Raw genomic sequence first — 57,671 nt, forward strand, 5'->3', positions numbered from 1 at the left:
CAACAACTTGCTTTATAGGAGGGAGGGCCCCTCCACGAACCTGAAACAAGGCTTCGGAAACCCCAAATAATCCTATCATAGCAGGTATAAAACTTATTCCCTGCATGAGATAAACTGTACCGAAGGTATATCTGAGCTCTCCCGTGCTTGGATCCAAACCAACAGTACTTAACAAAACTCCTAAAGCACCAGCTATTATCCCCTTCACCATAGAACCTTGTCCCATACCAGTAATAAGAAGTATTCCCATAACACCCAAAAGAAAGTACTCCCTTGGACCAAATTTTAAGGCAAACTTGGATACCGCTGGAGCTCCTATGGCAAGAATGATTACCCCTATAAGTCCCCCAATAAGAGAAGTTGTAACAGCAAGACCTATAGCTCTACCAGCTTCTCCCCTCTGAGCTAAAGGATAACCGTCGAAAACGGTAGCAATAGCAGCAGGAGCCCCAGGAATATTTATCAATATCGCCGTTATGGAACCACCGTAAACACCACCCATATAAACACCGCATATTAAAGCGAGTGCACTATAAAGATCCCACGAAAATGTAAAAGATATTAACAAAGAGGCAGCCATAGTAACGCTTAAACCTGGGATCGCTCCAACCCACATGCCCGCAAATGTCCCAATAATTGTTAAAAAAAGAAGCTTAAGGTCTAAAAGAGGCATTAAAAGATACTCCCAATTCCCCATTCTAATATAACCCTCCTTAAGGAAGAATCACCTTAAAAATTGTCCTAAAAACTACTGTTGAGAAGATCACAAAACCAACTGAATAAATAAGATACAAAAAGGAAGATTTTATATTCTTTCTTTCACAATAGAAAAACATACAGGTGAAAAGAAAAATTATAGTAGCAGATGTGAAGTGAATCACAGGAAGCATGAACGCCAAAAGAAACATCATTAAAATCATAAATAAAACGTTCCTATCTAAAGCATGCTTCAAAAGACCACTTATGGCTCTTATATCAACTTTTACGTTACCAAGCTTTTTAATGGTAACGACAATTTCATAAAAGCATAGAGAAACTATTAACAGCGAGGTTAACTTTGGGAAAATTGACGGGGAGTACCATGTACCTGAAGTCATACTCATAGCCTCGTAATATGCAAAGATCCCCACCCATAGAAAGAAAAGAGCAAATAAAAGCTCTCCCCACAAAGAATAATGGTTTTCTTTCATGTCCCTTACCTCCCCCTTGAGAAGAGAAAATTAAGGGGGCTTGGTAAGGTTCTTACCAAGCCCCTCTACAATTTCTATCTTAAGGCTTAGGGATACCAAATTCCTCAGGAGACTTTTTAGCAGCACCAGCTTGCCAAAGAAGCCAAGAAGCTATAGATCTTTGCTTATCCAAGAATGTCCTCGCTTCCTTTCCAGTCAAGCCTAACGGTATGGTATCCCTTTTAGCCAAAAATTCCTGAAACTTAGGATCATCGTATGCTTTCTTAAAAGCATCAGTAAGTTTGTCAATTATCTCCTTTGGGGTACCTTTTTTCACAAAAACACCATACCAGGGATAGTAGGGAACATATTTGTCATACTCAGGATAAACTTCCGTTATAGCTGGAATATCCGGAAAAGCAGGAAGCCTCTTCTTGTCAAATACCATAAGACCTCTTAACATCTTGGCCCTTAAAAACTCAGCCGCAGGAGCTATACCAGAGGGCATAGCATCTACATGTCCCCCAAGAAGAGCTGTAAGACCAGGTCCTTCACCAGGAAACTCTACCATATTAAACTCAACACCACTAACTACCTTCATGATTGAACAAACGACATAAGGAGCGCCTCCTACACCTGTAGCAGCAATCTTAACTTTTCCAGGATTAGCTTTAGCATCCTCCAGAAACTCCTTGAAGCTCTTATATTTAGAATCAGCTTTAACCACCGTAACATTAGGAACAGCACCAATAATTATTATTGGCTCAAAATCACCATAATCTATCTCCGCAAGTCCTAAAACCTTATACATCGATGGGTTCTCCGCTCCAAAAAGAAGATTATATCCATCCGCGGGCTGGTTATAAACATAAGTCATACCGATAACTCCAGTAGCTCCAGGCCTATTAACTAAGATTATCTTCTTACCCAAGTAAGCCTCAGCCAATGGGGCTATGGCCCTTGAAATAACGTCCGTAGCTCCACCTGCTCCCCATTGAATAGTGCCTTGGATCTCTTTCTCAGGATAGGAAGCAAATGAAATTCCACCCCATAAAATAACTCCCACACATATAAGCACTAATACAAACCTTTTAAACACAAGTATCCCCCCTTCTCAGCTAAGCTAAAGTTTAAAACTATTACGGCTTAAACTTTTTTCTGAGTTAGTCACCCCCTTTCCCACATACCCAGATTTTCAAAAATTTTAAAGAGCTCGGAAAGAATAGAAGCAGGAACCTGACCCGGAGCAGAAGCCTCAGATAGCATAGCAAAACTTAAATCTGAACCCCAAGCGAAACCAACAATTCTACTTAAAATGCCAATTCTTCCCATAGCCATGCTGATGATAGGAGTATTAGGAAAAGCTTTCCTAGCACGCAATGTAGCATTAAGGAGAGATATTAAATCATCATGTGATTTTGGCATAATTGCAACCTTAGCTACATCAGCACCACAAAAAACCTCTTGAGAAAACTTTGCAAAGATTTCATCCTCAGATAACTCTTCAGAAAACTCATGATAAGACAAAATCAAAAAGGATGTTCCTTTTCTTACCTTAATAGAATTTATATAATCCTGTCCTAAGGCAAGCTCAAGATCTATAAAATCAACGAGATTTTCCTCAAGCGCTTTAATATAGATCTTTCTTTTCAGATCAAGGTCAATATCCTTAAATCCACCTTCCTTAAAATCCCTACAGGTAAGGATAAACGGGGTATCTGGAAACTTTTTCCTTAATAAGAAAATCACATCTATAACTTTAGAAACATCTTCTAAAAAATCCCAATAGTCTATTCTAAGCTCTATAAAATCTGGCCCAAAGGAAAAAATAAAATCAGCAACTTTAAAAACCTCTTCTTGTGAACGAGCTACAAGGGGTATACAAAGCACGGGCCTAGGACCACCTAAAACCTTCTTTCTAACGCCTAGGGGATGCAAACAAGCTAATCTCACTTTTCCACCCCTTTCTACTTTGTGAAAAATAATTCTAGTATATAAGAGCTCAAAATAATTATATTATACGCATTATGGCATGTCAACCTATAAACTTCTATAGATATCTGGAAACCAAAAATAAACTATACAAATCTGGTAATTTTATCATATTTATGAAAACTAAAAGACGTATCAAAATGAGCGTCAAAAACCTCAAACATCAAATTAATATCTGGTTCTGAATCTGTCCAAATCTTAAAAGCTAAAGCGGCTTGATAAATCAACATTCCTTTACCAGAAAGAGTTTTAGCTCCGACTCTCTCAGCACACTGAAGCATTTTAGTTTTTGGGGGATCATAAACTATGTCACACACTAACTGGTTTGCCCTAAAGTCCTCCTCGCAAAGGAGAGACTCTTCTTTAGAAGAATACATTCCAACGCTAGTGGTGTTTATAATAACATCAAACTCTCTTGCCATACCAATTTTTAACTCACTTAACGGGATAAAACTACTCTTTCCAGGAAAAAGCTTGTTTAAATCCTTAACCAACCTTTCTCCTCTTTCAACACTCCTATTAACTATAACTAAGGCTTCTACCCCACTTTTAAGCATCTCAAAGGATATTGATCTAGCGGAACCCCCAGCTCCAAGTATTAGAACCCTTTTACCCTTAGGGCCTTCCCCAAAAGCCTCTATGAAAGAAATCATAAAACCCATACCATCGGTGTTATAGCCTATAAGCTTCCCATCTTTAAGGGCTATAGTATTTACAGACTTACAAAGAGATGCACTTTCATCAAGCTCATTGAGAAAATCAATAACCTTCTCTTTCCAAGGAATGGTTACATTAAAACCAACAAAGTTAAAATAGGACATTCCTTTAACTATTCCTTCAAGATACCCTTCTTCCCTAACCTCGATAGGCAGATATAGATAATCTAAACCTAGCTTTCTAAAACAAGCATTGTGTAACTTTGGAGAAAGGCTTTTAGAAAGGGGATACCCCACAATTCCTAAATACTTAGTTTTAACTGTTGGTATAAAACTATCATAATAAAGCCTATCCATTTCTTTTAAACTTTCCAATCTCGCTAGGGAAGACCCCAAAGATACCACCTCCCAAAAGAGTAATAAAAAAAGCCGCCACCGGGAAAGGTGGCGGCTTTTCGTTCAAGCCTTAGAGGTAGATTCCTACCTCTTACAAAGCATAGCCAACCTTTCCCGCAACTTGGCGGGCCAAGTAAAGTAAAAATAATAATAAAAGGAAAACCACACATTAAGGTTGGCTACGCTTTTGACCACGGGAATACCTCCCTCTTAAGCTATTGCTTAATTATATATCACAAAGAGATAAACCTGTCAATAGGTCAAGGGCTCCTTTTGTTCAAGGCTTTCCTCCATGGGACATTCTTTAACCTTATCTTTAAATTTAAGTCGGCATATAAAGGATGCTATGGAATAAAGCAACATGATAAAGCCCGATATAGGCATACAGGAATATAAAATACGTTTGGGGAGCCTAAATATAGGAGTCCAATCAGTGGCTATGACCGTAAGCTTTAAACTATATATAAAAAGCGTAAGGAAAAAGAGAATATTTATAATACTAATAGCAATATCAAAGGCCTTCCTAGCCTTTCCCTTAAACCTAGAGGGAATAAGGTAAACCACAAAATGTTCTCCCTCTCGCCATAAAGCAGCTGAACCATAAAAAACAAAGTAAGCAAACATCATCTCCACTATCTCGTCAAACCATCCAAAAGAAAAAACGGGTATAAAGCGGAAAACCACATTACCTAAAACAAGAAAAAAGAGAGCGCTTAAAGAAAATATACTCATACCTCGTAAAAACTTTCCTAAAGCTCTATCAAAGCCCTTAATAAAATTCATCTTTATCTCCCCTCAACCAACTAGGTTAGGAAGAAATAGAGCTAACCCTGGCCATAGAGCCATGATCAAAGTTACTATGAAAATACCGATAATATAAGGCAGGAGCTCCTTACTCAGAGTCCAAATATCAACACCACTTATACTCGCTACCGCATAAAGACTCATCCCTACAGGAGGAGTAACTAGACCAATCATGGAACACAATATCATGATTACTCCAAAGTGAACAAAATCTATATTATATCTGGCTATAAGAGGCATAAATATAGGAATAGTTATTACTAAGACAGCTATACCTTCAAGAAAACAACCTAAAACAAGCAGTACAGCAATTATCACCAGCAACAGACCAGTAGGTGTTGAAACCATAGATGTCAAGGCATTTATAACAGCATCAGGTATCCGTTGATGAATCATTAACCAACCAAAAAATCCAGCCGTTGCAATTATAAACATGACACGAACAGAGTGAACCGTCGTTTCCCACAATATCCTTGGTATATCTTTTATCGAAATTTCTTTGTATACAACAATACCTAAAAACAAAGCATAAACGCAAGCCACCATCGCAGCTTCAGTAGGTGTAAAAAGCCCTGATAAAATTCCTCCAATGATAATTACAGGCATAATAAGGGCAAGTGATGCCCCTTTAAAGCTCTCCCATATTTCTCTTGGAGAAGCGCGTTCACCCTTGGGATAGTTCCTAATTTTTGCCGTTATGTATACCGCAATCATCATAGCAATAGCCATCATAAAACCAGGAATGAAACCAGCCAAGAAAAGTTTCCCCACAGATGTATTAGTAAGGCTTCCATAAATTACAAAGGGGATGCTGGGAGGAACAACCGGACCTATCGTGGATGAGGCAGCAGTTACAGCAGCTGAAAAGGGTCTGTCGTAACCAGCCTCATCCATTGCCTTTATCTCAACCAACCCTAAGCCCGCAGCATCAGCCACTGCAGACCCAGACATCCCAGAAAAAATCAGACTTGCCAAAACGTTAACATGCCCGAGACCACCTTTAACATGACCAACCAAAGCGTTAGCAAACCTAAATATTCTCGTTGTCATACCCCCTGTATTCATTAAGTTTCCAGCTAATATGAAAAAGGGTATCGCCAAAAGAGTGAAACCTGTAGTTGCAGCATACATACGCTGAGCTATCATAGTAAGGACATGAGTTTCTCCAAGATAAACGAAAAACCCAACCGCGGTTATACCCATAGACACAGCTACAGGAACCCCTAAAAACATCAAGCCAACTAATACCGCAAATATGGCAAATGCCATCATCCCAGCATCCCCAATCCCTTAAAAACCAGTTACTGTTACAATTTCTCTACCATCTTAAGGAATGTCTCTACATTTTCTTTTCCTGCATACTGAGCTATTCTTTCATAAGCCGGTCCCATCTTGGCCTTAAAAGGAGCGAGATCTGGCGTTGTAATTACCATACCCAATCCCTTCAGCTTTTCAATAAGCCCTGCTTCCTCATTAACAAGGGTTTGCCTCATATAATCTCCTGCCTTCTTACTCTCCTCAGCTATAATTTTTTGCTGTTCAGGTGTAAGTTTATCCCAGGCTTTCTTACTCATCACATGAACCATAGAGTTATAGCAGTGACGTGTTAAGGCCAAATACTTCTGAACCTCGTAAATCTTATTAGCATAGATAACAGCTATCGGGTTTTCCTGACCATCAACAACACCCTGCTTTAATGCCATATAAAGCTCAGCAAAAGATATCTTCGTAACTACAGCTCCTAAGGCTTCCATTGCAGCTTGAAGCTGGATCTCCGGCGGAGTACGAATCTTAAGACCTTTCACATCATCAGGTGAATTAATGGGGCGGACATTGTTTGTCAAGTTTCTGAAACCCCACTCCCAATTAGAAAGGAATATTAGACCTTGCTTCTCAAGTTCACCAGAAGTCCACTCCTTGAAGGGACCATCAAGAACCTTGTGAGCATGACTATAATCCCTATAAACGAAAGGCAACATAACAACAGCAAACTTCTTGGAATACTTATCTAATGCGCCTTGAGTAGGTAAGCTCATTTCTATAACACCAGCGATGTTTTGCTCCAAAAGTTGAGGTGGATCCCCAAGTTGATTATTCGGATAAACTGCTATAACTATTCCACCGTTAGTGCGCTTCTGGACATTCTCCGCAAACATATTAGCAGCGCGATCGCCAGGATGCCCTGGTGCAGCATAGTGACCAAACTTCATGGTTATGGTTTTCGCTTCGGCAACTGTAAATCCAGGTATGTAAGCTAATACTATGGCCAAACACAACATAACCACTAAACCTACACTCCTCTTCATCTTTACCCCCCCTCTCTAGAAGCCTCTTATGAGGCCTTATATAAACGTGAACCTCAAAGGATTTTGGGTCCCAATCTATATCAAAACAAACTATCTAAGGATACCGCATCCATATCATCGAAAGCCTGATTTTCCCCAACCATTCCCCACACAAAAGAGTAGTTGCATGTTCCAACACCGCAATGAATAGACCAACTCGGAGCTATCACTGCCTCTTCATTTCTTACCACTATGTGTCTCGTTTCTTTGGGAAGACCTATGAAGTGAAAAACTATTGCATTCTGAGGAAGATCAAAATAAAGATAAACTTCCATACGTCTTTCATGGGTATGAGGAGGCATAGTATTCCAAACAGAGCCAACTTCTAAGCAAGTTACTCCCATTACTAAGTTACACGTGGGAAGAATCTCCGGGTGAAGCATCTGATAGATAGTCCTCTTATTACTAGTTTCTAAAGCTCCTAAGGATACCTTTCGAGCCTCTTCTTTTGTCACCCTACGAGTAGGAAAACTTGTGTGAGCTGTTCCACTTAAAAAATAAAACTTCGCAGGATCACTTGGGTTTAAGCTTCTTAAACGAACATCCTTATTCCCTTTCCCAACATAAAGCGCGTCCAACCTATTTAATGTGTATGAGACTCCGTCAACCAAAACCTCACCTGGACCGCCTAAGTTTATAACTCCTAACTCTCGTCTTTCCAATAAATAGTCCGCTCCCAGAGTCTTCCTATTCATCTCAAGCTTTACTTCACTTAATGGAACAGCTCCTCCAACAATAATCCTATCTATATGAGAATAAATCAATTTTACCTTCTCAGGGACAAACAAATCCTGTATAAGAAATTCTCTCCTTAAAGCCTGAGTGTCTAATACTTTAGCATGGTCCGGATGTATGTTATAACGTATCTCTAAATCAATCTGACTACTCATTTTTCTCCTCCTCCACAACAAGACCTTGCTTACGCATCAACTCCACATGGCTATCACGGGGCGGACAAAATATATCTATTCCCTTAAAACCAGTTTTTGTATAACCACCATGTTCTACATTGGGCGGATGAACTACCACATCCCCTGCCTCCACATGGTATGTTTGTCCATCAATAACATGCTCCTCCGAACCCTCTAAAATAATCAAAATCTGCTCCGCCTCATGCCTATGAAGCGGGAACTCTGTACCCGGTGGGTTTTCAATAAAGCTTATCAATATGTTTTCGCCTAATATGAAGCGCGTTTTAGAAGCTTCCGTTAACCAACTTATAGGTAGCTCTGATATCCGGTATACGTAACGCTTGTCTTTCATTCTAAATTTCCCCATAAGATACACCTCCTAAAGATATTCAGAATCTCTAATAAGGTCTTACTTGTTTCAAAAAATGAAACTATGTGTTACATTATACATTGTATAATAAATATTGACTATCTGTCAAGGATGAAAATAAAAACTCGGTAGCCCTGAAACGAAGGGCTACCGAGCCACTAAACAGGAGAAAACGCAATTATACTTATCAACAACCTTGCTTTCCAGTTTTATGACTTCTTGAAAAGTATCTCTGTAGCCATAAATATACCCTTTGTTACGGTTTCGTATTGGTGCCAAGGATACTCACAATTTTCATCATACATTGGTATATGACTACAACCTGGAGCCATATATTCCTCACGATATAAGGTATTTAAATCTCGATCATAGTATTGCTGCATCTTCCCAATTCCGACAATTTGTGTATGAACTTCCATTATAGGAGGTCCTCCCCAATGCGTCTTGTGAAGCCCTACGTTTAGTGGAATCGAGCCAGCAAAACACATATTTACCGCTAAATCCTCACCTACCTTTACCTTAGGAGAGCGCCAGAGTGCAACCCCTTTATGCCTTTCCTCACCAGTCACACTATAAGCAAGAGGCCATTTCTTTTTAACTTCCTCAAATAACGCTTCCTCATCAGGATAATCTGCAAATTTTTCAACCACAAGACAACGTTTAACATTAACTATAGATGTATTTACCACCACTACCGATTGAAAAAACATAAGCGGTCTATTATTTATAAATAAAGGCTCTGTAGATACGTTTAACACAATACATTTCCCTATAATAAAATATTCCCTTTCATCAACTATATATTTAACAGGGAAAAAGGGCTCCGCAAAATCCAATGATATGACACTCATTTTCACCCCCCCTTTAAAAAGCTATTTTAAAAGCTCTGCAATGTATTTGAAAGCTACCTCTCCAGCAAAAAGCACAGGAACTTTAAAAGATGCTTCTTTTATTCTATCTTCCATAACTGCAAAGGGTATCTGCCCCATTAAAATGCAATCTACTCCTTTCTTTTCCAACCTTTTCATATCCTCAATCACTACCATTTCATATCTTTCAAATTCACCCTTATTAAACAACTCTAATGCCGAAGTATTCTCCGAGAAAATAATTTCGATTTTTTTCCCCATGGCTAAAGCTTTTGATTCCAGACTCTCCCTCACATATGGAATGACATATTCAGTTGTAACTTCAACACCAATTTTACTGTAACTTTCAATAGCTTTCTGATGCAATATAGAATCCAACTGTATCACTGGTATATTCACTACCTTACTTGCATACTCCGTTGCCCTAGGCATTAAGCTACAGCAAGATACTACTAAACTACAACCTGATTTTTCCAATTCATAAGCATAATTTGCATAACGCAAAAGATTTATCTTAGGAGTTACCCCGATAGGAGAGGAAAAATTATCTTTTTTTATCAGCCCATTATAAATATGAATATACTCCACATCTGGCAAAAACCTTTTCATAAACTTCTCCACCATTCCAATGGTCACCGGCGTAGTATGAATAAAACCTACCAATTTTGAAGGCATAATACCGCCTCCCCTCTTTAAAAAATCAATATATTATACATTTAACCACCTTTTTTCTTTAGCCGATTTAAATAATTTATCTAATATTTTGAATATAAATCCCATCTTCTAAGGATGGAGCTGCAGGTTTACCCTCCTTAATAGCTTTAAGGAAGCTATAAATACTATGAAGGTGCCCTCCAAGCCAACCAGGTGAGTGTCTTGGAGAAGGAAAACACCTTTCGGGATATCTATTAAAACACTCTATTTTCTTATATCCCCTATTTCCTCCATAAGGACCAGATTTGTCATTTGCATCATAAAACCAAAGCCAATCAGGATTCTCAATGTCGAACTTAAGTGCCCCTTTTTCGCAATAAACTTCTACAATATATTCATTATTAGCACCATAGGCTATCTTACTTGCTTCAATAACTCCTTCAGCGCCATTTTTCATTTTAACTATAGCGAAAAAGGCATCTTCTGTACCCTCCTGCGCATTTTCACTTAAGTATTTAACATCTGCAAGAAGACTATCAAAATCCCCCATAAGATAGCGTGCCATATCAGTAAGGTGACATCCCAAATCTATTATCGCCCCTGTTGCAAGCGCGTTAGGACTTGCGGTTCCTTCTAATCGACTCATAGTGTAATACCTTATATGAAAACCTATAGGTTTACCTATCCTCCCACTATCAATTATCTCCTTTGCCCTTATGGCACAAGGATAAAATCGAGAATGAAAACCAATTCTATGTATCACACTTTTACCTTGCAAAGCTTTTGAAATCTCTAAGGCATCCTCATAATTGGCTGTAAGAGGTTTCTCACAATAGATATGAGTATTCCTTTTTAAAGCCTCTATTACAACCTCTTTATGCGTATCATTAGGACTGCACACGTGAACTATATCCAGATCATTTTCAAAAAATTCTTTTATATCAGTGGTCCAAGTCTCAAAACCAAAGTCCTTAGCTGCTTTTTGGGCTGCTTCTTCCGGTAAAGTACATACTGCTTTAAATTTAATATCTATGGGAAGACCACCATAAAAAAACGGTATCGCTCTATATGCATACGTATGGGCCTTTCCCATGAATCCAAATCCTACTATACCCACATTATAAACCTTCATACATACCACCTTCCCTTCAAAACTCTATAGCTTTACCCTCTTCCGCTGACCAATACGCAGCATATATTATCCTTATAGTCTCATAGGCGAGATCAAAATCAGAAAGAGGCTTTCTATCATACCATACGCATTCAACAAAGTCTTGAAGCTCCCCTACATAGCCCCTTAATATCTCATCACATACAAACACATGCTGCCAACCTATATAGGTAGGCAGCATCTCGGCTATAGCAACATCTTCAAGTCCCATTTCATCTAAAAAGTAAGCATCCATGCACCCAGGAGGGGTCAATCTGCAAATTAGACTAGAATCGCTTGTATAAACCTCAACATAGTTATTAGTGCCACCTAAAACCGTGTCAACTGCTATAACCAATGCTTTCGTTCCATCGGAAAAGGTAAGCGTTAAAGTAGCCACATCCTCCACATCCCAAGGTTTAGCCCTTATATAGCTTCTTTCCCCCTCCCTTATAGCGTTAGTAGCCACTCCCACATCACAACTTACCTTTTTAACAATTATATTTTCTCCTCGCGATTCCGATTCACATTTCTTAAGCCAAAGAAGCCCAGAAAGAGGATGACAACCTATTCTTATTAAGCTTCCTCCCCCTGTTTTATTCCAATATCCTGCGAGGGGAGAGCTCGAACCAGCTAAACTCTCCTCACCTTTCATGAATAAAATTTTGCTTTTCCTCTTTCTAATTATTTCGGCTGCTTTCTGGATTGTCGGAGCATAGACATAGTTTTCAGCATACATAAATAATCTGTCGCTATTCTTAACAATCCTTTTGAGCCTTTCAATTTCCTCTAAAACATACTCATACATAACCTTCTTCGAAACATTTTTACCTATCGGCTCTAAATCCCCTTCACGACCAAAATACCCAGTTAGCGGTTTCTCACAGATAACGTGTTTACCAGCCTCAAAAGATTCCATTACCATCACAGAATGCAAGAAAGGAGGAGTACATATATCTACGACATCTATCTCCTTATCATCAAGGATGTTTCTATAATCAGTAAACGCCTTTTCGATCCCATAAATCTCTGCCATCTTCTTAGCTTTCTCCTCAACTATATCCGCTACTGCTTTAATCCTTACAGGGATACCGCTTATTTTTTTATAACCATTTAGATGAAGATAGGAAGCGTAACCGCTCCCTACTATCCCAACCGTTAAAGGTTTTGCCGTCCTTTCCAACTTTAAACACCTCCTATTTCATGATAAATAAAGGGCCGTTGGCATTGCTTCATGCCAACGGCCCTCTTTCTAATCGAAACTCAACTCCTATAAGGATATATGCCAAACTGCTTAAAGAACTCTATACCCTTTTTAATATCCTCTTCATAATTATCAAAAGTGTTAGCCTCAATAGCTATAATCTCCTTGTAACATATCCTCTTAAGGACATCTATTAGCGCAGCATAATTATAGCTATCGCTTAAGCTTGGCATTAATCTCTTGGGAAACTCCGTTAATGGGTTATCTATATGAATATGCTTCACATATTTCTCATATTTAGCTATGTCTTCCACGCTTCTTCCAACAGCTACAAGCCACCTAAGATCACACATGGTCTTTAAGTTATATTTTCCGAACTTTTCTATGAAATCCACAGCTTCAGGAATGGAGTTAATGAAATTAGAAAGACTTGGTGCTAAAGGCTCAAGTAAAACGGTTATATTATATTCAGCAGTAACATCACAAAGGATATTCAAGAAATCCATAAGTTTATTATAGGCAGACTGAATATCCCCTTCAGTAGGAAGGCTCCTTGACCTACCATTACCAAACACATAATAGCGCGCACCAAGCTCCGCTGTTCTATAAGCTCCTATCTTTAGATATTCAGTCCAATACTTTAAATCAAAATCTGGAGAAGCTATACGAACATCAAGAGGAATAGGATTATCAAAAACTTCACAGGTTATGTCAAGGCTTTTAATTTTCTTAAGCGCTGCTTTAAACTCATCCTCACTAAGCTCTACAATTTCTCTTACCTGAAGCTCTGCACAATCATAGCCCGCTTTCTCTATAGCTTCAAGATCTTTTATTTTGCCAAAGCAAGAGAGCTTCATTTTCATAACCTTTTCACCCCCTAATTTATCTTAACCAATACTTTAATTTCCTCACCATCAGCTGATAGCTTCCTAAAGGCTTCAGGTACTTCTTCCAAAGAACAAACTGAGGTAATCATACTTTTAACATCAAGCTTCCTCTGAGCTATATAGTTCATTACCTCATACATTTCATTAGTGAACATATAGCTACCATAGATGGTCAGCTTTCTTCCAACTATCTCAACAGGGTTTACCTCAACATTCTTCCTTATTATGCCAACTAATACGATATCACCACCATTTCTGACAAGCTTAAACGAGTCTTTAAGAGCTGATGGTACACCAGCAGCAACTATAACCCTATCAAAACCAACTTTATCAACCAAACCTAATAAACTCTCTACTGGTTCATCTTTAACATTTAAAACATAATCCGCCCCAAGCTTTTTAGCAACTTCAAGCTTAAAATCAACCACATCAGTTACTACAATCTTACCTGATCCTAAAACTTTTAAAAATTCCAATATCATTAAACCTATAGGTCCGGCTCCGATAACTGCTACATTCTCGCCCTTTTCGAAATTTCCTTCCTTAGCTGCAGAAAGACATACAGATAATGGTTCTAACAAGGCACCTTCCTCAAAACTAACTTCCTCGTGCAAAGGGACAAGAGCAAATTCAGGAACACAAACATACTCAGCAAAAGCACCGTCACACCGCTTCTTCTCAACACCTAACGTTCTTCCAACGCTTCTTCTATAAGGGCATAAGTTTATCCAACCTCTTTGACAGTAATAACACTTACCACAATAAAGCATAGGGTTAACGCTAACTCTTTGACCAACCCTATCTTTTGAGACACCTGGGCCTACTTCAACAATCTCTCCTGAAAACTCATGCCCAAATATAATAGGTGGTATAGCTCTATCAGAGCCTATCTTGTACTCTTCTACATCAGAACCACATATTCCAGCAAACTTAACCTTTATACAAACCTCACCCTCCTTAGGAATAGGCTTGGGAACCATCTCATAACGCATATCGCCAGGTCCATGAAAGACAACCGCTCTCATGTAATCCATACAAGCTCCCCTCCCCAAAGTTTATACTTAAGGGCGTGACGTTTACTAAAATTGTCACGCCCTTGAACAAGCACATTATGGTGGCCATGCAATTACATAAATATGCTTACCACCTTTTGTAGGACCTTTAAGCACAGCTTCTATGAGCTCAGGATCTCTCTGAGTGATCAGTTTAGCATCCGGCAACTTCCCAGGTGGGAATATAGATAAGATATCATTGTGAAGCTTAAGTAGATAATCGCAAGCTCTTTCTATACAGGCTCTTGCCTTTTCTGCCTTCGCCTTAGTAGCTTTACCAAGTACTCCCTCAGGAGCGGTGATACATTCAATACCTACATTACCTACTTGACAGTGTCCAGGTATCGGATAACCGTATATATCTCCACCCCTATCCACATGACCAGGAGGCAGATAACCCTTTATAGTTGTATCCTCCGCATGCTCCATATCACAGAACTCCGGGAAAAGAGCTAAAGAAATAGATGTTTCAGCCTCATCCGCATGCTGAAATGGCGTCTCAAATGGACCACCGTGCTCCTTATCCATAAGAGTCTGTCCCATAACGCGCGGCAGATCCACGAAGAGTATTAAAGCTGGAACTTGATACTTTTTAGCCCATTCCTGAATAGCTGAAGGAATAATATATTCCTGCCCATGCATACTTATGAATATCTGTTTTCTAAATCCGGTATTCCAGTAACCCGTTATTATAGCTCTTATCATAGCAGCGAAAACATCATCAGGAAGAGGAACTGTACCCGGTTGACCAATGTGATGGAATGGATGCGAACCATACCATATCGGAGAAGCTATAGTACAGCCAGCCTTAGCCGCAACCATTTCAGCTATCCTCGTCACAATAAAGGTATCTTCACCCATTGGACCTGCGCTCCCATGATTCTCTGTTGAACCCACGGGAACTAAAAGAATATCATTAACCTTTAGCCTCTCTTCAACATCTCTCCTAGTCATCGTGTGATAGTACATCTTATTAGGTTTTTCAATACAACCTTCGTTTGGAAATTTCCACTCTCCCATCATCTACCCTCCTTACTTTCAAGGATCTTTTTAAGGATATAGAATAACCTTTATATCCTTAGACTTTCCTGATGCTAACTCCTCAAAGATCCTCGGACCCTCACTTAATGGATACACACCTGTAATAATCTTCTCTACATCCATCTTGCCGCTTTTAAGTATCTCAAGGCCTTCAATCATCTCTGTTATATACATATAGGTCCCTTTGAAACACAGTTCCCTTGCAACAGCCATCTTGTAATCGATATCTACTGTAGTTGCACCAAGACCTATCCATATGACAGTCCCTCCATTACGAACCATCTGAGCGCTATCCTTAACAGTTTCAGCAAAACCAACAGCATCAAAAACCACATCAGCTCCTGCATCATTAGTCATCTTTCTCACAACCTCAGATGCCTTCTCCCTATTTGGATTTATAATCACATCTGCCCCACACTCTTTAGCCATCTGGAGTCTATTATCTAATACCTCCATCGCAAATACCCTCTTAGCTCCATAGTACTTCGCAGACATGACTGTCAAAAGACCTATAGGTCCAGCACCATAAACCGCTACCTCCTTACCCTCTAAGCTACCTACATGCTTTACAGCACGAAGAACATTAGCTAAAGGCTCTATCAAAGCAGCTGCATTGAAGGAAACGTTATCGGGTAGCTTTATAACCTTATTAGCTGGAGCAACTACATATTCCGCCATAGCCCCATTGTAAGAACCCGCCTTCATCGTAGTACCTATTATCCTACGGTTTTCACAAATGTTAATAAATCCAGCTTTACAGTTAGGACAATCACCACAATACAAATTGGTCTCAACTATTACACGATCCCCAACATTGATTCCCTTTACCCCTTCGCCTAACTTAGCTATCTCACCTGAGAACTCATGTCCCATAATAAGAGGGGGTACTCTAAAGGGAGATTTCCCTCTATAACCGTTTAAGTCTGAACCACATATGGAAACAGCTTTTACCTTAATTAGAACCTCTCCTTGCTTAGGTTCAGGGGTTTCCACATCTACATACCTTATATCCCCTGCACCGTAAAAAACTAAAGCTTTCATATTTCTGCCCCCCTTTATTTATTTTGTTGGCTCCCCCACCAGGTGGTGGGGGGAGCCAACCTGATCGAACTCTTATTTCTTTACCTGAGTTATAGCAAGTAAGAGATCATCGACGATTTCACTACCTACAGCACTTCTTACCATATCAGCAACGCCCTTTGCTGCTTCTTTCATTCTCTGCCTCATTTCCGGTGTAACCTCTATAATTTCCATACCTTTCTTCTGAAGCTCAACCAACATAGCGCTAGTTTGAGTTTTAGATTCCTTAAACAGATATTCGCTAACCTCGTTAGTTACATCAGTTACTGTCTTCTGATAGTCAGCAGGCATACCATCATATAGCTTCTTGTTCATTATGTAGGTAAACACAAAACATATATGATGTGTATTAACCACATATTTCTGAACCTCGTAGAACTTAGCAGACCAAATTATCTCGTATGGGTTCTCCTGAGCATCTACTATACCCTGCTGCAAGGCTACGTAAAGTTCAGCAAAGCTAAGAGGCGTAGGATTAGCTCCCAAAGCTCTCCAGAAAGCTAAATGATATTTGTTTTCCATAGTCCTTATCTTCAAACCCTTAAGATCATCTATACTCTTTACCGGTTTCTTCGTAGTGAGCTCGCGGAAGTAAATAGGTGTAAACATAAGAAGCTTAAAGCCAGCCTTTTCGTAATCTGGAATAAGCTTACCTTTAAACGGATCTAATGCCTTTTTTGCAACATCCAAATCATCAAAAAGCATAGCTATATCAAACACAGCAAGCTTAGGAACAAAACCAACCATGGGAGCGGTAGTTAAAGAAACCATAGCTATATTTCCAGCCTGACAACTTTCAACGGTTTCTCTATCTCCTCCAAGCTTAGAGTCAAGATATAGCTCAACCTTTATTTTTCCATTAGATTTCTTCTCAAGTAACTCCTTAAAAAGCTTAGCAGCTAATACCCTTGGAGTATCTTGAGCGCTAGGATAGGCCCCTGCTAACTGCAAAGTGTACTGTTGGGCATACGCTGGAACATCGCCCACTACCAAGCCCATAAGCCCTATCACTAAACTAACCACCACTACACCCGCTAGAAGCTTTTTCATCACTGCTCCCCTCCTCTAAGAGAGATTTTTAAATCTCAGAAAAAGACCGCTAAGTTAAAACCTTATCTCATCACCCCCTTCTAACTAAAATCAAGCTAATATCTGGTATATAAGTCACTAGAAAGAGCGCAACTATAAAAGCCAAGATAAATGGTATAGCCTGCTTTCCGACATCCATAACAGGTCTCTCTACAAGCGGACAGGCAACGAAGAGATTAACACCAAAAGGTGGTGTTGCCATACCTACAGCTAAATTTATAGACATTACTATTCCCAAATGCACGGGATCTATACCTAAAGCTACAGCTGCTGGCAAAAGCATCGGTGCTAATATGGCTATAACTGGTCCTATATCCATAAACATACCTATGATAAGGAAAAGAACATTTAAACCCAATAAGAAAAGAGCTGCATTGCCACCGAAGTTAGTCACTATAAAATCCCTAACGACCTGTGGAACTTGAAGTAGCGCTAAAACACGTCCAAAAACTATAGCTAAGGATAGAAGCATAACTATTGGAGTGTAAGCCCTAACAGAGTTAATCAGTATTCTTGGAAGATCCTTAAGGCTTAAAGTCTTGTATATAAAAAGACAAGCTAAAAAGGAGTAAAAGACCGAAATAACAGCCGCTTCCGTAGGAGTAACAACACCTGTATATATCCCTCCTAAGACAATCACTGGACTTAAGAGAGCCCAAAAACTCTCTCTAAAAACTCTAAAGAAACCTCTAGATCTTAACTCGTTATATTTAGTTTGGATTCTTACCCTATCCTCACCTTTAGTCACAGCATATATATAAGCATAGGCCATCAAGCATAAACCTATCGTTATCCCAGGGAAAATACCTGCTATAAACAAATCCCCTATAGATGTTCCGGTTACAACACCATATGTCACAAAGGGAATGCTCGGAGGAATTATTACGCCTAAACCACCAGCAGTCGCTATCATTCCAGCAACAAAGGTCTTATCATACCCTAGGGAAATTAAAAAAGGTATAGCCATACTCCCCACGGCTGCAGTTGTAGCCACACCTGATCCCGAAATAGCCCCATAAAACATAGCTGTAGCTATAGTAGCCATAAGCATCCCAGCTCTAACCTTCCCTAAGAAGAACACAAAGAAGTCGAAGAGCTTTTCAGATATCTTACCTCTCGTCATTATATCTCCAGCTAGTATGAAAAGCGGGATAGCAAGTATAGGGGTATTATCAAGAGCATTTACCATATTTCTAATCACAAAGTTTATATTCCCAGCAACGAAACGAGGATTTAATAAACCAGGAATTATCGTAGCCAAACCGAGCGAAACCAATAAAGGAACGCCCAATAGCAAACAAACAAGCATTACGATAAAAGCTATAGTTCCCATGTTATTTCCTCCTTCACTTTTCTGCCTTTAAGGTACTCAAACCTTGCTTCCTAAACATTTCTATTATGCTTTGAATAGACCTAACAGTTGCAAGAAAGAATCCCACATTAGCTGAAAAATAAACCAAATACATAGGAATCTCCATAGCAGGGCTTGTTTGCCCACTATCCTTTATCATCTTAACTACAGGGATGGAGTTCACAAATAGATAAACAAAGAAAATCAAAACGAAAAACTCCACACCTATCTTTAAAAATCTCTTAATATTTAAAGGTAATACTTCAACCAAAGAATCAACCCTTAATATCGTTTTTTTCCTTATGCTATAACCTATACTTAAAAGAGAAGACCATACAAATAGATACCGGCAAACCTCTTCAGCCCAGGAGAGCGACGATCCAACCACATAACGCATAAAAACTTGAAGCATCATCACACAAGCAATCAAAACGAGAAAGATGCTTAAAATTAGCTCCTCTAAATGCTGATCTATCCATCTTACAACAGCCACCCTCTATCCCTCCTTTAAAAATAAAAGGCGGTAGCGAAAACTCTAACTACCGCCTTTAAATGTCTTTATGTTTTTCCCTCCTCTTTTCTGTGACTCTTAAGCTGAGGAGAATATATCCATATAAACTTGAGGGGCTCGTCTCCCGTGTTAACGATAGAGTGATACTCTCCTGGAGGATTATAAATACACACTCCCGGTTCTAAAGGTATCTCCTCATCCTTGGTTATAAACTTTCCTCTACCCTGTAAAAAAATCATAACCTCTTCCTCATTGTCATGCTTATGCTCTGGAACCCTACTTCCCACATAAGTCTCGTTTATACCTACAGCTAAATTTTTAGCCCCTACAGTTTTTTCTGAAACCAATATCCACGACTTTCTTGGAGGCTCTCTATATTCTCCCTCTACCTCACTTATGCGAATAACTTTTACTCTCGACATACCCCTACCCCCCTATTAGAAGATATTTGGATCCATTTCAATATCCCATATACTCTCTAATTCCTCCTGAGGAATATCGAATACCGAGTTATGCGGAGGCAACGGTTCCTCCCTCATAAACTCTGGAATTCTCTTAAACCTCTCCGACACTCCAGCAAGCTCATTAAACTTTCTCTCAATATTTAAAACTTCAACCCCTATATGTTTTGCATCCTTAAAACTTAAATCCCAACCATACCTCGCTCTAAATAGTCCACCTAATAAATCCGGATTTTTAATAAAAGCGGGTCTTATAAACAAACACACTCCCATCGAATCTATCAATGCTGCCCTTATCTGAAGCTGCCTCGATATGCGAACCTGCCCTTCTTTAGAAAGCGGATCATGATACCTCACGGTTTCAAAGGCATTACCAGCTGTATGATCTGCACCCATTGTAGACGTAGCATACAATACTCCATTTCCTTTCAACCCTCTTGGATCATAAGCGGGCATAGCCTGCCCTTTGACTACCGGAACCCTTCTTACACCAAAAGCCTGGCCTGTGAAAGCCGCACCATTACCTATAACTCTACCTAAAACCGTTCCTTCTCCTATCTGTCTTATCAAATCTTTTGCTCCCTTCGCATCTCCAAACTTTATAACCCCAGCTTCCATAGCTACACCTATAGCCGCGCCAATCTCTATTGTGTCAACACCAACCTCATTGCATAGATGATTCAACTCAGCTACCGCATCCACATCTCCTATACCACAGTTAGGTCCCAATAAAACAACACTTTCATATTGAAGAGTCGCCACTATCTTTTTACCAGCTTTGTCTGGGAAAATATGACTACACATTATAGTACAACTTGGTACACACTGAGTCCCGCTTTTACCACAACCTCCTCTACTTCTTATAAGCTCAGCCACCGCCGGACCTGTAAAGTTATCAGCAAACTCAAACTGCCCCACGCTAAAGTTCCTCGTTGGGAGAAACCCTAATTTATTAACCATCTCTAAGATATCGAGGGTTCCATATTTCCTCCTATTCTGGCTCTTAGGATCCTCCTTAAGAATCTTTGCAACCTCCTTGACAATATCGCTTAGCAATTTGGGGTCATGATAATCAGGTTCAACCGTTTCAGAATCATCTACAACTATCGCTTTTATTCCCTTCGATCCCATCACAGCCCCCAAGCCGCCTCTTGCAGCATACCTTACTTGCTCTAACCTATCATCAGTGAGAGCTATACCAGCACCGTAAAGCTTCATCTCCCCAGCAGGACCTATACATATAAGTCCTTTTCTATCTCCAAACTCCTTCCTTAATAGGTCAAAAGTCTCACTAACAACTTTTCCCTTAAGATAGGGGGCATCAATAAGCCTCGCTTCACGAGCGCTAACATATAAGACCCTAGTCTGCTCTCTATCTGGAATATCTTCTAATATTATTGCCTTTACACCTATCCGTGCCAGCTTTTTACCAGCACTACCACCAGAATTGCATTCCTTTACGCCACCAGTAAGCGGACTTTTACCACCAATAGAAACTCTTCCACTTGTGCTTAAATTAGTATCAGCAAAATATCCAGAAGAAATTATTAGCTTGTTATATCTACCCAAAGGCTCACAGGTTGGTGGAACCTCATCTAATAAAACCTTAGCTATATAATATCTACCAGCATATTTACGTTCCTCCGATGTTGCGATCGACTCCTTAATTTCACCAGTTTTTGTGTTAACTCTAATTATCCTTCTCATTAACTTTATACCCCCCTTAGTTTAATCTTAAACTTGAACCAAGCTTAATTAGAAGGGAGTTTATAGAAGAAGCTAACTTCTCATCTATCTCTACGCCTTCTTTCTTGCTTTTCCCCTCTTTCCTAAACTCTATTTCACCAGGTATAAGAATCTCTTCAACACCACATGCTTTTTTAAGATTTTTAACCGTTTCAAAGTAATTTTTCATCTTTCTTCTAAACTCAGCTACGTCTATAAAACGAGAAACATCTATAACTATACATGAAGCTCCTACTCTTGTTGGCCCCTCAAGGATATGAAAAGATTTAAGCTGATTTCCATATCCGGATCCAGCCAATAATCCACAAACGATATCCACGGCCATAGCTAAAGCAGAACCCTTAGGTCCACCTATCGGCATTAATGTTCCCTCAAGGGCCTTTTCAGGATCAGTAGTCGGTTTGCCCTCACAATCTAAGGCCCATCCCTCCGGTATCTTCACGCCCTTTCTCTGAGCCTCTCTTATCTTACCTCGCGCTACAACGCTTGTTGCCATGTCCATAGTAAAATTCATACCATCGCCAGGTATGGAAAGAGCTATGGGATTCGTTCCCAAAAATTTTTCAGCAGCTCCCCACGGAGCCATCGAAGGCGCTGCATTAGAGACCATCAAAGCCATCATTCCCTGTTCAGCTGCCCTTTCAGTATAACAACCAAGACAACCCACATTATTAGTATTACGTATTAAAGCCATACCTATACCATATTTTTTCGCCTTCTCAATAGCCTTTTCCAAAGCTAGATAACCAGCCACCATACCTATACCATCTTTACCATCTATAAGAAGAGTAGCTTCTTCATCATATAAAACTTCTACTTCGGTAGGCAACTTAAGTTGTCCTCCCTCAACTCGCATAGCTATTACGTTTAAAAGATATATACCGTGCGTCGAAACTCCTCTCATGTCTGCTCTCACCAATATCTCAGCTATTCTCTTAGCATTTTCATGACTCTCTCCTAATCTTCTTAAAATATCTTCCGTAACAAGCTTTAACTTTTCCACAGCAACCTTCAAAGCCCTCTGCCTCCCCTTGACCTATTTACTCTTCCCTTAAACCAAGTCTTTCCAAAACCTCGCGAAGATTGTTATACTCTACGCTTGATACCCCTGTCTTAAGAACCTCTCTCTTTTTATTCTCATCAGCCACTCTTTTTAATGCTTTCTCTAAAATAATCCCAGCCTCTTCTCTTTTTATCACTACAACCCCATCGTTATCTCCCAAAACTAAATCACCCGCATTAACTACTACACCACCAATAGAAAGGGGATAATTTATCAACCCCAAGGCTTCCTTAGAAGTACCTCTAATAGAAAAACCTCTGCAAAAAATCGGAAAACCCATACTAACTATCTCTTCAGAGTCCCTAATGCAACCATCTATTACTAAACCTGCAATACCTTTCGCCATAGCCGAAACAGTCATTAGCTCTCCCCAATAACCATATTCATAAGCACCACTAGTTACAGCAACAATGACATCTCCTTCCTCTGCAACTTCTAAAGCCTTATGAAGCATAAGATTATCACCAGGAGCGCATTGAACAGTTATAGCAGAACCGCATAACTTCATTCCCCAATATATAGGTCTTATAAAATTAGAAACCGCACCTTTACGTCCAGCAGCTTCATACACGGTCGCTGAGGACAGAGATTTAAATGCACTTATGATCTCCTTCTCTGGTCGCCTAAAGCTTTTAATAACATGAATCAAGCCCACTACCCCCCATCTATCTAAGGTTAACCTCCACACATAGCAACAAACAAATGAATTTCATCCCCATCATAAACCAAATCATTACTACCTATCCTAAAAGACCCTCTAACGAAAACTATATCTGCCAACAGATCTTCCTTAATCCCGATTTTCTCGGCTACTTCCCTTAAAGGTAATGAACCATTTACAGACAATTCACAAGTAAATCTACTTAAAATACCATGTCCTACTATTTTTACCATTCCCATCTTTCCATTTATATTGTAATTGCTTATTAGAAGAGATGTCAATTGGGTTTCTATCAATAAATAAAATATGCTTCCATATAGTGGAAGCACAAGAATAACCCTTATCCTACGAGGATTTTACTTAGAGGGATAATTTAGCAGTCCGATTTCATAAATTCGTGGAACTCTCAATAGGTTCTACTACTCCCAAAAATATATGCTCTCTATCAAAACTCCCGTAGTAAGCATGAAGCACTGCTTTGTGAACCATTAGCTCCATAAAGTTTCCTTTCAATATTGCTGGATATGGAACTAGATCTTTAAATATAGGTTTTGTTATTTCAAGAGAAAGGCTCTTGGCCTTATTCACAATTTCTATCTCACTAACTAAGGCTTCGTCACAATTTAATCCCATAGCCACTAACCTCTTAAGTAGCCCTTTAGAAAAAGCAATTATCAACTCCTTACCTCCCTTTAGTCCCATGAAAACAACCACTTCCGGTAAATTACAACTATAATCTTCATGAGTGCTTTCCACCTTTTCCCACAAAATTCCACCGAACTTTCTATCAATCTCTCCCTTAATTATTTCTATCATGGCTTACCTCCTCCAAAAGTTCTTTAGCATGCCTTAAGGCTACCTCAGATGTTCTTCCTGAAAGCATTCGCGCTATTTCCTTTAGCCTATCTTCCCCTCTAAGAAGCTTGACTTTACTTTTGACTCTACCTTCCTCCATAATCTTATCCACAAAATAGTGATAGTCTGCCTTTGAAGCTATGGAAGCAAGATGAGTAATACATATGACTTGTTTTTCCTTAGAAAGCTTTTTTATCTCCTCTCCTAGCATATTAGCTACATCCCCTCCAATCCCCACATCTATTTCATCGAATATAAGAGTTGGAACCCCATAGTTTTTAGAGATAGCACACTTTAATGCAAAGCTCAATCGAGAAATCTCTCCACCAGAAGCAATTTCACTAATCTTTCTAAGCTCATCTTTAGGGGAAGGGGCCATTAAAAACCTCACCGTGTCTAACCCCTCAGGTCCAAACTCCCCCTTAACCAAGTGGATCCTAAATACTATGTTACCCATGGCAAGCTTTTCTAGGATTCTCCTAACTTCCCCCTCAAGCAAGCTAGCACATCTCTTTCTTTCCTCAGATATCCTGTCTCCAAGAGAGTAAAGGATCTTGTGAAGCTCTTCCCTCCTTTTTTTAAGCACCTCTATTTTATCCTCTACGTCCCCTAGATCTTTCAAATTTTCCCTCCATCGAGAAGCAAGCTCGAGCAACTCCTCAATCTCTCTAACACCATGCTTTTTCTTCAACCTTCTTATAAGAGAAAGTCTTTCCTCTATGGTCTCAATGTTTTCTTCCTCAAGATCTAAAAGTTCAAGTTTCCTAGATAGTATAGAGGAAAATTCCTTAAGAGAGAAAATAAACGCGTTAAACTCTTCAATAAATCGCGAAAGCTCCCTTTCGTACCTTGTTATTTTTTCGAGAAGCCTCTTAAGTTCACTAATCTTATCTAAAATCCCCTCGCTCCAACTTCCGCCTTCCAATAGATTTAAAGCCTCTTTAATTGAAACTTTAAGCTCTTCGATATTAAGCAGTCTATCCCTTTTTTCTAAAAGCTCCCTCTCCTCATCCACCTTAAGCGATGCCCTTTCTATCTCTTGGAGATAGAAAAATAATTCTTCCTTCCTTCTCTTAAGTTCATCCTTACTCTTTTCAAGCTCCCTTAAATCATCAACTAACGCAGTATACTCTTTATATAGTCTTTCATACTCCTCCAACAACCCCTTTATAGATTCCCCTCCATATCTATCAAGAGCTTTAAGCTGATTACTCTCCTTTAAAATCCAGCCATGTTCAAGTTGACTGTGAATTTCGAATAAGGATGATCCTATCTCTTTCAAAAACCCAATAGGTACGCCTCTGCCTTGATAGAAGGCTTTACTCCTCCCTTCAGGGTATACTTCCCTTCTTAAAATTATCTCCTCTCCTTCTTCATCGAAAACAGCTTCAACCTCAGCCTTATCCGCTCCACTTCTTATCACTTCCTCCCCTACTCTTTTACCTAAAAGAAGAGATAAAGCTTCTACTATTATGGATTTACCAGCCCCTGTTTCTCCCGTTAAAACATTTAGACCAGGATGAAACTCCATCTCGAGTTCTTCAATTATAGCAAAGTTCCTTATTCGAATTTCCTTAATCACCTGGTACCACTCCAAGCTTAAGTTTCTTTCTTAAAAGCTCAAAAAAGCTCCTTCCTTTAAAGGTTATCATTCTAGCAAAAAATGGCGCCTTTTTTATAAATACCTCATCCCCTGGAAGAACCCTGAATCCTATTTGTCCATCTTGCGTAAGCATTATATCTTCGTGATCCGCTTCTACAATTATTCTAACAGAAGATTGCAAAGGTATTATAATCGGCCTTGCATAAAAAGTATGAGCACATATAGGAGTTAAAACCATACCGGGAAGAGCAGGGTGAAGAATTGGACCACCTGCTGAAAGAGAATAGGCTGTAGAACCCGTAGGAGTGGATATGATTAAACCATCAGCAGGATAAGAGGCAAAATACTCTTCATCTATGAAAACCCTAAGATTAATCAACCTAGCGAATGCCCCCTTCATAATCACAAACTCATTCAAAGCATAGAAAACCTCTCCCTTAAAGCTAGCCTCAAGCATCATTCTTTCATCTATTTCAAACTTGCCCTCTAAAACTTTAGACAAAGCTATCTCTAGGGTCGAAACGCTTTCTGAAACCAGAAAGCCAAGCCTACCCACATTTATACCTAACATTAAAACACCATAAGGAGCAAGAAGCCTTGCAGCCTTAAGAAAGGTTCCATCCCCCCCCACGATAAGCGCCACCTTAACCGCTTTAGCAAACTCATAATCATCTAAGGCAAGCTCTTCCCTTTTAAGGAAAACCCCTCCTTCTCTGGTTAAAAAGACCCTAATTCCTTTATCATTAAGCCAAGACAATATTCCATAAGCTATCTCTCTTGCAGGCTCTCCCTTTTGAGGATTTACTACTAATCCCCAAGAACAGCGTGAGCAGACTCCACTACTGATAGTACCATCTCCTTTCTAAAACAATTCTCTTTTTCCTTAAAACCTATATATAAAAGAAATTCTATATTGCCTTCAGGACCTTTTATAGGAGAATAGGTCAAACCCAAAGGGTAAAAACCTAACTTTTCTTTGACAAAGCTGATTATATCCTCAATGACATTTAAGTGAATCTTTTTATCTTTTACCACGCCACCCTTAACATTCTCACGCCCTGCCTCAAACTGAGGCTTTACAAGTACAATACCCTCACCACAGCTTTCTTTAAGCACACCCTTAACAGCTGGTAAAACCTTCTTAACAGATATAAAGGAAAGATCCATAGCAAAAAAGTCTACATCCTCAGGAACCACTTCCTTATTTAGATACCTCGCATTAAAACGCTCTATTAAAACAACCCTAGGATCATTCCTCAAGCTCCAGTGAAATTGCCCGTAACCAACATCCACAGCATAGACTTTAAAGGCACCCTCTCTAAGCATACAATCGGTAAAGCCCCCTGTTGAGGCTCCTACGTCCAAGCAAACTTTTCCTAAAAGAGATATTTTAAATTCGTCTATAGCTTTTTTAAGCTTTAACCCTCCCCTGCTAACATAAGGACAGGCATTTCCTCTTATTTCTATGTCTGCATTCTCTGGAACTTTCTCACTTGCCTTGTTCACCCTTTTACCATTAACGAAGACCAAACCCGCCATAATAGCTCTCTGCGCTTTCTCTCTACTTTCAAAAAATCCTCTTAAGACTAGAAGGTTATCTATTCTTTCCTTTTTGAACCCAGAAAAGTTCTCCAAGGAGCTCCCCTCTCTCCCCATGTTCTATAAACCTATCTGGAATAGCAAATATATTAAACTCCTTAGGGAAAATACCTTGAGAAATAAGGAGAGAACCGATTTCCTCTCCAACCCCACCGATTCTGGCTCCCTCTTCAAAAACGCAAATCTTATCGAACTTAAGAGCGTTTTCAACTATCGCTTTTGTATCTAGAGGCTTTGCAAAGGCTAAATCTATAACCTTAAAACCAGTAAGCCCCAAAGCAAACTCATGTGTAGGTCCTAATGAAAAGGCAACCCCTTCGCTACCATCTCTTATAACTTGGGATTTACCTATTTCCACAGAACCAGGGGGTTTTTCCCATTCAGGCAAAACCTTGGTATAGCCCCTTGGATATCTAATTACAACAGGACAATCTAAATTTAAGGCCATGTGAAACATGTCTCTCAAGGAAACTCCATCCCTAGGACAACCTATGATAAGATTGGGAATGCAACGCAAAAACACTAAATCAAAGACACCATGATGGGTTGGGCCATCATCTCCAACAATCCCTCCTCTATCTACAGCTATAATTACAGGAAGCTTCTGAAGAGCTATATCATGTATTAACTGGTCGTAAGCTCTTTGCAGAAAAGTAGAATATATAGCCACAATAGGCTTTAATCCCCCACGGGCAAGTCCAGCTGCAAGGCCAAGCATATGCTGTTCAGCTATACCCACATCTATAAAACGAGAGGGATATCTTTTCGCAAACTCATCAAGACCGGTTCCCTTTTTCATAGCAGCAGTTAGACAAACCACCCTTTCATCCTTAGAAGCAAGCTCTAAAACAACTTTACCGAATATAGAACTGTAAGATTCTCCTTCTTCCTTTTTAACTATCTTAAATGCTGGAGCTCCATGAAAAGTCTCCGGATCCTTTTCAGCAGGAGAGTAGCCTTTACCCTTTTTAGTCAGAACATGGATAACAACTGGCTTATCAACCTCCTTAGCATTTCTAAAGACACGCTCCATAAGTTCTATATCATGTCCATCAATAGGCCCCCAGTGGATCAAACCAAGCTCCTCGAAAATCGAACCTTTTATCAAAAACTTTCTAAATCTTCCTTTTAAATCTTCAAGAAACTCCTCGAGCCCCCTACCTAAAGGTAAATTTCTAACAAAAGAACGAACCCTCTTTTTGAATCCGAGCCAGCCGCGTCTTAATCTTAATCGAGCAAGGTGAGAGGCAATGGCACCAACTCTTGGACCTATAGCCATTTCATTATCATTTAGGATTATAATTAGCTTTCTTTTAAGCACACCTATGTGATTTAAAGCCTCAAGAGCCATGCCAGACATTAGAGAACCATCTCCTATAATTGCAACTACATCGCTTTTCCCTGAAAGTACCAACCCTAAAGCCCAAGACAAGGAAGTACCACTATGACCGACTATAAACCTATCAGCAAGGCTTTCATTAGGATTAGGAAAACCACTCAGTCCCCCACGTTTTCTTATAGTATTAAAAAGGGCTTTCCTTCCAGTTAAAATCTTAAAAGGATAACACTGATGCCCCACATCCCAAATTATGTAATCCTTAAAAGGGTCCCAAACCCTTAAAAGAGCTATAGTTAGCTCTACTACACCCAAATTTGAAGCCAGGTGCCCCCCGTTATTGCCTACCACATCAACTATCTTTTCCCTAATTTCTGAAGCAAGAAGCTTAAGCTCATTAAGGGAAAGCTTTCTAAGGTCTTCTATATTCTCTATCTTCTCAAGAATCAAGCTTCTTCAAGCCTCCTCAAAACCATTAAAGCCAACTCCTTTAAATCCTCTCCCTTCTCACCAAACATGGAAGCTAAAAGCAGAGCTTCTTCAATAAGACGCTTAGCCTCTTCCCTTGACTTCTCCAAGCCATAAACACCAGGGTAGGTTAGTCTCTCCTCTTTACCAAAATCCAAAATATCATCTACTATTTGAAAGGCAATTCCCAATCTCTCCCCGTATTCGGTTAGGACATGAAGCTCATTATAAGAAGCCCCGCCTACTATTCCACCACATCTAACGGAAGCTCTTATAAGGGCCATGGTCTTCTTGGAATGAATCTCCTCTATTTTGCCATCAGTTATATCAAGGAGCTGCCCCCCAACCATTCCTGATGGACCAGCCGCATAGGCTATCTCAAAAAGCACTCTTTTGAGAACTTCCCCATTTAGCTCCTTCCCAAGCACCTCAAAAGCATAAGTTAAGAGGGCATCTCCCGCAAGTAAAGCTACAGCACATCCAAACTTTTTGTGTGAAGACAGTTTGCCTCGACGAAAGTCATCATTATCCATACAGGGAAGATCATCATGAATCAAAGAATAATTGTGAATAAGCTCTATAGCACAAGCTATAGGGAGAGCTTGAGTTAGATTCCCGCCTACAGCCTCACAAGAGGATAAAACCAAAAGCGGTCTAAATCTTTTACCCCCAGGGAAAAGAGAATACTCTATTGCCTCTTTAAGAAGAAGCGGAGCCTCCCTAAGTTCCATACACTTTTTTAAAGCGTCTTCTATAAGCTTGACTTTGTTATTCAGGGACAAATTCTTCACTCCTCTCTTTTCATCTATTATGATTATATCAGCTTATGCTATACTTCTAAAAGAAGAAGGAAAGGAGGAAGAAACCATGAGAGTTAAAAGTATAGTATTTATAATTATTTTACTACTAATAGCAGGCCTAGTAAAAGCAGAGGAAAACCCATTTCTTAGAGATGCAAAAATTAAGCTTGCTAACGCTAAGAGGATAGTTATCATACCCTTTTCCACCACTTCCCAAGACCCTATGGGAATAGAAAATAGAAGGCTCCTCTTTGCCATCAGACAAGGATTTGAATGTATGGGAAAACTTGTAATACCTGAAGAAGACGTTTGGGCTCTCCTTAAGGAAAAAAAGCTAATAGAAAGGGAAAACGAACAAGCCAAAAAACTTAAAGAGCAATTAAGAATCTATGGGTTTAGTAAGGAAATCCAGGATTACCTGAAAGAAATTGACCCTCAATTTTTAAGCGAGCCCTTTATGCTTTCTCTAACAGAAGAACAGGTCAAAGAGATAGCTAAAAGGTTCAACGCCGACATAATAGTAAGAGGTTGCATCGTTGATTACGGGGTCATGGATGTTTCTAGCGGTAGTCCTCTAAGCAATCTTATAGGAGGAGTAGCCCCATTCATAACAGCTCAAAGAATAGGTATAGCTATAGCTGCCGGTAGCTACATTCCTTCCGTAGACAAACAGGGAGTAATACAGATGACTATATACCTTCACGATGGAATAAATGGAAGACTCCTTTATGGAAAATCCCTCTTTTCAACATACAAACCTCTCTTCTCTAACCTTGAGACAAAATTTGTTCTTCTTAGAGGAGCATTAAAGAGGGCCTTGGATACCTTTTTTAACGAGCTTTCTATAAATAACTAAGGCTTATTAACCTCCTTCCAAGCTTTATAAAGTTTTTTATCATAAAAATTAGGAAAAAGCGCTCTTAAGAACAAAAAAATCCTGTAGCGTCGAGGCCAAATAAGTACTCTTTTTCTCTTTAAATAAGCCTTATAAACAGCTTCAGCAAAAAGAGAGGGATCCTCTCTTTTACCTATAGGTGGATGCTTTAGACTCCCTAAAGTTTTTTCAGTAAAGTCGGTTTTAATCCTTCCTGCTTCCACATTAAGAACATTTATATCCCTTTCTACTAGCTCAGCTCTCAAACTCTCCATGATAGAGCTTAAGGCAGCTTTACTTGCACCATAACCTCCCATAAAAGGAACAGGAAGACGAGCTGTTATAGAGGAGATATTTATTATAGTACCTCCCCTTACCATGTACTTTAAGGCTTCCTTAGTTAATCTAAAAGGAGAAAAGAAGTTAACTTCAAAAACTTGTCGCAAATCTTTCTCCTCCATAGAGCTAAAACTCTCGTAAATTCCAAGACCTGCTGCATTTATAAGTAAATCTATCTTACCAAAAATATCCAAGGCTCTTTCAACTATTTCCTTTTCATTACCTATTAAAGCATCATAAAAACAACACTCTACCTTAACTTCAGAAAGCTCCTCTTTAAGGGAAAGAAGCTTCTCTTCAGATCTTCCACATAGAAGAAGAGAAAATCCTCCTTTTCCAAATTTTAAACTTAATGCTTTTCCTATTCCACCAGTAGCACCCGTTATGATACAAACCCTTAGATCTCTTGTACTCATCAATATAAAGTATACCACTTAATCAAGAACCTAAACATAGTTTAAAAACGATAAATAAGTGTTATAATAACCTTATGAGGATTGCGATAAAAAGGTTATCTACCATAACTTACGATGAGATTAGGGACAAAGTAAGAGAAATATTTGATCTTCTTGGAGGAATTGAAAAATTTTTATCTCCCAAAGATAAGGTCTTAATAAAGCCTAACTTGCTTTCACCGTCAAAAGTAGAAGAAGCTAGAATAACTGATCCCAGAGTTATAGAAGCAGTGGTTGAAATAATTCATCCTATAGTATCAGAAGTCTGGATAGGAGATAGTTCTGGAGTGTCTACGAAGAGCGGAACCCAAAAAACTATGGAAAGTATAAATTTACATAAAATACCTGAAAAGTTTCCAAAAGTTAAATTAAGAAACTTCGATGAAGAAAGCAGAAAACCTTATGAGATAAGCTTAGGGAAAAAGGGTAAAATGCAGATTACAATAGCAGAAGCAGTTTTTCAAGCTGATAAGATAATAAATCTACCTAAACTTAAGACACATAATCTCACTGTAATAACATGTGCCGTTAAAAATACCTTTGGATGCCTTCCAGGAAGCCAGAAAGCGAGAGTTCATGCTGAAGCTAAAGATCCGGAAAGCTTTGCTCATGCCTTAATAGATATTCATCTTGCGGTTAAACCAATCCTTACAATTGTAGATGCAACTATTTCTATGGAAGGAGAAGGCCCGGCCTGGGGAAAACCTAAAGAAACAAAACTTCTCTTTGGAGGAGAAAACCCTTTTGCAGTAGATATAGTGGCATCAAGAATAATAGGCTTTATACCTACTAAAATACCTACAATAAAAGTAGCAGAAGAAAGAGGATTAAACCCAGAAAGGATAGATATACTAGGAGAAAGATTAGAAGAAATAAGCTATAGCTTTGAAGCCCCTAAAAGCACCTTATTTGCCAGAGCTCTACCTTCCTTCATATGGAGAGGATTGACACCGAAAGTAAAGATGGATGAAAATAAATGTGTTAAGTGCGGAATATGCATTAAGCACTGTCCAGTAGGAGCGATAACATTTAACCCATTTCCAAAAGTTGACCATGGAAGATGTATTTTGTGCTTTTGCTGCCATGAACTTTGCCCAGTGGGAGCAGTACAAATCCAAGAAAGGATATTGTCTAGGATATTCTTACGTGGGGTGGTATAAGTCGTGAACGTAGCAATTAAGCTGACTCTTCTAAGAATGATTTTAACTATACCGTTTATAGTATCTTGCCTATTAGAGGAAGGAAGCTTAAAGTTTATATCCCTTATCCTGTTTTCAATCGCTTCCTTAACCGATTATCTTGATGGTAGAATCGCTAGAGCAAAAAATATAATTACAGATGCCGGTAAAATACTTGATCCAATAGCAGATAAAATCCTGATAACAGGAGCCTTCGTTAGCTTCGTCCAACTAGGCAAGGTTCCCGCTTGGATAGCAATTGTCATAATATCAAGAGAGTTTTTGGTAACAGGATTAAGAACCTTAGCGGCCAACAAAAACGTTATAATAGCAGCAAGCTCTTTTGGAAAAGCTAAGATGTTTCTTCAAACTATAGCAGTGTTTCTCATACTACTGGGATTTAATGAAATTATAAATCTTTTAGTGCTATGGGCAACAGCCATAATAACTATATTATCAGGCTTAGACTACTTTATTAAAAACAGAAATATAATAAAGGAGGCCCTAAAGTAATGGATTTCCTTCCCTTTATCATAATAGGGTTCCTGTTTGGTTCCTTTCCAACAGGATATGTTTACGGAAAGCTAGCCTCCGGAATAGACATAAGAAAATACGGAAGCGGAAACATAGGTATGGCAAATGTTAGAAGAACCTTAGGGAAAAAAGCCGGGGTTATCACCCTTATTGGAGACCTTATTAAAGGAGCTATTCCCTATTTTATAGCACTTAAATTCACTGGTTCCCATGAAATAGCCTTATTCTCTGGCTTCGCCTCTATATGCGGACATATATGGACTCCTTTCCTAAAATTTAAGGGGGGAAAGGGAATAGCTACAACTTATGGAGTACTTGCGGCAGCCTCCCTACCAGTAGCAATCCTCTCAGCCCTAGTCTGGTACACAATGGTTAAAATAACAAGATACTCATCTTTGGGTTCACTATGTGGAGTTGGTTCAAGCATAGCTTGGGCTTATATTTTGCCCTTCTCTCCAAAATCACTCCCTCTCTTCTCAATAATAACTTTTATCCTGGTTCTTTACACTCATAGAGAGAATATAAAAAGGCTAATCAGGGGGGAAGAGCTAACGATAGATGGAAAACCCAAGGATAGAAGAGCTTGAAGCTATTGCTTCACCATGTAGGCTTTGCCCTCACAAATGTGAAGCAAATAGAAAAGAAGGAAAAGCGGGCTTTTGTAGAGTCCCTACGCTAGATCCGATAGTTAGTAGCTATGGTCCTCATTTCGGAGAAGAAAGCTTTCTTGTCGGGAGAGGAGGCTCTGGAACTATATTCTTCACATACTGCAATATGAAATGCGTTTTCTGTCAAAACTATGATATAAGTCAGCTAGGATCTGGTAGAGTTATTAAAGTAGAGGATTTAGCTAAGATAATGCTCATCCTTCAAAGAGCAGGATGCCATAACATAAATCTCGTAACACCAACCCCTCATATATACTCAATCGCTAAAGCTATAGAACTTGCCAAGTCTAAAGGCTTAGAGCTTCCCATAGTCTATAACTGTGGAGGATATGAATCTGTTGAAACACTTAAACTTTTAAGAGGATTAATCGATATTTATATGCCAGATTTCAAATATGGAGATTCTGAAGTAGGAGAGGAGTTATCCAAAGTTAAAAATTACACAGAAATTGCTCTTCAAGCCATAGAAGAAATGCTCTCTCAGGTAGGCCACTTAGAGATAGGCCCTGATGGAATAGCGAAAAAAGGGGTTTTCATAAGACATCTTATAATGCCCAATGATGCAGCCTCATCATTTAAGGCTCTTGAGCTTCTTGCTAAGAACTTTCCAGGCATAGCTATTAACATCATGGACCAATATTATCCAACACACCTTGCAAACAACTATCCTAAAATCTCAAGAAGAATAAATACAAGGGAATGGGGCGAAACTCTAAAGTTTGCACGGGCTCTTAATATAAGAGTAGTAAGCTAGCTCCTCTTACGATGATTGCTAAAGAGAAAGCAACTACAAAAGTTAAAAGAAGAACAAAAAACGATCTTTTAAGACCTATTTCCCTTATTAACGCCCCCAAGGTAGAAACGCAAGGAAAGTAAAAGACAACAAAGACAGTAAAAATAAACATTTGAGAGGGAAGAAGAGAAAGCTCTCCACCTAAAGCCTGCCTAAGCATCAGCAGAGAAAGCTCCTTCCTTAATATACCAAAAATAAGCGTAATACCCACCTCTGTCGGAAGGCCAAGAGGGTAAGTTACGAAGCTTAAGTAAGAGTTTATCCTATTCTCAAAGCCATAGTAAGTAATCAAGGATAAGAAAATACTTCCTCCTATAAGAAGCGGCCAGGCTATAATAATAAACTCCCTTAACCTTAACCATGTTTTAGCTAAAAGACCCCTTAAAGTGGGTAAGCGATACGGAGGTACCTCCATTATCAATCCTTCACAATACCCAGGCAAAAGCTTTGAAATTCCCCAACCTAAAAATCCTATCACTATAAGATTTAGAACATAAAGGAGAAAAACTAATTCCCCACCAAGATAAAAACCAACAAGACCCATTATTATGGTCATTCGGGCAGCACAGGGAACCAGAACCGTTAAAATGGATGCTATAAATCGATCACGGGAACTCTCAAGTATTCTCACAGCCATAACAGCTGGAACGTTACACCCATAACCAAGAATTAAAGGGAGTATGGCTTTGCCATGAAGCCCTACCTTATGCATCAGAGCATCCATTAAAAAGGCAATCCTAGGGAGATAACCTAAATCCTCAAGAAAAGATAAGCCAAATAGAAAGGGAACAAGATATGGTAAAACGATAGCAAGTCCACCTGTAAAGCCATCATATAGTCCCTTTAAAACATATGAAAATAGACTTTGAGAGCTAAATAAGAAAGATAGCCTCTCGTGAAGCTCTTCAAAGAACCTTAGCAAGGGGGCTTCAATCAGTGAGCCAAACTTAAAAACAAAAGTAAAAAAGAGGTAAAGAGTAAAAAACAGCAAGAAATAACCCACATACGGATTAAGAACGAGGGAATCCAGTCTATCTTTTAAGGTTTCCTTGCCTCGTTTAACCTTTGCAACTTGCTCAAATATACTAAAAGCAAGTGAATGCCTTTGCGAAGCTATCACTTCTTCCGGTTCCCTATTATACTCCCTTATAATACTCTCCCTAATTTTTTCGACCAAAACCTTAATATCAGGAGCATATCTATAGACTATGGAAGATATCTCCTCATCTCCCTCTATAAGCTTTAAAGCGATAAACCTTACCGGAAACTTTCCTATTATATCTACTCCTTTTAGCCTGCCCTCTAACTCCAGTACTTCCCTTTCTATAGCCCCACAGAACCTAGGGGGAAAAGCCCTGACTCTCTCCTCAGTTGCCCTGAGAGCAGCTTCAAAAAGCTCCTTTATCCCTCTACCTCTATTAGCAACAGTAGTAACAACGGGAACACCTAAAACTTTTGAAAGTTTATCCACATCAATGATCATTCCTTTCTCTACAGCCTCATCCATCATGTTAAGACAAAGAATCATGGGAAGCTCAAGCTCCATCAGCTCAATGGTAAATTCGAGACTCCTTGAAAGAAGAGAAGCATCCACAACGTTTATATAAAGATCAGCACCCGTCTTAAGTATGAACTTGCGAGCTTCTTTTTCAGCCTCATCAACAGGAGAGAGGGAATATATACCAGGGAGATCTATAAGCTCAAAAATTCTATTACCGAAGCGAATATCGCTCATCGTATAAGAAACAGTTGTTCCTGGAAAGTTAGAAGCTATAGATTTATACCCTGCTACTTGATTGAATATAGTGCTTTTACCACAATTAGGCTGTCCTACCAATGCGATTCTTACTCTATCTTTTCCACCCAAATTCTCGAAGCAACCCCTTTCCCAAGAGCAATCCTCGTATTGTTGACCTCTACCATTAAGGGGCAACCTAAGACAGCGCTCTTTGCAACTTTAACTTCAACACCAGGAAATATCCCCAACTGAATTAATCTTACTCTAAAAACCCTTCCCCCTACTATGTCTACAACTTTACCTCTTTCCCCTTCACTTAATCTATCTAAAGGGAGGGTTTCCCTCATTTACATCCCACCTTTAACTATTATAAGGGGGGTCATTTCAGCTTAAAGTATTATACTCTATTTTAAACCATAAAAAAAGCGCCTCCTTAGTCAAGGAGGCGCTTTTTAATAAAAAATATATTAAGATTAACAATACCTTTCCTTCATCTTACAAACGGCTTCCCAAAGCCCTAAAAGATAAGTTATACCCAAAGCCCTATCATAAAGACCATATCCAGGACGACCTTTCTCACCCCATATCATCCTACCATGATCTGGTCTCACATAGCCTTTGTAATCCACATCACAAAGGGCTTTTACAATCTCAAACATATCATGAGAACCACAGAAAGAAGGATGAGCCGTCTCATAAAACTTTCCACGCTCTACTATTTTGAGGTTTCTAAGATGAGCAAAATGTATTCTTCCCATTTTCCCGAAGTAGCGAATCATCTCCGGTATGTTGTTATCAGGGTTAGCTCCAAGCGATCCCATACAAAAAGTCAAACCATTATAAGGACTATCAACAGCCTTTAAGAAACGCTCTATGTTCTCCTTATTAGTAACTATCCTAGGAAGACCAAATATACTCCATGGTGGATCGTCGGGGTGAATGGCAAGCTTAACATCACACTCCTCACATGTAGGAATAACAGCTTTAAGGAAGTAAACAAGATTTTCGAGAAGTTTATTTTCATCTATACTCTTATAAAGTTTGAAGGTCTCCTCAAGCTTAGCAAGTCTATCCCACTCCCATCCAGGGAGAATAACCCCATGAGAACCCTCTTTAACTCTCCTTATTAACTCCTGCGGCGTTATATTCTCTATCAAGCTATGATCATATTCCATAACCTCCGAGCCATCGGGCAACTTTTTGTGAAGATCCGTTCTCATCCAATCAAATACAGGCATGAAGTTATAGCATATAACCTTTACCCCAACCTTAGATAAATTCTTTATCGTTTCTATATAGTTCTCTATATATCTATCTCTCGTAGGAAGACCAAGCTTGATATCCTCATGTACGTTTACACTCTCTATAACCTCCAGAGTAAGACCCGCCCTTTCAACCACTTCCTTTAGCCGCTTAATCTTCTCAAGAGGCCAAACCTCACCCACAGGAACATCAAACAAAGCTCCCACAACTCCAACAACACCAGGAATCTGTCTTATCTGCTCTAAGGTTATATGATCATTTCCTTCCCCATACCACCTAAAGACCATCTTCATCCCCTTATCCCTCCCTTAAAACCTCTTCTAGGGTCTTCTTAACAGCACCTGGACCAGATATCATCTTCTTGAAATAACCTTCTATCTTTTTGCCTAAACCAACCTCATACAGATTAACCCTAAATAGCTGAGGACTAGAAAGTATAGGCTTTAGAGCATCTTTAACAGAATCAGGATCACCGAACTTAACTGAAGAAACATATCCCCTTAAAGCTTCTAACAATGGATCAGGGCTTAACTCCATTCTCTTACCTTCGTCGTCTATACCCATCAGATACCTACACCAGCCAGCTATAACCAAGGGTATATATTTTAACTCTTTAACATCCAAGTCTGGCCTCTCATGATAAGATCTTATGGTCTCTCCAAACCTTATAGGAACCTTTTGAGAAGTATCAGTTGCAATTCTCTGTGGAGTATCAGGCATATAAGGATTAGGAAGTCTCTCCTTTATAACTTCCTCTAAAAAGCTCTTAGGGCTTATTATCTTTGGATCAACAACAACTTTCATACCTTCCTCCCCAACGCCTTCTACAAGCTTCGCCAAAAGAGGATCTTTCATTTCATCAGCTATAGTTTTATAGCCTAAAAGGCAACCAAAAACAGCTAAAGAAGTATGAAGTGGGTTAAGACAAGCGGTAACTTTCATCCTCTCAGATTTCTCCACTGTTTCCCTATCAGTTAAAAATACATTTCTATCGCTTCCCTCCAGGGCTGGTCTTCCATTGGGGAAACTATCTTCTATAACCAGATATTGCGCTCTTTCCATATTCACAAAAGGAGCTATAAAGGTCTTCTTATCAGTTACACATATGTCCATATCAACCAACCCAAGCCCTTCAAGATGTTTTTTGATAACTTCTGATGGCCTCGGGACTATCTTATCTATCATGCTCCAGGGGAATGCAACTTCCTTATTTATATAATTCAAAAATGCTTCCTCAACCATCTTCCCTTTAACCCATTCTTCCGCTATCTTATACACAGAGGAGTAAAGCTTTTCCCCGTTCTTAGAGAAATTATCTAGGCTAAGCATTGCTACCGGCAACCTACCTGCTTTAAACCTTTCATAAAGCAGGGATGTAACCTTACCCATAGAGCTTTTAGGCATAACAGGACCATTCTTCATATCCTCTAATACTATAGGATAGAGCTTTCCTTCCTGATCCTCAAGATTGTACCCCTTTTCAGTGATAGTCAATGATACTATTTGAAGAGAAGGGGATCTGAACATCTCTTTCAAGCTATTCCAATCTTCATATAAAGGATCACCTTTAAAACCACAAACTATGCTACCTACAACTTTCTTTTCCAATGTACCGTCACTATTTATAGTTATAGCTATACAGAGGTTGTCATAAGGGTAATATATTTTGTCTATTATCTCATAATCGAAAAGCTCCACTCCTATTACACCGGTATCTTCCTTTCCACTTTCAATCATATTCTGTACTATACCAGCTATAAATCCTCTGAATATGTTACCTGCTCCAAAGTGAATCAATTTCGGAGCTTTAAGAGTTCTCTCTCTCACCCTCTCTATGTCGAACTTAGGAAGACTAAAACCTTTATCAAGCCATGATTTTTTATCTTTTATGCCATCCAAACTAAGCCTAAGCAAGATCCTATCACCTCTCAACCCTTCCCGAAGTAGCTCCACCAGCAAGTTTTTCCACTTCGTCCTCGCTTAAACAAGAGAAATCACCAGGAATAGTATGCTTAAGACAGGAAGCTGCTCCGGCAAACTCTGCTTTCTTCTGAGAATCATATCCCTTAAGAGTAGCATATATTAATCCGCCAGCGAAACAATCTCCAGCTCCAACTCTGTCCACTATATAGTGAATTTCATACCTATTCGAGAAGTAAGGCTTACCATTTTCAAATATCATAACAGACCAGAAGTTGACCGTAGCAGAAAGGCTCTCTCTTAAAGTTATTCCCACCGTTTCAAGCTTATACTTACTAGCAATCTCTTCCGCAACCTTAACATAAGCCTCTCTTATAATCTTTCCTGTCTTAAGGTCCAAACCTTCTATATGCATGCCCAAAACCTTTTCCATGTCTTCCTCGTTAGCTATAAGAACGTCCACGTATTCCATAAAAGGTATCATAACCCTTTGAGCTTCCTCTTTACTCCAGAGCTTAGCCCTATAGTTTAAGTCGCAGCTCACCTTTACTCCTTTCCCTTTTGCAACCTCAAGAGCATCCTTAACTATCAGAGGAAGCTCCTTACCCAAAGGTGGAGTTATACCAGAAAAGTGAAACCATTTAGCTCCATCAAGTATCCTCTCCCAGTTGAAATCCTCTCTCTTTGCTGCTGATATTGCAGAACCAGCTCTATCATACACAACCTTACTTGCCCTCTGAGAAGCACCTATCTCCAAGAAGTATATTCCTATTCTCTCCCCCCCTCTTGCAATATAGTCAGTTCTAACTCCATACTTTCTCAAATGCCCAATGGCAGCATCTCCCAAGGGATTTTTAGGTAGCTTAGAAACGAAATAAGCCTCAAATCCCATTTGAGCTAAGAAAGCAGCCACATTAGCCTCGGCTCCGCCATAGGTAACATCGAAACTCTCTGCCTGAAATAACCTCTTATAGTTGGGAGGACTTAACCTAAGCATAATCTCACCAAAAGTTACCACCTTCATTTTAGTACACCTCCTATACTATCCAGAAATTTTCATAAAAGCTCCCCCGAGAAACATGGTAAACCAGGGGATATAGGTTACTAAGAGAAGAACAGCTATCATAGCTATATAGAAAGGCCATAAGGCCCCTAAAACCTCCTCTATTTTCGCCTTACCTATGGCGCACCCTAAAAACAAGGTATTACCGACAGGAGGCGTACAAAGACCGATTGAAAGGTTTATAAGAAGTATTATTCCAAACTGGATCGGGGACCAACCTATTTTAGTTACTATTGGAAGCAATATAGGAGTCATTATAAGAATTAAGGGGGCCATATCCATTACCATTCCCAAAAGAAGCAATAACCCATTTATAAGAAGCATTAATAAATACTTATTATCTGTAATACTAACTAAGCTCTCAGCAACTACCTTAGGAATATTTAAGTAAGCCATAAGATAACCAAAAGCAGAAGCATTAGCTATTAAGAAAAGAACCATTGCTGATGTAGCAACAGAAACCTTCGAAATCTTTAGTACATCTATTAATTTCATGCCTCTATAAATGAATATAGCGACAAACAACGCATATGTAGCAGCTATAACCGAAGCCTCTGTAGCAGTGAAAATTCCAAGTGCTATACCAAAGATTATAACTAAAGCCACAAGAAGCCCTAAAAAGGAATCCCTAAAGCTTATTAAAGCATCTCTCAGAGAGAATCTCTCGGTTATTATCGGATAGTTTCTCTTGCGAGAGATTATATAAGCAGCTATCATCTGCGCCACACCCACCATAATGCCAGGAATATAGCCAGCCATAAAAAGAGCCCCTATGGAAACACCGCCTGCAGCAAGAGAATAAATTATCATATTATGGCTCGGAGGTATTATAATTCCCAAGGTGGCAGATGTAACCGTAACCCCTATGGAGAAATCCTTATCATAGCCCTCTTTAACCATAGCAGGTATCAATATAGAACCAATTGAAGAAACATCCGCCGCTGACGACCCAGAAACACCTCCAAAGAACATACTAGCTAGGATATTTACTATAGCTAATCCGCCCCTAATTCTCCCAACCAATATTTTGGAAAAAGCTATTATCTTTTCCGTAATCCCTCCCTCCGTCATTATCTGACCAGCAAGTATAAAGAAAGGTATGGCAAGAAGCATGACAGAGCTCGCCCCCGATGAGAACCTTTGAAGTATCACGGTCAAAGGAATATTTAAGTAAATAGCTGTTAGAATAGCAGAAAAACCAAGACCCAAGGATATAGGCATACCAATTACCATGGTTAAAAAGAAAGTCGAAAAGAGTATAAGAGCACCTTTTACATTTCTCGCAATGTTTGCAAATAAAGGAAATTCAAAAAGTACCCCTAAACCTAAAAATAGCAACAGCAGAAAAAGAGATAAAACAAAAACACGCCAACTTGCGCTAGGCAACTTTATGGCTAAGCTTTCTTTAGGCCTTTCCTCCAAAAGTCCACGTAAAATACCTAAAGTAGTTAAAACCCCGCATAGGGCTACCGGTATATAAATCCAAGCTATGGAAATCCCCAAAACAGGAAGAATGTTAGGAAGCTTACGTGCAAGCTCAAAGCCATACTTCATAAGAATGACCCCATAGATTAAATTCAAAATCAAAACCATTCTGCTAAGGAGTTTCTGCTCCCATTCTTTAAAGGCACTAAGAAAGATCTCTATCCTCATATGCAGTCCCTGTTGAACGCCTAAGCCAGATCTCAAGAAGGCAAGCCAAACCAAAAGAAGGCTACCAAGTTCCTCAGCAAAGGTTACAGGCGCAGCAAAAAGATAACGTCCAAGAACGTGAATAAAAAATATTACCCATATGGATAGCAAGGTCACTATTTCAAAAAGCTCAACACTTAGCTCTGTAAGAGAAAGTATCTTCTTCATTTCGCTTTACCCCCTGAGTCAAGGTCAGGGTGAGCTCCCTCTTTAAAAGGGAACTCACCCTCCAAACCACTTGAGCTTCCTAAAAACTATTTAACTGCCAATATCTTGTCTATTAACTCCTTATACTTAGAATACTGATCATAGAAGGGCTTTATAGCCTGCTGGAAAGGCCCCTTATCAGGATTGTATATCTTTGCTCCTCCCTCTTGAACCGCTTTCAAGCTTCTCTCCTCAAACTGTTTCCATAAGATCCTCTGGTAAACTGAAGCAGCCTGTCCAGCCATCTTAAATATCATTTTCTCCTCAGGAGATAACTTCTCCCATACGCTCTTAGACATTATGACTAACTCCGGAATTCTCGTATGCTCATCCAAACTATAGTGCTTAGCCACCTCAAAGTGCTTCATAGCATAATAGCTTGGAGGATTATTCTCAGCACCATCTACGACTCCAGTCTGAAGAGCACTGTAAACTTCACCAAAGGGAAGATGCACTGGTGCTCCTCCAAGGAACTTAACCATGTTAGTCAGGACAGGAGATTCAGGAACCCTTATTTTCAACCCCTTTACATCCTCAGGTTTCATTATAGGCGCTTTAATGGTATAAAAACTCCTTGCTCCTGCCTCAAACCAAGCTAAAGCTACAAGATTCAAATTCTTTGACATACTATCAATAAGCTCTTGACCAGGGGCACCAAGAACAGCTTGCCACTGATGATCATAATTTCTAAAAAGGTAAGGTAATGATAAAATTCCCATGGGCTCATAAAAGCCAGATAAGGTCAATGTTGAACATCTGACCATCTCTATAGCTCCAAGAAGGGCTTGCTCTATAGTTTCTTTCTCTGAACCCAATTGAGCACCTGGATAAACTTGAATCTTATACTTCCCCTTAGTCGCTTCCTCAACAACCTTACCTAGGAACTTAACCGCTTCAACTGTCGGATATCCATCAGGCTGATTATCAGCAGATTTGAAAACAACCGGCGCCTGCGCCCACGATACCGAGACCAGCAAAACCACAACTAGCATAGCTAAACACCACTTCCTCATACTTATCCCCCCTCCTTCTGTATACTAGTATTCATATACAGATTATCTTATAAAGAGCTCTTTAATCAATCTTAAAAAATCAATAATATGCTGCACGAGGTTTTGAATTCTTCCATTTTTTTTCAAATATCTTTAAATCTCTTTAAAAGAGTCAATAACCAAGTTTTTTTGAGATTTCTTCCGCTGCTTTTTTCAAGGCTGAAGCACAAATCTCTATGACTTCACCGGTTAGCTTCTGAGAAGCTCCCGATATGCTCATACCAGCTATTGGATAACCATTATGATCAAAAATTGGTACCCCCACACACTTTATACCTATTTCATTCTCTTCATTATCAATAGAAAAACCTCTTTCTCTAATCCTCTTAAGCTCTTCCTTAAGCCTAAGAGGATCAGTAATAGTGTTGGGAGTTTTACGCTCCAGGTTAACTTTTGAAAGATACTCTTCAAGTTCTTTTTCGGGTAAATAAGCCAAAATCGCCTTACCAGAAGCTGAGGAGTAAAGCTGGATTTTCATCCCCACCCTAGAAACCATAGGAATACTATTCACACCTTCAACCTTATCAATGTAAACCCCGTCAAAACCATCTTTAAGAACGAGATGAACAGTTTGAGCCGTTTTTGACATCACATCTACAAGGTAAGGATGAGCTATTTCCCTTAAGTCTATCTTTCTTAAGACCATCGAACCATATTCAGCTAACTTATATCCTGGAACATATCTCTTATCCCTTTTTCTCGTTACAAAACCATATTCCTCAAAAACCTTCAAATACTTATATGCATTAGAAACGCTCATCTTGAATTTCCTGGCTACATCACTTACACTAACATCACCAGGAGATGAAATCAAATAATCTAAAATCTCAATAGCCCTTCTTAGAGTGTTCACCTCTCTTCCCCTCCTTACCCATTTTAAACATTTATGATATTATAATACCATTAGGAAAATAACTTTCACAATCTTAAATAGGGGGTGGAAAAATGTTTTTAGGAGAAAAATACCTCCTTACGAACGAAACTGCCAAAAAAATTTACGAAAACATTCAAAATCTCCCAATTTTAGATCCTCACAACCACCTTGAGGCAAAAGAGATACTTGAAAACAAAAATTGGAACGACATATGGGAAGCAGAAGGAGCAACAGATCATTATGTATGGAGCTTAATGAGAAGATGCGGAATAAAAGAGGAATACATAACTGGGAAAAGGACAAATAAGGAAAAATGGCTTGCCTTGGCTAAGGTCTTTCCAAACTTTGCAGGGAACCCAACTTATGAATGGATTCACCTTGACCTATGGAGGACCCTAAGAATAGAAAAGATCGTCTCTGAGGAAACAGCAGAGGAAATATGGGAAGAAAGCAAAAAAATCCTGGAAAGCGAAAATTTCAAACCTCAAGAAATTTTAAAGAATATAAAGGCTGAAATCTTGTGTACCACAGATGATCCATCTTCAGACTTAAGCTACCACTATAAGGCATCCCAAGAGATAAAGGAATTCAAAATACTTCCTACATGGAGACCTGACAATGCAATAAACATAGAAAAGGAGGAGTGGAAGAGCTATGTAGTAACTCTTGGAGAAATTTACAATGAGGATATTTCTAATCTAGATGGCTTCCTAAGGACCTTGTGGAAATCACATGAGAAGTTTAAAAAACACGGATGTGTAGGAAGCGACCATGCTATTCTTTACCCATACATAAAATTCGTTGAAAAAAAGAGTGCAGAAAAAATATATAGCAGAGCAATTTCAGGACAAAAACTTGAAGAAAATGAGATAAAAGACTTTAAATCCTTTATGATGATAGAGTTCGGCAAAATGAACCAAGAAACAGATTGGGTTACACAGCTTCACATTGGTGCCTTAAGAGACTATAGGGATAGCCTTTTTAAAACTTTAGGACCAAATTCGGGAGGGGACATCTCTACAAACTTCATAGAAATAGCCGAAGGATTAAGGTTCTTTTTAAATGAATTTGATAGCAAGTTAAAGATAGTCCTATATGTATTAGATCCCACCCATCTCCCCACAATAGCAACTATAGCAAGAGCCTTTCCTAACATATTCCTAGGAGCTCCATGGTGGTTTAATGATAGCCCATACGGTATGGAAACATATCTTAAGTATACAGCAACTGTTGACATTCTCTATAACCTTGCAGGAATGGTCACCGACTCTAGAAAGCTCTTATCCTTTGGTTCCAGAATAGAAGTTTTCAGAAGGGTATTATCAAACGTTCTTGGAGAAATGGTAGAAAAAGGGCAAATACCTTATAAAGAGGCTTTAAGGCTTGCTGAACGCATATCCTACAGCGGACCTAAAGAGATCTTCTTCAAACTTTGATATAATATGATACATGAGCTTTGAGCTTCTCTTAAGAAATATACCCTTAGAAATAAAGATAGAAGAGGTCAGAAGATACCTAGGAGAATATAAGGGGATAACAGAGATACCTAAGGAAATAAACTCTTTAATAGAAAGGTTAACTTTGTTTTCCAGAACCCTGATTACACCATCAGCAACCTCGAAAAGCTTCAATATACTATCCTTTTCAGATAATATTATTGAAACTGAGGTAGTGAAACTTCCTGGTAGAGACATAGCTAAACTGCTTAGAAACTCTAAACAAGTTATATTCTGCGCAACTACTATAGGAAACACACTAGAAGAGGAGATAAATAGGCTCATAGATGAGAAAAGAATCCTTGAAGCAACAATATTAGACGCTATAGGATCGACAGCTGCAGATACTGCAATGGACTATTTAAATAATTTGCTTAAAGCTGAGGCGATCCGTAAAGGCCTAAGCTTAACAAGAAGATATAGCCCAGGATATGGAGATTTTCCTCTTTCAATCCAGGAAAGCCTAGTTAAGTTTTCTGGGGGAGACTCTATAGGAATAAGAGTCTCCCCCTCATATATGCTTATACCAAGAAAATCAGTCACAGCTATAATAGGGGTGATGAAAAATTGAAGCTTGACTTTGAAAAGATAATGATACTAGATGGAGCAATGGGCACAGAGCTATACAAGAGAGGACTTCCCTCCACAGCCATACCTGAGGAGCTCAACCTCTCAAACCCAGAAATAGTAAAAGAGGTTCACAAGGCCTACGTAGAAGCAGGAGCTGACATAATAACTACAAACTCCTTTGGAGGAAACAGAATAAAGCTCCAAAGCAAAGGGCTTTCTCACAAACTCTACGAGATAAATAAAAAGGCTGCTGAGATAGCTAAAGAGGCCTCAGCAGGGAAATCTTTAGTAGCAGGTTCCTTAGGTCCTTTAGGTAGAATGATTGAACCCTTGGGGGATCTATCCTTTGAGGAAGCAGTAAGCATCTTTAAGGAACAAGGATTAGCGCTTGCCGATGGAGGGGTTGACCTTTTTCTTATTGAAACAGCCATAGACATAATGGAGGTAAAAGCAGCAATACTAGGGTTAAGGGAACTTCCCATTAAGAAGCCTATAATATGCTCTTTAACCTTTACAGAGGGAACCCTTACAGTAACTGGAACATCGCCTTCCGTAGGAGCGGTAAGCTTAACCTCCTGGAGGGTTAACGGATTAGGAGCAAACTGTGGAACTAATCCCTTTATATTTCCAGAGATAATAAAAGAAATGGCAAGCTATACGGAAATCCCAATAATAGCATATCCCAATGCTGGTCCTCCTGAAAAGTGGGATGAGGTTCCTCCAGAAAAGTTCTTGGAACTTGGACTCGAAATTTATAATTCTGGAGCCAACATCATAGGAGGTTGTTGCGGAACCACACCCTTCCACATAAGTTTGCTTGCAAAGGAAATTAAAGGTAAAAGAGTAGTAAAAAGATCCTTAAGAAAAGGGATTTTCCTTACAAGTAGATCCAAAATAGTTGTTTGTGATGACAGTAAAACTATAGTGATAGGGGAAAGAATAAATCCCTCTGGAAGAAAAGCTCTTGCAGAAGAGCTAAAACAAGGTAAGTTTGAAACTTTAAAAAGAGACGCTATAGAACAAGAGCTTGCAGGAGCTGACCTTATAGATTTAAATGTAGGCGTTCCTGAAACAGATAGAAAGGCTTTGATGAGAAAAGCAACCATTGAGCTTCTTAAGATAATAAGCTCGCCTCTATCCTTTGATAGCGATGATCCGGAAGTCATAGAAGCTGGTTTAAAGATATATCCAGGAAAGCCTATTTTAAACTCAACAACAGCGAAAAAAGAGGCATTAGAGAAAACACTACCTTTGGCCCAAAAGTATGGAGCCGTAATAATAGGACTTACCATAACTGAAAAGGGCATACCTGAAAGCGTAGAAGAGAGAGTTAAAGCAGCCTACAAAATAATCGAAGCAGCCCAGTTTTATGGAATTCCCCCACAAGAGGTTATTATCGACCCATTAACTTTACCAGCTGGAGCTCAGGATCCAACTATAACCTTAGAAACCATAAGAAGGCTTAACAAAGATGGAATTAAAACTATCTTAGGAATATCAAACGTCTCTCATGGCTTACCAGGGAGAGAAATCCTAAACTCAGCATTCCTAGCTATGGCCATTTCGGCTGGACTATCTTTCGCTATAATAAATCCCCTTAAAAAAGAGCTTATGGAAACTGTACTCGCTTCAGACGCATTAACCGGCAAAGATAAAAAGGGAGAGAGATTTATAAGACTGATAGGTCCTAAAAGAGAAGAAAAAGAGTTAAGGGTTTCCGACCTAACCTTAAAGGAACTAATAATAAGGGGTGAATCTGAAAGTGCTTCTAAAGAAGCGGAAAGGCTTATAAAATCTGGAGAGGAGCCTTTTTCAATAATAGAAAAATACGTCATACCAGGTCTCGAAGATGTTGGAGAAAAGTATGAAAAAAAGATCTACTTTTTACCACAACTTATAGCCTCTGCAGAAGCTGCAAGTTCGGTATTCGAGACAGTTAAGGCATTTTCTCTAAGGACTAACTCTCGAAAAGGAAGGATAGTTATGGCAACCGTTGAAGGAGACCTTCACGACCTCGGGAAAAAGATAGTAGGACTTGTTCTTGAAAGCTTCGGATACGAGATAATAGATCTCGGAAAGGATGTTCCAGCAACAGAGGTTTTAAGGAAGTCACAAGAATTAAAACCCGACGTCGTTGGATTAAGCTGTCTAATGACAACAACGCTTGATAATATGAAAAAAACTGTAAGGCTAATTAAAGAAAACCTACCAGAGATAAAGATCATGGTAGGAGGAGCGGCGGTAAATGAAGGCTTTGCAAAAGCCTGTGGTGCCGATGGATATGGTAAAGATCCTTTTCAAGCTGTTGAGCTAGTCAGAAGGTGGATTAAAAGATGACAGTTGAAGAAGAGTTTACTATATATGAGGGCACCCCTTATCACGTTGGTTTTCCAGATGTGGAAAAAGCTCCCAATGGAGACATAATAGTTGTATTTAGATTGGGAAGTGCACACGTTTGGGGAAGAGACGGAAAGATATACTTATCAAGAAGCAAGGACAAGGGCAAAACCTGGGAAACAAAAGAAGCTCTCCATATACCAGGAAGATTTATCAAATATGAAGGAGAATACAGGCTTCTTTCCGATGATAGGGATCCCTCTATTAAAGCCCTCTCAAATGGGAAAATGATATTAAGCTGGTTTCACTGGGGAGAAGGAGACAGAGATAATCCAACCAGCTCGATTTATATATCTATAAGCAATGATAATGGAGAAACATGGGAAGATCCACGCTTAGTCTTTTTTAACGGAGCAACATCAGACAAGATACTGGAAGCAGAAAAGGGTCTTCTTTTTCTTCCAGCTTATGGAACATTAAGTGAAAGTTACTCATCAGCATTTCTTATAATAAGCGAAAACTATGGGGAAACTTGGGAGGAAAAACCGATAGTTATAGTTAATGGAAACAAATTTAGAATAAACTTCTACGAACCAGCAATAGCTAAGGTAAATGAAAAAGAGCTTATTTGTGTCTTAAGAACAGACATAGGACCCTTATACTTGTCTCGATCCAAAGATAACGGAGAGACATGGAGCGAACCTGAGCCATTACCTTTCTACGGGCATGCACCTCATTTACTTAAGCTAATTAACGGAGACTTAATCTTGAGTTTCAGAGATGTGGAACTATATTTCACAGAAAAATGGTTCTGGGAAAAGCTCCTTTACAACTTAGGACTAAGAGAAGAAAATCCCTCCTCTCCATTTCCTAAGGGTGAGCTTCTTCCTGAAACTACAGTAATAGTCAAAGCTTCTCCCCCAGAATACAACTTTAAAAATAGCGAAAAGAAAATAATATATAAACCAAAGGGATATATAATGGAAAATGGGGATATCCTCTTTGGAGATTCGGGATATCCTTCAGCGATTGAGCTTGAGGATAATAAGATTCTCTTTGTTTTATACGAAGCCCCTTACGGATATAGAGGGAAATACAGCCCTTGGAGCAGAATAATAGGAATAAAGATAGAAATAGGAGAACCCGGGAGAGGTGATAAATAAAATGTATAAAGGTGTAATTTTTGTCGGAGGAGGAAAGGGCGCCTTAAGTTTGCTCAAGCAATTTAAAAAACTAAACCTAAATATATCTGGAGTAATGGATGTAAGACCAGATGCTCCAGCGGTACTCGAAGCTAAAAAATATGGCATATTCACAACTACTAAGCTAGATGAGCTTTTGTCCCGTCCTCATGACCTAATAATAGAAGTAACTGGAAAAGAAGAGGTAGTAGAAGAAGTGGAAAGAAAAAGAGCGCCTCACGTAAGCTTGATTAAATCAAAAGATGCAAGATTCATATGGGATATAATAGAGCGCGAAGAGAAAGAAAAGGAGCTATTAATAGAGCAAATAAAACTTCTAAGCGAAACAAAAGGAAGTATAGAATACTCTCTACCAGCTGTTTTAAAACTTTCGGAAACGTTACCTAAAGAAACAGAGGAAGTTAAAAACGTATCTACATTTCTAACAAGCAGAATAGAAAATCTTATAAACGAAGCTGAAAAGCTCAACGGTATAATTAAATCTATACAAGGAATAGCAAAACAGACTAAAATGATAGGTCTTAATGCATCCATTGAGGCAGCAAGAGCAGGAGAATTGGGTAGAGGCTTCGCCGTTGTCGCAAGCGAAGTAAGCAAACTTGCAGACCAAAGCTCAAGTTCAGCCGGTGAGATATCAAACACCTTAAACTATTTGAAACAAAATATATTATCTCTCAAAGATCCTGTAGAAAACATAAAAGAAACCATTGAAAGATGCAATATCCTAGCAGAGGAACTTAAATCTACCGCAACTACACTAAAGAATGCCATAACAGCGCTTCTTCAAATAGAGGAAAAGCTTTTAACCTTGACCAGAAACGGAGCTTAAGGTAAAATAAGCGCAGGTCGGGGTGTAGCGCAGACTGGTTAGCGCGCCTGCTTCGGGAGCAGGAGGTCACCGGTTCGAGTCCGGTCACCCCGACCATGCTTTTAATAACAATCTACATAAATAGTGCTACCTTGAACAGAAACTACATTAATTGGTAGACCAGCTACCTTCAAGCTCTGGGCAACACTATTTACATCCCCAGAGTAGAGGAACTCTATGACCGCCTGTCCTCCACCATATGAGGTTATTCTGACGTTTCGAGCACCAGGAAATCCTCTAATCTTCTCATAAACGCTATTAACCAAGCCATAGTCAGAAGCACCCCTTAAAACAACACGAGCTATTCCAGAAAAATCCCCTGGTTGTTGAGCTCCTATTAAAAAGGAAGCAGCTTTTGACGCCGCATCTATAAGAGCCTTACGTTGTGCTTCTTCACCAGTATAACCAACCGCTTTAGCAGAAAAGGCTTGACTCAACAAAAAACGAGCATCCTTTGCCCTATAAGCTTGGATGGAAAGAGAAGCTGTAGCTGTGTATAAGTTAAACTCGTTTAAACGCGGCTCCTCAAGCTGAGCTCTACCTCTAACAAAATATGCGATATTATAGGTACTTCCTAACTTCATTATTGCTTCAGCATTACCTTGAAGAGCAAGTATAGCCGCTTGACTTTTCTTTATACTCTCAAGCTGATCCCTTTCAACCACATTATAACCCGCATTTATAAGGGCTTCCATAACTTTCGACTCAGCAAGAGAGTTATTAAATATAACCGCAACTCTTCCATCCCTAGGAAGAGAAGCAAAGGCCTCCCCTACAAAAGCAAAAAGAAAAACTAAGAGGATTATTAGTCTTCTCATTACATAGCACCTACTTCCTTAAGCTTACTCTTTACAGGCTCATAGTTAGGATTAATAGTAAGCGCCTTTTTCCACCACTTTATTCCCTCGTCTTTCCTTCCCATTTCGTAATATACTCTGCCTAACCAATAGCAAGCTACATAGTTACCATTATAAGCATCAAAAGCAAGCTTATAGTTCTGAATTGCAAGAGAATAATTTCCCTTAGAATAATTGTAGTAACCAGCTTTGTGCAACCTTATAAGATTAGTTTTTAAACCTTGATCTATAGGCCATAGCTCTATTACCTCTATAGTTGTCCCCGTATTAAGTATGGAGCTACTCTGAGATGGTGGTGGAGGCGGTGGCGGCGGTGGTGGCTGAGTACCTCCTCCTTGCTGTGATGGCGGTTGTGAAGATGGCGGAGGTGGCGGAAGTACACTTCCAGCAGAGCTTGGAGTAGTTTCAGGGCCAACTGTTAACCTTGGCCTTAGCTTTATATTCTCTATAGCAGAAGCATCAAATATTGGCTCGACTTTATCTCCTCTCATGACTCCCTTACCCTTGATTACACTTGCTATGGAATATTGGGGGAAAACCTCCTCAACTTGAAGAATAGCTATATAATACTTTTCAACACCAAGAAGCTCTCCTCTAATGCCACGTATAGGCTCACCCTCGATATAAACTGCAAAATAACTTCCAACCGTTACACCCGCATTAGCTTCTCCTGCATCTATATAAACTCTGTTCCCCTCATCCCTTATCACATGATATATCATTTTCCCACCACGTGCTCTCATGGCCCCGATTTTTTTAACTATCTTTTCTATACATTGACGTGTAGCAGCAGCAAGTATTCCTTCCTCCTCGCTTTGGCCATACAGTAATCCCCCAAAGGCTATCCCACCAGCACTACGAGTAGCCTGACCTGTTTCTTTAGCCACAAGTAATATTTCACCAGTCTCCACACTTATCATTCTGATGTCTAAAGTAACATTAGCTTCTGACTCCCCTACAGCTATCCCGCCAAGCTGAGGAATAGGAATAATTCCTCCCTTTTTCTTCAAAGTAAATTGAGTTATGCTACCAGTTATAATAGCTTCGACTCCCAAAAGCTTCCCCAATTGAGCAGCAGTAGAAGCATCAACTAATCCCGCTTGAGCAAGCTTATGTTCCCTCGCGATCGCCTCTAAACGGCTTCTTTCTACTATAGAGAACATCTGCGTTTTCCAAAGCTCGGTTATAAACATATCAGTTATCGCTCTTCTCACAGCTTCAACCTGGGAACTTTCAGGTCCTGTTACATTATTACTAAAATCTACAACAGCGATTCTCATTTTATCAGAAGCTCCAAAAGCAACGGAAACCAAACAACACAGTACGCTAAAAATAATAATCACCCATAAACCAAATTTCTTCATAACCGTTACCCTCCCCTCCTACTGAACCTCTACACTATACTCTAACAGTTCCTTTAAAGGTATCTTCAAAACTATTCTATAAAACTTTCCATCAAAAATTTCCTCAGTCACATAACCTCCTCCAACTACACCCTTTATCTTCACACTTTTATACCCCTTAGGAAGAGGATAATTAAGCTGATATAAAAGAAAGAGAGCATTTCTTTGGGCTATTAACACTGCCGCTCTTCGGGCAAGAAGCTTAGCTTGTGCCTCCGTTTCATACTTTTCTGGAACCATTCCTATACCTTTTACAATAACCATCTTCTCTTCCCAGTCTATGCTACCCCATGGAAAACCTTCCAAGGCAAGATTACCCTCATTAAATCTTCTTAAAAGCTCAATGTCTACATTGTAAGGAACAGCATAGACTGGGAAAGAAAAAAATAAAAATAAAGGGAGAAGGGTAATAACTACCTTCTTCAAATACCTCCCCCTCCTGGTTTTAACTTACAAATTATATTATTTGCTGTAAAGTTTACAATCTCCAAACCTAGCTCCTCAAGACGAACCGCTAAGTCTTCAGAATTACCTTCAAAATTAACATCCATTACAAGGTTACCATCGGTAAAGCTTCTCTGATATACCCCAACAACCCCCTTAAACTTCTCTATCTCACCTTTGATCTTACGAGCCTGAGTAAAGTTTATTCCTTCTACCCTAACCTGTATTGTCCTTCCAGCGATTCCCTTACCCGTCTGGCCAAGCATAGCATAGGCAACTTCATAAATGAGCTTCTTCGCTGCCTCAGTAGCAGCCTCCCTTAAGGCCTTCATGGCAGCATCATCAACGCTTAAACCAATACTTCTAACAGAAGGTATAGCAACCCCTAATATCTTCCCGGTCTGGGTTATTATGGCCTCTATGCTAAGTTGAGCCTGAACTCCATAAAGTTTTTGACCTGAAACTACTTGAGATGTATAAGGAACCGCCATAGCCTTACCGGATATAACCACATCGGCATCATGTCTTTTAGCAAGCTCTATCAATCTAGATTTGTCTCCGGTCAAGGCTGCTTCTGTTGCTTCTCTACGCCTGTTAACGTCCACCTGACCAGGATCAACTATATGATATCCAGCATTTTGAAAGATACTTAATATAGTAGACTCACTAACTGAGAGAAAAGGGGTTTTCCCATCTATGTTTTCAGCTATACAAACCATTAAAACTGGATTACCCAAGGTATCAATGACCACAGGTCCTAAAACATCGTTTAACTTAGTTAAGGCAACTGTCGCTTTCATTTTAACTTTTATCATCCCGTCTTCTTCCCATCTACTAAGGACCTTATAGTCAGTGACGAGCCCCTTAGACTGAGCCATAACTTTATCTCTTATAACCTGAAAGTTTTCCATTTCCGTTATTCCTTGAATTAAAACCCCCAACCCTTGCTCTATAGCATTTCTAAAAGCATCCCTTTTCGCCTCTTCAAAGGCCCTGTTTTTATCTCCCCCTATAATAGCCCCTACTCCCTCTACATCAAGCGTAACACTACCTTTTTCTTGCCCAACTACCACAAACGGACAAGCTAACAGAAGTGATAATAAAAGAAAAGGTAGTAAGAGCCTCATTCAGGCTCACCTTTTCACCACTATAACATTGCAAGCGGCTCTAAAGTCATAGTTATTATTTCTTATAGCATCTGCATCCTTCTGAGAAATAACCACATCTACATTATTAGGAGAAACGGTTTGAACAGCCTTAGCCACAAGAGGCCTAGGACCCACCCTTGGATCGCCCGTTGCCCAGTTTATGTTAGTTTGATAGGCGGCCATACCGCTTGCCATGAACCTTTCCCTATCAACATGCTGAAGAGAGTAAACTTCCTTTCCATTGGGATCCAAAATTCTAAAGGTAGTAGCAGGAATCAAAGGCACTTCACGCGCATCAAGAACAAGCCCAGTGTAGTTCGCCTTAGGTGGGGGTGGTGATACCGGTTTGGATTGGATACCCATGGTATCAGCAACAATCTTCCTCACTTTCTTAAGATATATTCTTCCCCAAACGGTGTAAATCTCCCCATCCCACTTTTCCCTAACTATCTCAACACCTTTAATCCATCCTTCCACTTCGCTTCTCACAACATCGCTTTTAACCATAAAGTTTTCCATAAGAGTCTGACTATCTATTCTAACTCCTTTTATAGTCTCGAGTAAGTTTCTCTGAAGGTCTAAAATAGCTCCCCTCTTAGCTAGGAGTTTCCCTTGAGCTTTATTAACAGCAGTAGTCGGGGGAACAGCAGAACCCGAAGCCTCAACATAGTCCTCCGTCCAGTTAATGGTTCCGTGAGCCGTCTCTTCTATAACCTTTTCCATTTCAGCTCCCGCTTGAGCCTGAATTCCGGAAGATTGAGCGAAAGCCCCAAGTGCCATAATCCCTAATCCTAAACATACCATTAGCCATCCTATGGGCTTCCTCATACTAGTCTCCTCCTCTCCAAATTTTTATAAATTTATTTTACCACATTTACTTAATTCTGAAAAACTTGTTAGCGTTTTCATAAGTCAGAAAAGCAAGCCTCTCCTTATTTTCACCCCTTGCTCTAGCTACCTCTTCAAGCACATACAAAAGATAGGAGGGCTCATTCCTTTCCCCTCTGTGAGGCCTAGGAGCTAAATAAGGGGAATCCGTTTCTATAAGAACTCTTTCAAGTGGAACTAACGATGCAGCTTTCCTTAAGTCATCTGCATTAGGAAAAGTTATTATGCCAGAGAAGGAAACGTAAAGTCCGAGAGATAACCCCTTTTCAAGATACTTCGTACCACCCGTATAACAGTGCAACACTCCTCCACCTTCAGGTAGACCTACATTTTCAATTATCGAAAAGGCATCCTCATGGGCATCCCTTACATGAATTATCACAGGCTTATTAACTTCCTTAGCTAAAGAAAGCTGGGCTTCGAAAACTTTCCTCTGAATCTCCCGAGGAGAGTTATCATAGTAATAATCAAGGCCCGTTTCCCCTAAGGCCACAACCTTTGGATGAGAAAGAAGCCTCTTAAGGTTTAATATATCTTCCTCACGGAAAAGTTTCGCATCATGAGGATGAAAACCACAAGCAGCATAAGCACCATCCATACCTTCCACCATCTTCACTGCTCTCTCACTTGATGACAAGTCCCATCCTACTACAACCATTCTGTAGATTCCAGCCTTTTTAGCCTTTTCGTAAACTTCTCTCCAATCATCTTTAAAATGCTTCATATTAAGATGGCAATGGCTATCAAAGAGCCTCATTTTCTTTAAGTCACCTTACTTCCAGGCCCTACCTCTTTCTCTGGCCTAAGTATTACTGGCCTACCCTCCTTATCTATAGCAGCAAGAAGCATCCCATGAGAGATTATCCCTTTTATCTTCGCAGGCTCAAGATTAGCTATAACAACTACTTCCTTGCCAACAAGATCCTCAGGGGAGTAAACTTCCGCTATCCCAGCAACTATAGTTCTTACCTCATCACCCACATCTATTTCAAGTTTAAGAAGCTTATCGGTTCTCGGCACTCTTTCCGCAGATATAACCCTAGCTATCCTCAAATCCATCCTCCTAAATTCCTCGATGCTTATAAACTCGGTCATTTTTCTCTCCTCCTTTTTAGGTTCAACCACTGCCTCTTTTCTGGGGAAAAGTATCTCCCCAGGTTTAACTTTGATACCAACTGGAAACCTACCCCAAACTAAGGAGGAAAAACCGTGATCCTCTGGTTTTCCCTCCAAACCAAGCATTTTCCAAGCTTTAACACCGCTTTCGGGCATAAAGGGGGTCAGCATAACAACCAGAAACCTCAGTCCTTCAAGAACAGTATAGAGAATCCTTGATAGCCTCTTTTTATTACCCTCTTTAGCTAAAGACCAGGGAGATGTTTCGTCTATATACTTATTAAGGCGAGATGAAAACGCGAAAATATCCCTTAAAGTTTTGTCGAAACCAAACTCATCCATATATTCCTTAGCCCTTCTTAAGGTTTCCTCAGCCAAGGAAGCCACTTCCCTATCAACTGGCTCTTCTTCCCCAGGTTCAGGAACGATGCCATCAAAAAATCTTTCAACCATGACTAAAGTTCTATTAAGAAGGTTACCAAAGTTGTCAGCAAGGTCACCGTTAATCCTGTTTATGAAAGCATCATGTGAAAAATCCCCATCAAGGCCAAAGGGGACTTCCCTAAGTA

General features: G+C 39.5%; 58 protein-coding genes, 1 tRNA gene and 1 pseudogene (2 of these 60 running past the window's edge). 11 read left to right on the top strand and 49 right to left on the bottom strand.

Features of this window, described 5'->3' with window-relative positions:
• The 32 genes from NZ900_00925 to NZ900_01080 all read right to left on the bottom strand — a co-directional run.
• Window positions 1-697, bottom strand: partial view of a tripartite tricarboxylate transporter permease gene (locus NZ900_00925; GenBank protein ID MCS7232657.1) — the 5' portion only. Its footprint begins 827 nt before the window's first position; the window shows 697 of its 1,524 coding nt (coding positions 1-697); it begins with the start codon at window positions 695-697; its stop codon lies off the left edge, out of view.
• 16 nt (window positions 698-713) lie between these two features.
• Window positions 714-1,190: a tripartite tricarboxylate transporter TctB family protein gene (locus tag NZ900_00930; protein MCS7232658.1), complete on the bottom strand. Its 477-nt coding sequence runs from the start codon at window positions 1,188-1,190 to the stop codon at window positions 714-716.
• 79 nt (window positions 1,191-1,269) lie between these two features.
• On the bottom strand, window positions 1,270-2,268 hold the full coding sequence (locus NZ900_00935) for a tripartite tricarboxylate transporter substrate binding protein (protein ID MCS7232659.1): 999 nt from the start codon (window positions 2,266-2,268) through the stop codon (window positions 1,270-1,272).
• A 68-nt stretch (window positions 2,269-2,336) separates the two neighbouring features.
• On the bottom strand, window positions 2,337-3,122 hold the full coding sequence (gene aroD / locus NZ900_00940) for a type I 3-dehydroquinate dehydratase (GenBank protein ID MCS7232660.1): 786 nt from the start codon (window positions 3,120-3,122) through the stop codon (window positions 2,337-2,339).
• A 125-nt stretch (window positions 3,123-3,247) separates the two neighbouring features.
• Window positions 3,248-4,213, bottom strand: a complete 966-nt coding sequence (aroE, locus tag NZ900_00945) for a shikimate dehydrogenase (protein ID MCS7232661.1) — start codon at window positions 4,211-4,213, stop codon at window positions 3,248-3,250.
• 252 nt (window positions 4,214-4,465) lie between these two features.
• Window positions 4,466-4,996, bottom strand: coding sequence for a TRAP transporter small permease (locus tag NZ900_00950; protein ID MCS7232662.1), 531 nt, complete (start codon window positions 4,994-4,996; stop codon window positions 4,466-4,468).
• A gap of 12 nt (window positions 4,997-5,008) precedes the next feature.
• Complete coding sequence (locus NZ900_00955; protein ID MCS7232663.1) at window positions 5,009-6,286, bottom strand: TRAP transporter large permease; 1,278 nt, start codon at window positions 6,284-6,286, stop codon at window positions 5,009-5,011.
• A gap of 38 nt (window positions 6,287-6,324) precedes the next feature.
• On the bottom strand, window positions 6,325-7,323 hold the full coding sequence (locus tag NZ900_00960; GenBank protein MCS7232664.1) for a TRAP transporter substrate-binding protein: 999 nt from the start codon (window positions 7,321-7,323) through the stop codon (window positions 6,325-6,327).
• Window positions 7,324-7,403: 80 nt separating this feature from the next.
• On the bottom strand, window positions 7,404-8,252 hold the full coding sequence (gene kduI, locus NZ900_00965) for a 5-dehydro-4-deoxy-D-glucuronate isomerase (GenBank protein ID MCS7232665.1): 849 nt from the start codon (window positions 8,250-8,252) through the stop codon (window positions 7,404-7,406).
• Window positions 8,245-8,640, bottom strand: a complete 396-nt coding sequence (locus NZ900_00970; protein MCS7232666.1) for a cupin domain-containing protein — start codon at window positions 8,638-8,640, stop codon at window positions 8,245-8,247. The genes kduI and NZ900_00970 overlap by 8 nt, the downstream gene beginning before the upstream one ends.
• Window positions 8,641-8,852: 212 nt before the next feature.
• Window positions 8,853-9,494 carry a hypothetical protein gene (locus NZ900_00975; GenBank protein MCS7232667.1) on the bottom strand — a complete coding sequence of 214 codons (642 nt, stop codon included), beginning with the start codon at window positions 9,492-9,494 and terminating at the stop codon, window positions 8,853-8,855.
• A gap of 21 nt (window positions 9,495-9,515) precedes the next feature.
• The gene (locus tag NZ900_00980) at window positions 9,516-10,187 is read right to left on the bottom strand and encodes an aspartate/glutamate racemase family protein (protein MCS7232668.1); all 672 of its coding nucleotides are present in this window, start codon (window positions 10,185-10,187) and stop codon (window positions 9,516-9,518) included.
• A 76-nt stretch (window positions 10,188-10,263) separates the two neighbouring features.
• Window positions 10,264-11,298, bottom strand: a complete 1,035-nt coding sequence (locus tag NZ900_00985) for a Gfo/Idh/MocA family oxidoreductase (GenBank protein MCS7232669.1) — start codon at window positions 11,296-11,298, stop codon at window positions 10,264-10,266.
• Window positions 11,299-11,314: 16 nt separating this feature from the next.
• Entirely contained in the window at window positions 11,315-12,499 is a 1,185-nt protein-coding gene (locus NZ900_00990; protein ID MCS7232670.1) for a Gfo/Idh/MocA family oxidoreductase, read from the bottom strand.
• A gap of 80 nt (window positions 12,500-12,579) precedes the next feature.
• The gene (locus NZ900_00995; protein ID MCS7232671.1) at window positions 12,580-13,383 is read right to left on the bottom strand and encodes a sugar phosphate isomerase/epimerase; all 804 of its coding nucleotides are present in this window, start codon (window positions 13,381-13,383) and stop codon (window positions 12,580-12,582) included.
• 14 nt (window positions 13,384-13,397) lie between these two features.
• Window positions 13,398-14,441: a galactitol-1-phosphate 5-dehydrogenase gene (locus NZ900_01000; GenBank protein MCS7232672.1), complete on the bottom strand. Its 1,044-nt coding sequence runs from the start codon at window positions 14,439-14,441 to the stop codon at window positions 13,398-13,400.
• Between the two features lie 75 nt (window positions 14,442-14,516).
• Window positions 14,517-15,479 (bottom strand): 3-dehydro-scyllo-inosose hydrolase, encoded by a 963-nt coding sequence (gene iolN / locus NZ900_01005; protein ID MCS7232673.1) that lies wholly within the window; start codon window positions 15,477-15,479, stop codon window positions 14,517-14,519.
• A 30-nt stretch (window positions 15,480-15,509) separates the two neighbouring features.
• Window positions 15,510-16,541, bottom strand: coding sequence for a galactitol-1-phosphate 5-dehydrogenase (locus NZ900_01010; protein ID MCS7232674.1), 1,032 nt, complete (start codon window positions 16,539-16,541; stop codon window positions 15,510-15,512).
• Window positions 16,542-16,613: 72 nt separating this feature from the next.
• Entirely contained in the window at window positions 16,614-17,630 is a 1,017-nt protein-coding gene (locus NZ900_01015) for a TRAP transporter substrate-binding protein (GenBank protein MCS7232675.1), read from the bottom strand.
• Between the two features lie 70 nt (window positions 17,631-17,700).
• The gene (locus NZ900_01020) at window positions 17,701-19,002 is read right to left on the bottom strand and encodes a TRAP transporter large permease (protein MCS7232676.1); all 1,302 of its coding nucleotides are present in this window, start codon (window positions 19,000-19,002) and stop codon (window positions 17,701-17,703) included.
• Window positions 19,003-19,015: 13 nt separating this feature from the next.
• Window positions 19,016-19,513, bottom strand: coding sequence for a TRAP transporter small permease (locus tag NZ900_01025; GenBank protein ID MCS7232677.1), 498 nt, complete (start codon window positions 19,511-19,513; stop codon window positions 19,016-19,018).
• Window positions 19,514-19,578: 65 nt separating this feature from the next.
• Window positions 19,579-19,953, bottom strand: coding sequence for a cupin domain-containing protein (locus NZ900_01030; GenBank protein MCS7232678.1), 375 nt, complete (start codon window positions 19,951-19,953; stop codon window positions 19,579-19,581).
• A gap of 15 nt (window positions 19,954-19,968) precedes the next feature.
• On the bottom strand, window positions 19,969-21,699 hold the full coding sequence (locus tag NZ900_01035; protein MCS7232679.1) for an aldehyde ferredoxin oxidoreductase: 1,731 nt from the start codon (window positions 21,697-21,699) through the stop codon (window positions 19,969-19,971).
• 16 nt (window positions 21,700-21,715) lie between these two features.
• Window positions 21,716-22,753, bottom strand: coding sequence for an Ldh family oxidoreductase (locus NZ900_01040; protein ID MCS7232680.1), 1,038 nt, complete (start codon window positions 22,751-22,753; stop codon window positions 21,716-21,718).
• 25 nt (window positions 22,754-22,778) lie between these two features.
• A complete protein-coding gene (locus tag NZ900_01045) occupies window positions 22,779-23,450 on the bottom strand; it encodes a 4-carboxy-4-hydroxy-2-oxoadipate aldolase/oxaloacetate decarboxylase (protein ID MCS7232681.1) in 672 nt (223 codons plus the stop codon).
• Between the two features lie 26 nt (window positions 23,451-23,476).
• A complete protein-coding gene (locus NZ900_01050; GenBank protein MCS7232682.1) occupies window positions 23,477-23,758 on the bottom strand; it encodes a hypothetical protein in 282 nt (93 codons plus the stop codon).
• Window positions 23,759-23,849: 91 nt separating this feature from the next.
• Window positions 23,850-24,278 (bottom strand): hypothetical protein, encoded by a 429-nt coding sequence (locus tag NZ900_01055; GenBank protein MCS7232683.1) that lies wholly within the window; start codon window positions 24,276-24,278, stop codon window positions 23,850-23,852.
• Window positions 24,262-25,899, bottom strand: coding sequence for a DNA repair protein RecN (gene recN / locus NZ900_01060; GenBank protein ID MCS7232684.1), 1,638 nt, complete (start codon window positions 25,897-25,899; stop codon window positions 24,262-24,264). Before recN ends, NZ900_01055 begins: the two co-directional genes overlap by 17 nt.
• On the bottom strand, window positions 25,892-26,677 hold the full coding sequence (locus NZ900_01065) for an NAD(+)/NADH kinase (GenBank protein MCS7232685.1): 786 nt from the start codon (window positions 26,675-26,677) through the stop codon (window positions 25,892-25,894). Before NZ900_01065 ends, recN begins: the two co-directional genes overlap by 8 nt.
• A gap of 50 nt (window positions 26,678-26,727) precedes the next feature.
• Window positions 26,728-27,555: a TlyA family RNA methyltransferase gene (locus NZ900_01070; protein MCS7232686.1), complete on the bottom strand. Its 828-nt coding sequence runs from the start codon at window positions 27,553-27,555 to the stop codon at window positions 26,728-26,730.
• A complete protein-coding gene (gene dxs, locus NZ900_01075) occupies window positions 27,515-29,305 on the bottom strand; it encodes a 1-deoxy-D-xylulose-5-phosphate synthase (GenBank protein MCS7232687.1) in 1,791 nt (596 codons plus the stop codon). Before dxs ends, NZ900_01070 begins: the two co-directional genes overlap by 41 nt.
• Window positions 29,302-30,114 (bottom strand): polyprenyl synthetase family protein, encoded by an 813-nt coding sequence (locus NZ900_01080; GenBank protein ID MCS7232688.1) that lies wholly within the window; start codon window positions 30,112-30,114, stop codon window positions 29,302-29,304. Before NZ900_01080 ends, dxs begins: the two co-directional genes overlap by 4 nt.
• A gap of 76 nt (window positions 30,115-30,190) precedes the next feature.
• On the opposite strand from NZ900_01080, the gene NZ900_01085 reads away from it, so the two are divergent.
• Window positions 30,191-30,979 (top strand): hypothetical protein, encoded by a 789-nt coding sequence (locus tag NZ900_01085; protein ID MCS7232689.1) that lies wholly within the window; start codon window positions 30,191-30,193, stop codon window positions 30,977-30,979.
• Here NZ900_01085 and NZ900_01090 read toward each other — a convergent pair.
• On the bottom strand, window positions 30,976-31,752 hold the full coding sequence (locus tag NZ900_01090) for an SDR family NAD(P)-dependent oxidoreductase (GenBank protein ID MCS7232690.1): 777 nt from the start codon (window positions 31,750-31,752) through the stop codon (window positions 30,976-30,978). The two genes, NZ900_01085 and NZ900_01090, sit on opposite strands and share 4 nt — an antisense overlap.
• 74 nt (window positions 31,753-31,826) lie before the next feature.
• On the opposite strand from NZ900_01090, the gene NZ900_01095 reads away from it, so the two are divergent.
• Genes NZ900_01095 through NZ900_01110 form a run of 4 tightly spaced genes read left to right on the top strand, consistent with a single transcriptional unit; the run spans window position 31,827 to window position 34,925 of the window.
• Entirely contained in the window at window positions 31,827-32,951 is a 1,125-nt protein-coding gene (locus tag NZ900_01095; protein MCS7232691.1) for a DUF362 domain-containing protein, read from the top strand.
• Window positions 32,952-32,954: 3 nt separating this feature from the next.
• On the top strand, window positions 32,955-33,482 hold the full coding sequence (gene pgsA / locus NZ900_01100) for a CDP-diacylglycerol--glycerol-3-phosphate 3-phosphatidyltransferase (protein ID MCS7232692.1): 528 nt from the start codon (window positions 32,955-32,957) through the stop codon (window positions 33,480-33,482).
• Window positions 33,482-34,090, top strand: a complete 609-nt coding sequence (gene plsY, locus NZ900_01105) for a glycerol-3-phosphate 1-O-acyltransferase PlsY (GenBank protein MCS7232693.1) — start codon at window positions 33,482-33,484, stop codon at window positions 34,088-34,090. Before pgsA ends, plsY begins: the two co-directional genes overlap by 1 nt.
• A complete protein-coding gene (locus NZ900_01110; protein MCS7232694.1) occupies window positions 34,062-34,925 on the top strand; it encodes a radical SAM protein in 864 nt (287 codons plus the stop codon). Before plsY ends, NZ900_01110 begins: the two co-directional genes overlap by 29 nt.
• Here NZ900_01110 and feoB read toward each other — a convergent pair.
• The 9 genes and pseudogenes from feoB to NZ900_01155 form a co-directional block, all read right to left on the bottom strand.
• Window positions 34,903-36,831: a ferrous iron transport protein B gene (gene feoB / locus NZ900_01115; protein MCS7232695.1), complete on the bottom strand. Its 1,929-nt coding sequence runs from the start codon at window positions 36,829-36,831 to the stop codon at window positions 34,903-34,905. The two genes, NZ900_01110 and feoB, sit on opposite strands and share 23 nt — an antisense overlap.
• Window positions 36,810-37,049: a ferrous iron transport protein A gene (locus tag NZ900_01120; protein ID MCS7232696.1), complete on the bottom strand. Its 240-nt coding sequence runs from the start codon at window positions 37,047-37,049 to the stop codon at window positions 36,810-36,812. The genes feoB and NZ900_01120 overlap by 22 nt, the downstream gene beginning before the upstream one ends.
• A 126-nt stretch (window positions 37,050-37,175) precedes the next feature.
• A complete protein-coding gene (uxuA, locus tag NZ900_01125; GenBank protein MCS7232697.1) occupies window positions 37,176-38,258 on the bottom strand; it encodes a mannonate dehydratase in 1,083 nt (360 codons plus the stop codon).
• Window positions 38,259-38,262: 4 nt separating this feature from the next.
• Entirely contained in the window at window positions 38,263-39,879 is a 1,617-nt protein-coding gene (locus tag NZ900_01130) for a mannitol dehydrogenase family protein (protein ID MCS7232698.1), read from the bottom strand.
• A 7-nt stretch (window positions 39,880-39,886) separates the two neighbouring features.
• Window positions 39,887-40,909, bottom strand: coding sequence for a sugar kinase (locus tag NZ900_01135; protein MCS7232699.1), 1,023 nt, complete (start codon window positions 40,907-40,909; stop codon window positions 39,887-39,889).
• A gap of 18 nt (window positions 40,910-40,927) precedes the next feature.
• Window positions 40,928-42,235 (bottom strand): TRAP transporter large permease, encoded by a 1,308-nt coding sequence (locus tag NZ900_01140; GenBank protein ID MCS7232700.1) that lies wholly within the window; start codon window positions 42,233-42,235, stop codon window positions 40,928-40,930.
• 141 nt (window positions 42,236-42,376) lie between these two features.
• A pseudogene (locus tag NZ900_01145) lies at window positions 42,377-42,808 on the bottom strand (TRAP transporter small permease subunit).
• Window positions 42,809-42,894: 86 nt separating this feature from the next.
• Window positions 42,895-43,860 (bottom strand): TRAP transporter substrate-binding protein, encoded by a 966-nt coding sequence (locus NZ900_01150; protein MCS7232701.1) that lies wholly within the window; start codon window positions 43,858-43,860, stop codon window positions 42,895-42,897.
• Window positions 43,861-44,011: 151 nt separating this feature from the next.
• Window positions 44,012-44,752: an IclR family transcriptional regulator gene (locus NZ900_01155; protein MCS7232702.1), complete on the bottom strand. Its 741-nt coding sequence runs from the start codon at window positions 44,750-44,752 to the stop codon at window positions 44,012-44,014.
• A 92-nt stretch (window positions 44,753-44,844) separates the two neighbouring features.
• On the opposite strand from NZ900_01155, the gene uxaC reads away from it, so the two are divergent.
• The 6 genes from uxaC to NZ900_01185 all read left to right on the top strand — a co-directional run bounded on the left by uxaC (window position 44,845) and on the right by NZ900_01185 (window position 51,303).
• Entirely contained in the window at window positions 44,845-46,209 is a 1,365-nt protein-coding gene (uxaC, locus tag NZ900_01160) for a glucuronate isomerase (GenBank protein MCS7232703.1), read from the top strand.
• 13 nt (window positions 46,210-46,222) lie between these two features.
• Window positions 46,223-46,840 carry a methionine synthase gene (locus NZ900_01165; GenBank protein ID MCS7232704.1) on the top strand — a complete coding sequence of 206 codons (618 nt, stop codon included), beginning with the start codon at window positions 46,223-46,225 and terminating at the stop codon, window positions 46,838-46,840.
• Complete coding sequence (locus NZ900_01170) at window positions 46,837-49,176, top strand: homocysteine S-methyltransferase family protein (protein ID MCS7232705.1); 2,340 nt, start codon at window positions 46,837-46,839, stop codon at window positions 49,174-49,176. Before NZ900_01165 ends, NZ900_01170 begins: the two co-directional genes overlap by 4 nt.
• Window positions 49,173-50,339: a glycoside hydrolase gene (locus tag NZ900_01175; GenBank protein MCS7232706.1), complete on the top strand. Its 1,167-nt coding sequence runs from the start codon at window positions 49,173-49,175 to the stop codon at window positions 50,337-50,339. Before NZ900_01170 ends, NZ900_01175 begins: the two co-directional genes overlap by 4 nt.
• Window position 50,340: 1 nt before the next feature.
• Window positions 50,341-51,207 (top strand): methyl-accepting chemotaxis protein, encoded by an 867-nt coding sequence (locus NZ900_01180; GenBank protein ID MCS7232707.1) that lies wholly within the window; start codon window positions 50,341-50,343, stop codon window positions 51,205-51,207.
• Window positions 51,208-51,225: 18 nt separating this feature from the next.
• Window positions 51,226-51,303, top strand: a tRNA-Pro gene (locus tag NZ900_01185).
• Window positions 51,304-51,308: 5 nt separating this feature from the next.
• Here NZ900_01185 and NZ900_01190 read toward each other — a convergent pair.
• The 7 genes in view from NZ900_01190 to metG are tightly spaced (at most 46 nt apart) and all read right to left on the bottom strand, a layout consistent with a single transcriptional unit that may run on beyond the window.
• Window positions 51,309-52,064, bottom strand: coding sequence for a hypothetical protein (locus NZ900_01190; GenBank protein ID MCS7232708.1), 756 nt, complete (start codon window positions 52,062-52,064; stop codon window positions 51,309-51,311).
• On the bottom strand, window positions 52,064-53,467 hold the full coding sequence (locus tag NZ900_01195; GenBank protein ID MCS7232709.1) for a tetratricopeptide repeat protein: 1,404 nt from the start codon (window positions 53,465-53,467) through the stop codon (window positions 52,064-52,066). Before NZ900_01195 ends, NZ900_01190 begins: the two co-directional genes overlap by 1 nt.
• A gap of 18 nt (window positions 53,468-53,485) precedes the next feature.
• Complete coding sequence (locus NZ900_01200) at window positions 53,486-53,932, bottom strand: hypothetical protein (protein MCS7232710.1); 447 nt, start codon at window positions 53,930-53,932, stop codon at window positions 53,486-53,488.
• Entirely contained in the window at window positions 53,929-55,077 is a 1,149-nt protein-coding gene (locus NZ900_01205; protein ID MCS7232711.1) for a hypothetical protein, read from the bottom strand. The genes NZ900_01200 and NZ900_01205 overlap by 4 nt, the downstream gene beginning before the upstream one ends.
• Before the next feature lie 6 nt (window positions 55,078-55,083).
• Complete coding sequence (locus NZ900_01210) at window positions 55,084-55,926, bottom strand: hypothetical protein (protein ID MCS7232712.1); 843 nt, start codon at window positions 55,924-55,926, stop codon at window positions 55,084-55,086.
• Between the two features lie 46 nt (window positions 55,927-55,972).
• Window positions 55,973-56,743 carry a TatD family hydrolase gene (locus NZ900_01215; protein MCS7232713.1) on the bottom strand — a complete coding sequence of 257 codons (771 nt, stop codon included), beginning with the start codon at window positions 56,741-56,743 and terminating at the stop codon, window positions 55,973-55,975.
• Window positions 56,744-56,748: 5 nt separating this feature from the next.
• Window positions 56,749-57,671, bottom strand: partial view of a methionine--tRNA ligase gene (metG, locus tag NZ900_01220; protein MCS7232714.1) — the end only. Its footprint extends 964 nt past the window's final position; only the last 923 of its 1,887 coding nucleotides appear in the window; the start codon falls outside the window, past its right edge; it ends in the stop codon at window positions 56,749-56,751.

Source organism: Synergistota bacterium (assembly GCA_025060595.1).
Lineage (GTDB): Bacteria > Synergistota > GBS-1 > GBS-1 > GBS-1 > 42-11.

What these genes read in the sequence shown, in the direction of transcription:
- NZ900_00930 (MCS7232658.1), bottom strand. Translation starts at nt 1,190, where the DNA reads ATGAAAGAAAACCATTATTCTTTGTGGGGAGAGCTTTTATTTGCTCTT.
- NZ900_00950 (MCS7232662.1), bottom strand. Translation starts at nt 4,996, where the DNA reads ATGAATTTTATTAAGGGCTTTGATAGAGCTTTAGGAAAGTTTTTACGA.
- NZ900_00955 (MCS7232663.1), bottom strand. Translation starts at nt 6,286, where the DNA reads ATGGCATTTGCCATATTTGCGGTATTAGTTGGCTTGATGTTTTTAGGG.
- NZ900_00960 (MCS7232664.1), bottom strand. Translation starts at nt 7,323, where the DNA reads ATGAAGAGGAGTGTAGGTTTAGTGGTTATGTTGTGTTTGGCCATAGTA.
- kduI (MCS7232665.1), bottom strand. Translation starts at nt 8,252, where the DNA reads ATGAGTAGTCAGATTGATTTAGAGATACGTTATAACATACATCCGGAC.
- NZ900_00970 (MCS7232666.1), bottom strand. Translation starts at nt 8,640, where the DNA reads ATGGGGAAATTTAGAATGAAAGACAAGCGTTACGTATACCGGATATCA.
- NZ900_00975 (MCS7232667.1), bottom strand. Translation starts at nt 9,494, where the DNA reads ATGAGTGTCATATCATTGGATTTTGCGGAGCCCTTTTTCCCTGTTAAA.
- NZ900_00980 (MCS7232668.1), bottom strand. Translation starts at nt 10,187, where the DNA reads ATGCCTTCAAAATTGGTAGGTTTTATTCATACTACGCCGGTGACCATT.
- NZ900_00985 (MCS7232669.1), bottom strand. Translation starts at nt 11,298, where the DNA reads ATGAAGGTTTATAATGTGGGTATAGTAGGATTTGGATTCATGGGAAAG.
- NZ900_00995 (MCS7232671.1), bottom strand. Translation starts at nt 13,383, where the DNA reads ATGAAAATGAAGCTCTCTTGCTTTGGCAAAATAAAAGATCTTGAAGCT.
- NZ900_01000 (MCS7232672.1), bottom strand. Translation starts at nt 14,441, where the DNA reads ATGGATTACATGAGAGCGGTTGTCTTTCATGGACCTGGCGATATGCGT.
- iolN (MCS7232673.1), bottom strand. Translation starts at nt 15,479, where the DNA reads ATGGGAGAGTGGAAATTTCCAAACGAAGGTTGTATTGAAAAACCTAAT.
- NZ900_01010 (MCS7232674.1), bottom strand. Translation starts at nt 16,541, where the DNA reads ATGAAAGCTTTAGTTTTTTACGGTGCAGGGGATATAAGGTATGTAGAT.
- NZ900_01015 (MCS7232675.1), bottom strand. Translation starts at nt 17,630, where the DNA reads ATGAAAAAGCTTCTAGCGGGTGTAGTGGTGGTTAGTTTAGTGATAGGG.
- NZ900_01020 (MCS7232676.1), bottom strand. Translation starts at nt 19,002, where the DNA reads ATGGGAACTATAGCTTTTATCGTAATGCTTGTTTGTTTGCTATTGGGC.
- NZ900_01030 (MCS7232678.1), bottom strand. Translation starts at nt 19,953, where the DNA reads ATGTCGAGAGTAAAAGTTATTCGCATAAGTGAGGTAGAGGGAGAATAT.
- NZ900_01035 (MCS7232679.1), bottom strand. Translation starts at nt 21,699, where the DNA reads ATGAGAAGGATAATTAGAGTTAACACAAAAACTGGTGAAATTAAGGAG.
- NZ900_01055 (MCS7232683.1), bottom strand. Translation starts at nt 24,278, where the DNA reads ATGATAGAAATAATTAAGGGAGAGATTGATAGAAAGTTCGGTGGAATT.
- NZ900_01085 (MCS7232689.1), top strand. Translation starts at nt 30,191, where the DNA reads ATGAGAGTTAAAAGTATAGTATTTATAATTATTTTACTACTAATAGCA.
- NZ900_01090 (MCS7232690.1), bottom strand. Translation starts at nt 31,752, where the DNA reads ATGAGTACAAGAGATCTAAGGGTTTGTATCATAACGGGTGCTACTGGT.
- NZ900_01095 (MCS7232691.1), top strand. Translation starts at nt 31,827, where the DNA reads ATGAGGATTGCGATAAAAAGGTTATCTACCATAACTTACGATGAGATT.
- plsY (MCS7232693.1), top strand. Translation starts at nt 33,482, where the DNA reads ATGGATTTCCTTCCCTTTATCATAATAGGGTTCCTGTTTGGTTCCTTT.
- NZ900_01110 (MCS7232694.1), top strand. Translation starts at nt 34,062, where the DNA reads ATGGAAAACCCAAGGATAGAAGAGCTTGAAGCTATTGCTTCACCATGT.
- NZ900_01120 (MCS7232696.1), bottom strand. Translation starts at nt 37,049, where the DNA reads ATGAGGGAAACCCTCCCTTTAGATAGATTAAGTGAAGGGGAAAGAGGT.
- uxuA (MCS7232697.1), bottom strand. Translation starts at nt 38,258, where the DNA reads ATGAAGATGGTCTTTAGGTGGTATGGGGAAGGAAATGATCATATAACC.
- NZ900_01135 (MCS7232699.1), bottom strand. Translation starts at nt 40,909, where the DNA reads ATGAAGGTGGTAACTTTTGGTGAGATTATGCTTAGGTTAAGTCCTCCC.
- NZ900_01150 (MCS7232701.1), bottom strand. Translation starts at nt 43,860, where the DNA reads ATGAGGAAGTGGTGTTTAGCTATGCTAGTTGTGGTTTTGCTGGTCTCG.
- uxaC (MCS7232703.1), top strand. Translation starts at nt 44,845, where the DNA reads ATGTTTTTAGGAGAAAAATACCTCCTTACGAACGAAACTGCCAAAAAA.
- NZ900_01165 (MCS7232704.1), top strand. Translation starts at nt 46,223, where the DNA reads ATGAGCTTTGAGCTTCTCTTAAGAAATATACCCTTAGAAATAAAGATA.
- NZ900_01175 (MCS7232706.1), top strand. Translation starts at nt 49,173, where the DNA reads ATGACAGTTGAAGAAGAGTTTACTATATATGAGGGCACCCCTTATCAC.
- NZ900_01180 (MCS7232707.1), top strand. Translation starts at nt 50,341, where the DNA reads ATGTATAAAGGTGTAATTTTTGTCGGAGGAGGAAAGGGCGCCTTAAGT.
- NZ900_01190 (MCS7232708.1), bottom strand. Translation starts at nt 52,064, where the DNA reads ATGAGAAGACTAATAATCCTCTTAGTTTTTCTTTTTGCTTTTGTAGGG.
- NZ900_01195 (MCS7232709.1), bottom strand. Translation starts at nt 53,467, where the DNA reads ATGAAGAAATTTGGTTTATGGGTGATTATTATTTTTAGCGTACTGTGT.
- NZ900_01205 (MCS7232711.1), bottom strand. Translation starts at nt 55,077, where the DNA reads ATGAGGCTCTTACTACCTTTTCTTTTATTATCACTTCTGTTAGCTTGT.
- NZ900_01210 (MCS7232712.1), bottom strand. Translation starts at nt 55,926, where the DNA reads ATGAGGAAGCCCATAGGATGGCTAATGGTATGTTTAGGATTAGGGATT.
- NZ900_01215 (MCS7232713.1), bottom strand. Translation starts at nt 56,743, where the DNA reads ATGAGGCTCTTTGATAGCCATTGCCATCTTAATATGAAGCATTTTAAA.